Origin of the sequence: Rhizobium sp. NRK18, from assembly GCF_024385575.1 — a bacterium.
In the GTDB taxonomy this organism is placed as follows: domain Bacteria; phylum Pseudomonadota; class Alphaproteobacteria; order Rhizobiales; family Rhizobiaceae; genus JANFMV01.
This window is the reverse complement of sequence record NZ_JANFMV010000001.1, coordinates 3,229,748-3,287,418: the sequence shown is the minus strand read 5'-3', so window position 1 is coordinate 3,287,418 and position 57,671 is coordinate 3,229,748. Positions and strand designations below refer to the sequence as shown.

General features: G+C 58.9%; 46 protein-coding genes, 3 tRNA genes and 1 pseudogene (2 of these 50 running past the window's edge). 26 read left to right on the top strand and 24 right to left on the bottom strand.

Annotated elements, in window-relative coordinates; genetic code table 11:
- Together NN662_RS15525 and NN662_RS15520 are read left to right on the top strand one after the other, a co-directional pair.
- A protein-coding gene (locus tag NN662_RS15525; RefSeq protein WP_261931131.1) for an ABC transporter permease subunit crosses the window boundary here: on the top strand, window positions 1-495 show its 3' portion. It extends 411 nt beyond the left edge of the window; the window shows 495 of its 906 coding nt (coding positions 412-906); the start codon falls outside the window, past its left edge; its stop codon occupies window positions 493-495.
- Window positions 495-1,322, top strand: a complete 828-nt coding sequence (locus tag NN662_RS15520; RefSeq protein WP_261931130.1) for an ABC transporter permease — start codon at window positions 495-497, stop codon at window positions 1,320-1,322. Before NN662_RS15525 ends, NN662_RS15520 begins: the two co-directional genes overlap by 1 nt.
- Window positions 1,323-1,349: 27 nt before the next feature.
- Here NN662_RS15520 and NN662_RS15515 read toward each other — a convergent pair whose 3' ends face one another.
- Window positions 1,350-1,595, bottom strand: a complete 246-nt coding sequence (locus NN662_RS15515) for a hypothetical protein (RefSeq protein ID WP_261931129.1) — start codon at window positions 1,593-1,595, stop codon at window positions 1,350-1,352.
- 343 nt (window positions 1,596-1,938) lie between these two features.
- Here NN662_RS15515 and NN662_RS15510 point away from each other — a divergent pair, with 343 nt between their 5' ends.
- Complete coding sequence (locus NN662_RS15510) at window positions 1,939-3,891, top strand: acetoacetate--CoA ligase (protein ID WP_261931128.1); 1,953 nt, start codon at window positions 1,939-1,941, stop codon at window positions 3,889-3,891.
- 7 nt (window positions 3,892-3,898) lie between these two features.
- Here NN662_RS15510 and NN662_RS15505 read toward each other — a convergent pair whose 3' ends face one another.
- Together NN662_RS15505 and NN662_RS15500 are read right to left on the bottom strand one after the other, a co-directional pair.
- The gene (locus NN662_RS15505; RefSeq protein WP_261931993.1) at window positions 3,899-5,473 is read right to left on the bottom strand and encodes an ABC transporter permease; all 1,575 of its coding nucleotides are present in this window, start codon (window positions 5,471-5,473) and stop codon (window positions 3,899-3,901) included.
- Window positions 5,474-5,633: 160 nt separating this feature from the next.
- Window positions 5,634-9,161 (bottom strand): ATP-binding protein, encoded by a 3,528-nt coding sequence (locus NN662_RS15500; protein WP_261931127.1) that lies wholly within the window; start codon window positions 9,159-9,161, stop codon window positions 5,634-5,636.
- A 229-nt stretch (window positions 9,162-9,390) separates the two neighbouring features.
- On the opposite strand from NN662_RS15500, the gene NN662_RS15495 reads away from it, so the two are divergent.
- Both NN662_RS15495 and NN662_RS15490 read left to right on the top strand, forming a co-directional pair.
- Window positions 9,391-9,846, top strand: coding sequence for a phasin (locus NN662_RS15495; RefSeq protein ID WP_261931126.1), 456 nt, complete (start codon window positions 9,391-9,393; stop codon window positions 9,844-9,846).
- A 132-nt stretch (window positions 9,847-9,978) separates the two neighbouring features.
- Window positions 9,979-10,055: transfer RNA gene (locus tag NN662_RS15490), tRNA-His, on the top strand.
- Between the two features lie 17 nt (window positions 10,056-10,072).
- Here the strand turns inward: NN662_RS15490 and NN662_RS15485 are convergent.
- Together NN662_RS15485 and NN662_RS15480 are read right to left on the bottom strand one after the other, a co-directional pair.
- Window positions 10,073-10,591: an MgtC/SapB family protein gene (locus NN662_RS15485; RefSeq protein ID WP_261931125.1), complete on the bottom strand. Its 519-nt coding sequence runs from the start codon at window positions 10,589-10,591 to the stop codon at window positions 10,073-10,075.
- A 46-nt stretch (window positions 10,592-10,637) separates the two neighbouring features.
- On the bottom strand, window positions 10,638-11,519 hold the full coding sequence (locus NN662_RS15480) for a LysR family transcriptional regulator (protein WP_261931124.1): 882 nt from the start codon (window positions 11,517-11,519) through the stop codon (window positions 10,638-10,640).
- Between the two features lie 103 nt (window positions 11,520-11,622).
- Between NN662_RS15480 and NN662_RS15475 the strand changes: the two genes are divergently transcribed.
- Window positions 11,623-13,119, top strand: a complete 1,497-nt coding sequence (locus NN662_RS15475; protein ID WP_261931123.1) for a CoA-acylating methylmalonate-semialdehyde dehydrogenase — start codon at window positions 11,623-11,625, stop codon at window positions 13,117-13,119.
- Between the two features lie 97 nt (window positions 13,120-13,216).
- Here the strand turns inward: NN662_RS15475 and NN662_RS15470 are convergent, their stop codons facing one another.
- Both NN662_RS15470 and NN662_RS15465 read right to left on the bottom strand, forming a co-directional pair.
- A complete protein-coding gene (locus NN662_RS15470; protein ID WP_261931122.1) occupies window positions 13,217-15,115 on the bottom strand; it encodes an acid phosphatase in 1,899 nt (632 codons plus the stop codon).
- 289 nt (window positions 15,116-15,404) lie between these two features.
- Window positions 15,405-16,445, bottom strand: a complete 1,041-nt coding sequence (locus tag NN662_RS15465; RefSeq protein WP_261931121.1) for a Fe(3+) ABC transporter substrate-binding protein — start codon at window positions 16,443-16,445, stop codon at window positions 15,405-15,407.
- A gap of 184 nt (window positions 16,446-16,629) precedes the next feature.
- On the opposite strand from NN662_RS15465, the gene rirA reads away from it, so the two are divergent.
- Window positions 16,630-17,106, top strand: coding sequence for an iron-responsive transcriptional regulator RirA (rirA, locus tag NN662_RS15460; protein ID WP_261931120.1), 477 nt, complete (start codon window positions 16,630-16,632; stop codon window positions 17,104-17,106).
- A gap of 18 nt (window positions 17,107-17,124) precedes the next feature.
- Here rirA and NN662_RS15455 read toward each other — a convergent pair whose 3' ends face one another.
- On the bottom strand, window positions 17,125-18,429 hold the full coding sequence (locus tag NN662_RS15455; protein ID WP_261931119.1) for an NAD(P)/FAD-dependent oxidoreductase: 1,305 nt from the start codon (window positions 18,427-18,429) through the stop codon (window positions 17,125-17,127).
- A gap of 1 nt (window position 18,430) precedes the next feature.
- A complete protein-coding gene (locus NN662_RS15450) occupies window positions 18,431-19,780 on the bottom strand; it encodes a glutamine synthetase family protein (RefSeq protein WP_410010941.1) in 1,350 nt (449 codons plus the stop codon).
- A gap of 270 nt (window positions 19,781-20,050) precedes the next feature.
- Between NN662_RS15450 and NN662_RS15445 the strand changes: the two genes are divergently transcribed.
- From NN662_RS15445 to NN662_RS15435, 3 genes are all read left to right on the top strand, one after another.
- On the top strand, window positions 20,051-20,824 hold the full coding sequence (locus NN662_RS15445) for a (2Fe-2S)-binding protein (RefSeq protein WP_261931117.1): 774 nt from the start codon (window positions 20,051-20,053) through the stop codon (window positions 20,822-20,824).
- A 119-nt stretch (window positions 20,825-20,943) separates the two neighbouring features.
- Window positions 20,944-22,206, top strand: coding sequence for a glycerate kinase (locus NN662_RS15440; protein WP_261931116.1), 1,263 nt, complete (start codon window positions 20,944-20,946; stop codon window positions 22,204-22,206).
- Between the two features lie 197 nt (window positions 22,207-22,403).
- A complete protein-coding gene (locus tag NN662_RS15435) occupies window positions 22,404-23,216 on the top strand; it encodes a bifunctional allantoicase/(S)-ureidoglycine aminohydrolase (protein ID WP_261931115.1) in 813 nt (270 codons plus the stop codon).
- Between the two features lie 106 nt (window positions 23,217-23,322).
- On the opposite strand, the gene NN662_RS15430 is transcribed toward NN662_RS15435, so the two are convergent.
- The gene (locus NN662_RS15430; RefSeq protein ID WP_261931114.1) at window positions 23,323-23,634 is read right to left on the bottom strand and encodes a Beta-galactosidase C-terminal domain; all 312 of its coding nucleotides are present in this window, start codon (window positions 23,632-23,634) and stop codon (window positions 23,323-23,325) included.
- Between NN662_RS15430 and NN662_RS15425 the strand changes: the two genes are divergently transcribed.
- The 3 genes from NN662_RS15425 to NN662_RS15415 all read left to right on the top strand — a co-directional run bounded on the left by NN662_RS15425 (window position 23,541) and on the right by NN662_RS15415 (window position 27,957).
- Entirely contained in the window at window positions 23,541-24,269 is a 729-nt protein-coding gene (locus NN662_RS15425) for an ROK family protein (protein ID WP_261931113.1), read from the top strand. The genes NN662_RS15430 and NN662_RS15425 overlap by 94 nt on opposite strands.
- Before the next feature lie 99 nt (window positions 24,270-24,368).
- Window positions 24,369-25,625 (top strand): D-arabinono-1,4-lactone oxidase, encoded by a 1,257-nt coding sequence (locus tag NN662_RS15420; protein ID WP_261931112.1) that lies wholly within the window; start codon window positions 24,369-24,371, stop codon window positions 25,623-25,625.
- A gap of 517 nt (window positions 25,626-26,142) precedes the next feature.
- Window positions 26,143-27,957 (top strand): site-specific integrase, encoded by a 1,815-nt coding sequence (locus NN662_RS15415; protein WP_261931111.1) that lies wholly within the window; start codon window positions 26,143-26,145, stop codon window positions 27,955-27,957.
- Here NN662_RS15415 and NN662_RS15410 read toward each other — a convergent pair.
- Both NN662_RS15410 and NN662_RS15405 read right to left on the bottom strand, forming a co-directional pair.
- A complete protein-coding gene (locus NN662_RS15410) occupies window positions 27,954-28,346 on the bottom strand; it encodes a hypothetical protein (protein WP_261931110.1) in 393 nt (130 codons plus the stop codon). The genes NN662_RS15415 and NN662_RS15410 overlap by 4 nt on opposite strands.
- Window positions 28,347-28,368: 22 nt before the next feature.
- Window positions 28,369-28,737 (bottom strand): helix-turn-helix transcriptional regulator, encoded by a 369-nt coding sequence (locus NN662_RS15405; RefSeq protein WP_261931109.1) that lies wholly within the window; start codon window positions 28,735-28,737, stop codon window positions 28,369-28,371.
- 188 nt (window positions 28,738-28,925) lie between these two features.
- On the opposite strand from NN662_RS15405, the gene NN662_RS15400 reads away from it, so the two are divergent.
- Complete coding sequence (locus NN662_RS15400; protein WP_261931108.1) at window positions 28,926-29,324, top strand: hypothetical protein; 399 nt, start codon at window positions 28,926-28,928, stop codon at window positions 29,322-29,324.
- Between the two features lie 780 nt (window positions 29,325-30,104).
- On the opposite strand, the gene NN662_RS15395 is transcribed toward NN662_RS15400, so the two are convergent.
- Window positions 30,105-30,938, bottom strand: a complete 834-nt coding sequence (locus NN662_RS15395; protein WP_261931107.1) for a DUF3883 domain-containing protein — start codon at window positions 30,936-30,938, stop codon at window positions 30,105-30,107.
- Window positions 30,939-31,241: 303 nt separating this feature from the next.
- Here NN662_RS15395 and NN662_RS15390 point away from each other — a divergent pair, with 303 nt between their 5' ends.
- Complete coding sequence (locus tag NN662_RS15390) at window positions 31,242-32,483, top strand: PD-(D/E)XK nuclease family protein (protein ID WP_261931106.1); 1,242 nt, start codon at window positions 31,242-31,244, stop codon at window positions 32,481-32,483.
- Between the two features lie 245 nt (window positions 32,484-32,728).
- Here NN662_RS15390 and NN662_RS15385 read toward each other — a convergent pair whose 3' ends face one another.
- From NN662_RS15385 to NN662_RS15375, 3 genes and pseudogenes are all read right to left on the bottom strand, one after another.
- Window positions 32,729-33,355 carry a hypothetical protein gene (locus NN662_RS15385; protein WP_261931992.1) on the bottom strand — a complete coding sequence of 209 codons (627 nt, stop codon included), beginning with the start codon at window positions 33,353-33,355 and terminating at the stop codon, window positions 32,729-32,731.
- A gap of 16 nt (window positions 33,356-33,371) precedes the next feature.
- A complete protein-coding gene (locus tag NN662_RS15380; protein ID WP_261931105.1) occupies window positions 33,372-33,938 on the bottom strand; it encodes a hypothetical protein in 567 nt (188 codons plus the stop codon).
- Window positions 33,939-34,159: 221 nt separating this feature from the next.
- Window positions 34,160-34,392, bottom strand: a pseudogene (locus NN662_RS15375) (site-specific integrase); the annotation flags it as partial.
- A 253-nt stretch (window positions 34,393-34,645) separates the two neighbouring features.
- Between NN662_RS15375 and NN662_RS15370 the strand changes: the two are divergent.
- On the top strand, window positions 34,646-35,191 hold the full coding sequence (locus tag NN662_RS15370) for a hypothetical protein (RefSeq protein ID WP_261931104.1): 546 nt from the start codon (window positions 34,646-34,648) through the stop codon (window positions 35,189-35,191).
- A 1-nt stretch (window position 35,192) separates the two neighbouring features.
- Complete coding sequence (locus tag NN662_RS15365; protein WP_261931103.1) at window positions 35,193-36,188, top strand: SIR2 family protein; 996 nt, start codon at window positions 35,193-35,195, stop codon at window positions 36,186-36,188.
- A 147-nt stretch (window positions 36,189-36,335) separates the two neighbouring features.
- Here the strand turns inward: NN662_RS15365 and NN662_RS15360 are convergent.
- A tRNA-Ser gene (locus tag NN662_RS15360) sits at window positions 36,336-36,427 on the bottom strand.
- A 150-nt stretch (window positions 36,428-36,577) separates the two neighbouring features.
- On the opposite strand from NN662_RS15360, the gene NN662_RS15355 reads away from it, so the two are divergent.
- Both NN662_RS15355 and NN662_RS15350 read left to right on the top strand, forming a co-directional pair.
- Window positions 36,578-37,441, top strand: coding sequence for a pentapeptide repeat-containing protein (locus NN662_RS15355; RefSeq protein WP_261931102.1), 864 nt, complete (start codon window positions 36,578-36,580; stop codon window positions 37,439-37,441).
- Window positions 37,438-38,145: a nucleotidyltransferase domain-containing protein gene (locus tag NN662_RS15350; protein WP_261931101.1), complete on the top strand. Its 708-nt coding sequence runs from the start codon at window positions 37,438-37,440 to the stop codon at window positions 38,143-38,145. Before NN662_RS15355 ends, NN662_RS15350 begins: the two co-directional genes overlap by 4 nt.
- 478 nt (window positions 38,146-38,623) lie before the next feature.
- Here the strand turns inward: NN662_RS15350 and NN662_RS15345 are convergent, their stop codons facing one another.
- On the bottom strand, window positions 38,624-39,253 hold the full coding sequence (locus tag NN662_RS15345) for a hypothetical protein (RefSeq protein WP_261931100.1): 630 nt from the start codon (window positions 39,251-39,253) through the stop codon (window positions 38,624-38,626).
- Window positions 39,254-39,380: 127 nt separating this feature from the next.
- Here NN662_RS15345 and NN662_RS15340 point away from each other — a divergent pair, with 127 nt between their 5' ends.
- From NN662_RS15340 to NN662_RS15320, 5 genes are all read left to right on the top strand, one after another.
- On the top strand, window positions 39,381-40,871 hold the full coding sequence (locus NN662_RS15340) for a type I restriction-modification system subunit M (protein ID WP_261931099.1): 1,491 nt from the start codon (window positions 39,381-39,383) through the stop codon (window positions 40,869-40,871).
- Window positions 40,861-42,069, top strand: coding sequence for a restriction endonuclease subunit S (locus NN662_RS15335; RefSeq protein WP_261931098.1), 1,209 nt, complete (start codon window positions 40,861-40,863; stop codon window positions 42,067-42,069). Before NN662_RS15340 ends, NN662_RS15335 begins: the two co-directional genes overlap by 11 nt.
- A 7-nt stretch (window positions 42,070-42,076) precedes the next feature.
- Window positions 42,077-45,091: a type I restriction endonuclease subunit R gene (locus tag NN662_RS15330; protein ID WP_261931097.1), complete on the top strand. Its 3,015-nt coding sequence runs from the start codon at window positions 42,077-42,079 to the stop codon at window positions 45,089-45,091.
- A 1-nt stretch (window position 45,092) separates the two neighbouring features.
- Window positions 45,093-45,836: a M48 family metallopeptidase gene (locus tag NN662_RS15325; protein ID WP_261931096.1), complete on the top strand. Its 744-nt coding sequence runs from the start codon at window positions 45,093-45,095 to the stop codon at window positions 45,834-45,836.
- A gap of 192 nt (window positions 45,837-46,028) precedes the next feature.
- Window positions 46,029-50,738: a DUF3320 domain-containing protein gene (locus NN662_RS15320; protein ID WP_261931095.1), complete on the top strand. Its 4,710-nt coding sequence runs from the start codon at window positions 46,029-46,031 to the stop codon at window positions 50,736-50,738.
- A gap of 89 nt (window positions 50,739-50,827) precedes the next feature.
- Here the strand turns inward: NN662_RS15320 and NN662_RS15315 are convergent, their stop codons facing one another.
- The 5 genes from NN662_RS15315 to NN662_RS15295 form a co-directional block, all read right to left on the bottom strand.
- Complete coding sequence (locus tag NN662_RS15315) at window positions 50,828-51,700, bottom strand: DUF3102 domain-containing protein (RefSeq protein WP_261931094.1); 873 nt, start codon at window positions 51,698-51,700, stop codon at window positions 50,828-50,830.
- A gap of 205 nt (window positions 51,701-51,905) precedes the next feature.
- Complete coding sequence (locus NN662_RS15310; protein ID WP_261931093.1) at window positions 51,906-52,451, bottom strand: hypothetical protein; 546 nt, start codon at window positions 52,449-52,451, stop codon at window positions 51,906-51,908.
- Between the two features lie 208 nt (window positions 52,452-52,659).
- Window positions 52,660-53,409 (bottom strand): recombinase family protein, encoded by a 750-nt coding sequence (locus tag NN662_RS15305; protein ID WP_261931092.1) that lies wholly within the window; start codon window positions 53,407-53,409, stop codon window positions 52,660-52,662.
- A gap of 557 nt (window positions 53,410-53,966) precedes the next feature.
- On the bottom strand, window positions 53,967-54,167 hold the full coding sequence (locus NN662_RS15300; RefSeq protein WP_261931091.1) for a hypothetical protein: 201 nt from the start codon (window positions 54,165-54,167) through the stop codon (window positions 53,967-53,969).
- 430 nt (window positions 54,168-54,597) lie between these two features.
- Window positions 54,598-54,671 (bottom strand) — tRNA-Gln (locus tag NN662_RS15295).
- Between the two features lie 303 nt (window positions 54,672-54,974).
- Here NN662_RS15295 and NN662_RS15290 point away from each other — a divergent pair.
- Together NN662_RS15290 and NN662_RS15285 are read left to right on the top strand one after the other, a co-directional pair.
- A complete protein-coding gene (locus NN662_RS15290) occupies window positions 54,975-56,525 on the top strand; it encodes a Ppx/GppA phosphatase family protein (protein ID WP_261931090.1) in 1,551 nt (516 codons plus the stop codon).
- The gene (locus tag NN662_RS15285) at window positions 56,522-57,244 is read left to right on the top strand and encodes an RlmE family RNA methyltransferase (RefSeq protein WP_261931089.1); all 723 of its coding nucleotides are present in this window, start codon (window positions 56,522-56,524) and stop codon (window positions 57,242-57,244) included. The genes NN662_RS15290 and NN662_RS15285 overlap by 4 nt, the downstream gene beginning before the upstream one ends.
- Window positions 57,245-57,250: 6 nt before the next feature.
- Here NN662_RS15285 and NN662_RS15280 read toward each other — a convergent pair whose 3' ends face one another.
- A protein-coding gene (locus NN662_RS15280; protein WP_261931088.1) for an MFS transporter crosses the window boundary here: on the bottom strand, window positions 57,251-57,671 show its 3' end. 971 nt of this gene lie beyond the right edge of the window; only the last 421 of its 1,392 coding nucleotides appear in the window; the start codon falls outside the window, past its right edge; it ends in the stop codon at window positions 57,251-57,253.

Genomic DNA, 57,671 nt, shown 5'->3' with positions numbered 1-57,671 from the left:
TATGCCTGGATGGCAATCCTAAAGCCGGAAGGCCTGCTCAATCAGTTCCTGATGGCGATCGGCGTCATCCACGAACCGCTGGTCATCCTCAACACCGACATCGCCGTCTATATCGGCATCGTCTATTCCTATCTGCCGTTCATGGTCCTGCCGCTCTACTCGGCGCTGGAAAAGATGGACGACACGCTGATAGAAGCCGCCGAGGATCTCGGCTGCACGAGACTTACGGCCTTCTGGAAGATCACCTTTCCGCTGTCGCTGCCCGGCGTCTTCGCCGGCTGCCTGCTGGTCTTCATTCCGGCCGTCGGTGAATTCGTGATCCCCGACCTGCTCGGCGGGTCGCACACGTTGATGATCGGCAAGACGCTGTGGACGGAGTTCAACAACAATCGCGACTGGCCGCTGTCGTCGGCGGTGGCGACGATCCTTCTCCTGCTTCTGGTGATCCCGATCGTGCTCTTCCAGAATGCCCAGACGAAAGCGGAGAGCCGCTGATGAACCGCTGGTCCCGCTTCAACATCGCCTCCGTCACGCTCGGCTTCGCGTTCCTTTATCTACCGATCGTGCTCCTGGTCATCTACTCGTTCAACAAGTCGAAGCTTGTCACCGTATGGGCCGGCTTCTCGACCGTCTGGTACGTGGAGTTGTTCCGCGACCAGGCCCTGCTCGACGCCGCCTGGGTGACGATCCGCGTCGGTCTGCTGTCGGCGACGGTGGCGACCGTGCTCGGTACCATGGCGGCGATTTCGCTGACGCGCTACACGCGTTTTCGCGGTCGTCTGCTGTTTTCGGGCATGATCTATGCGCCGCTCGTCATGCCGGACGTCATCACCGGCCTGTCCATGCTGCTCCTGTTCGTGGCGATCGGCCTTGACCGAGGCTTCTGGACGGTCACCATGGCGCATATCACATTCTCCATGTGCTATGCCGCCGTCGTGGTGCAGTCGCGCCTCATCACCTTCGACCGGTCGATCGAGGAGGCGGCGATGGATCTCGGGGCCACGCCGGTCAAGACGTTCTTCCAGGTCACGCTGCCGGTCATCCTGCCTGCAATCTTCTCCGCCTGGGTGCTGGCCTTCACGCTGTCGCTCGACGATCTGGTCATCGCCAACTTCACCTCCGGCCCCGGTGCGACAACGCTGCCGATGAAGATCTACAGCCAGGTGCGCCTGGGCGTGACGCCGGAAATCAACGCCGCCTGCACGATCCTGATCGGCTTTGTGACCACGGGCGTCATCATCGCCTCGATCGTCACCAAACGTCAGGAAGTGCGCAGGCAGCGCGACGAGCACATGGCTGCGGCCGGACTGAACGCCGCCTGATTGCCGCCATCACCTGTTGCCGGGTGCTTATTCGCCGCCCGGCGGCAGGAAGATGTAGACGAGTATCCATGTCGGAAGGATGAAGATCGAGCCGAGAATAATGTTCGGCACGGCCCAGTCCAGCGCCAGCTTCGCATGCGTCGCGAGGCTTTCCGGCGACTGTCCTATGATGGACAACAGAGAATCGATGGTAACGCCGAAGAACGACAGAAGTGCTCCCGCCATCAAGGACGCTATGAGAATCTTCAGTACGACGCCCGTAAATCGCAGCAAGAAATGCCCCCAGATCAAATTGCCCGTATACATTATAGCAGATTCTTCTTTTCAAGACATTGTGCCGGGCCGGTATTGCCCAAGATGGTAAAGTGTCAAAGTAAACGGCGATGATCACCGGATATTCAAACGTCGGTCGGAGGTTCGGTCGTCATGATCACTTTGAAATTCTGCCGGTATCCTCCGCGCCTTCTGCCGACCATCAGTAGCTTTGGCTTTCGACGCGGCAAATACGCCATTTGCCGTAAAGGGCGCATGTAGCCAATCGCCCTGCGTCTCATTGCAGAGCTGTATTTATATTGCGGTGCGGCATGCTATAGAGAGGAAAAACGAGGAGGAATGCATGACTGACGCAGTGCCTTTGTGGGAGCCTTCGCCGGAATATCGGAAAAGCACCCCGATGTTCGCCTTCATGTCCTTTTGCGCCGAAAAGGCCGGGCATGAGTTCGCCGACTACGACGCCTTTCACACATGGTCGATCACCGAACGCGGCGCCTTCTGGGAGGCCATATGGGACTATTGCGGCGTCAGGGGTGTGCGCGGCGAACAGGCGCTGATCCATGGCGACGACATGCTCGAGGCTCGCTTCTTTCCAGATGCCAGGCTCAACTTCGCCGAAAACCTGCTGGTGAAATCCGGCGGCGACACGGCGCTGATCTTCCGCGGCGAGGACAAGGTCGAGGATCGCTGGTCCTGGGATCGCCTCGCCGAACTCGTGTCGCGCCTGCAGCAGGCCTACCGGGCGATGGGGATCGGCGAGGGTGACCGGATCGCCGCCATGATGCCGAACATGCCGGAAACCATCGCCTGCATGCTGGCCGCCGCCTCGATCGGCGCCATCTGGTCGTCCTGCTCCCCGGACTTCGGCGTCCAGGGCGTACTGGATCGTTTCGGCCAGATCGAACCCAAGCTGTTCATCGTCTGCGACGGATACTGGTACAATGGCAAGCTACAGGACGTGTCCGCCAAGGTGAATGAGATCGTCGCCAGGCTGGGTGTCCTGGCGATGATCGTGCCCTATGCCGGCGATGCCGAAGCCCTTGCCGCTTCCGTCGAAGGCGCCAGCACGCTCGCAGCCTTCGTCGAGCCCTATGCGGCAAAGGCGGTGGAGTTCACGCCGCTTCCCTTCTCGCATCCGCTCTACATCCTGTTTTCCTCCGGCACGACCGGCGTTCCGAAATGCATCGTCCACTCGGCGGGCGGCACGCTGTTGCAACACCTGAAGGAGCATCGCTTCCATTGCGGACTAGGAGAGGGCGATCGCCTGTTCTACTTCACCACCTGCGGCTGGATGATGTGGAACTGGCTGGTCTCCGGCCTCGCCTCCGGCACGACGCTGTGCCTGTTCGACGGCTCGCCATTCGCGCCGGACGAGAAGGTTCTGTTCGACTATGCCCGCGACGAAAAATTCGCCGTCTTCGGCACGTCCGCAAAATACATCGACGCCGTGCGCAAGAGCGGCTTCATCCCGAAGGACAGTCATGACCTGTCGTCGCTGAGGGTGATGACGTCGACCGGCTCGCCGCTGTCGCCGGAAGGCTTCACCTTCGTCTACGAGGACGTCAAGAAGGACATCCTGCTGGCGTCGATTTCCGGCGGCACGGATATCGTTTCCTGCTTCGTGCTCGGCAATCCGATGAAGCCGGTCTGGCGCGGCGAGATCCAGGGCCCCGGCCTCGGCCTTGCGGTCGACATCTGGGACGACGAAGGCACACCGGTGCGCGGCGAGAAGGGCGAACTCGTCTGCGCCAAGGCCTTTCCGAGCATGCCGATCATGTTCTGGAATGACCCGGAAAAGACCAAGTACAAGGCCGCCTATTTCGAGCGCTTCGACAATGTCTGGTGCCATGGCGATTTCGCCGAGTGGACCGAGCATGGCGGCATCATCATCCATGGCCGCTCGGACGCCACGCTCAATCCCGGCGGCGTGCGCATCGGCACGGCGGAGATCTACAATCAGGTCGAGCAGATGGAAGAGGTCGCCGAGGCGCTGTGCATCGGTCAGGACTGGGACAATGACGTCCGTGTCGTCCTCTTCGTCCGGCTGGCGCCGGGCGTGTCGCTCGACGATGCGCTGGTCAAGGCGATCAAGACCCGCATCCGCGTCGGCGCCTCGCCGCGCCATGTGCCGGCCAAGGTCATCGCCGTCGCCGACATTCCGCGCACGAAGTCCGGCAAGATCGTCGAACTGGCGGTGCGCGAGGTCGTCCATGGCCGTCCGGTGAAGAACAAGGAGGCGCTTGCCAATCCGGAAGCGCTCGAACTCTACGCCGATCTTCCCGACCTGCAGGACTGAGCCGGGCTCAGGTTCCCCGTTCCAGCGATCGCGATACCAGGATCGCCGGAACGAGGCCGGCGATGATGATGATGATCGCCGGCACGGAGGCATTGGCGACCTGCGAGCGCGACGCGTCCTCGTAGACGAGCGTTGCCAGCGTGTTGAAGTTGAAAGGCCGGAGCAGGATTGTCGCCGACAGCTCCTTCAACGTTTCGATGAAGACCAGCAGACCGGCGGTCAGAAGCGCCGGTCTGAGGTTCGGCAGGATCACCCGCCACAGCGTCTGCCGCGCATTGTGGCCGAGCATGCGTGACGCCATGTCGAGATGCGGCGAGAGCTTCTGCAAGCCAGCGTCGATATTGCCTTCCGCCATGGTGATGAAGCGCACCGTGCAGGCATAGACGATCGCAAATCCGGTTCCCGACAGGATCAGCCCCAGCGAGAAGCCGAAATAATCCTTGGTAAAGCGCGCGAAGAGATTGTCGAAGGCGGCAAGCGGCACGAGCACGCCGATCGCCAGCACCGTGCCGGGAATGCCATAGCCGAAGGATGCGAGCCGTACCAGCGTCTTGACAAGCCGCGAGGAATTGCTGCGCGCCGATTGCGACAGCGCGAAACTCAAGGTGACGGCGACGACGGCCGTGATTGCCGCGACGCAAATGCTGGTGGTCAGCGCCTCGATGAGCTTGGGCGAGGTAAAGGCCGGCAGGCGCTTCACGGCATAGGAGCCGAGAACCAGCACCGGTACCACGAAACCGACAAGCACGGGCAGGGCGCAGGCCGCGACCGCGGCCCATTTCGCCCAGCCCTTGAGCTTGAGCCTGACGGCATCGTGCACCGCTGCCGTCGTCTTCTGGCTGGCAAAGCGTTGCCGCCGCCGCGCCCGGCGTTCCAGAACCATCAGCACGGCGATGAAGACGAGGATCACGCAGGCGAGCTGCACCGCGCCGACAAGGCTGCCGCGATTGAGCCATGTGTCGTAGATGGCAAATGTCAGCGTGTTGACGCCAAGATACTGGACCGCGCCGATATCGTTGAGCGTTTCCATCATCACCAGCGTCAGGCCGATCATCAGCGCAGGCCGCGCCATCGGCAATTGCACCCGGAAGAACACCTTCATCGGCCCGGCGCCGAGCGTGCGCGCCACATCGGCGGCGGCCCGGCCCTGCATGCGGAACACCGAGCGGCAGGCGAGATAGACGTAAGGATAGAGAACGGCGGTCATGACGAGCACCGCGCCACCGAGCGAGCGGATGTCCGGAAACCAGTAGTCGCGCATCGTCTTGAAGCCGAAGACGGTGCGCACCAGCGTCTGCACCGGACCGGTGAAGTCGAAGAACTCGCCGAAGGCATAGGCCGCCAGATAGGCGGGCAGCGCCAGCGGCAGCACGAGCACGGCGGAGAAGAAGCGTCTCAGCGGAAAGTCGCAGGATGAGACGAGCCATGCGCAGGTAACACCGATCAACGTCGTCGCCAAACCCGTATAGGCCATCAGCGCCAGCGTCCGGCCGAGTGCGCGGGGAATGACATTTTCTGCGAGATGCCGCCAGGTATCGGCATCACCGGATGAGGCGATCCACAGGATCGCGAAGACCGGCATTGCCGCCACCGCGAACACGGCGAAGGCGACCAGCGGCTGCCGCCATGTGCCGCGCCGTCTCACTCTCGAGGGTGCCGGCCCTTCCGTGACCAGCGTCGTCTGCGCCGCCAATTGGTGATCCTTTTAATCAGCTTATCCACCGGCTCTAGCCGATGAAGCTTCAGTCCGCAAGGACGCGCGGCGACGGGAAGGTGATTTCGACAAGCGTGCCGCGGCTCGGTTCCGACTGGATGGAGAAGGCGGCGCGGTTGGCCTCGACCATCGCCTTCGTCAGCGGCAGGCCAAGGCCGGTACCGTCGCCCTTCTGGCGGCTGCCGCCGGAGACCTGGCGGAACGGCTTCATCGCCTGCTCCAGTTCGGACTTCGACATGCCGATGCCGGTATCGCGGATCCGCAACACCACGCTGCCATTGACCTCATAGGAGGTCGACACGACGATCTGGCCGCCCGACGGCGTGAACCGGATGGCGTTCGACAGGATGTTGAGCGCGATCTGCTTGACCGAGCGCAGGTCGGCAACCACCATCGGCACGGCCTGCGACAACGCCGTGCGCACGATGACACGCTGGTTGTTGGCCTGCGGCTGCATCAGCGATACCGTTTCCGACAACGTTTCGTTCAGGCTGACGGCGGCGAAATCCATCTCCATCTGACCGGCTTCGATCTTGGAAATGTCGAGAAGGTCGTTGACGATGTCGAGCACCAGCCGGCCAGACCGGCCAATATCGTTGGCATATTCGATGTAGCGATGATGCCCGATCGGGCCGAAGCGCTCGTTCGACATCATGTCGGAGAACCCGATGATGGCGTTCAGCGGCGTGCGGATTTCATGGCTCACATGGGCGAGGAAGTCGCTCTTGTGCTTGTTGGCGGTTTCCGCATCGCGCTTGGCCTTGCGCAGCTCTTCCTCGGTCCGCTTCCAGTTCGTCACGTCACGGATGACGGCGCAATAGCCGTCGGAGGACGACAGGCGACCGAGCGTCATGAACAGCGGAATAAAACCGCCGCCGGATTCCCTGCCGATCACCTCGCGGCCGTCGTTCAGCACGCTGGCGACACCGTTGTCGGTAAGCCCGTTCAGATAGTCTGCGACCGCGCGCTGGCTCTCATGCGCAAACAGCATTGCGAAGGGTTTGCCGCGCGTATCGGCCTCGTCATAGTTGAAGAGCGCGCTGGCGGAACGGTTCATCGAGCGTATGCCGCCCTCCGGCCCGATGATGACAACGCCGTCCGTTGCCGTCTCCAGAATCGAGCGCAGCTCCTCGACCTCGATGCGCAGCCGGGAGATGTCTTCGTTTTCGCTCGCCGCGTCTTCGCCGACGAAGGGCAGGATGGTGCCGGATGTGTCTTCCGCAGGGGCGGTCTGTTCCTGAGCTGTGACCGGCGCCGACGGGATCAGCGCCAGCATCAGCGCGTCGGAGTCCTCGAAGCGGATCGAGCGCAGGCGCGCGGCGACGGGAACCACGGTGTCGTCGGCGCGCACGATCATCATGCCGCCACCGGCGTCCGATGTCTCCTCGAGCTCGCTTCTCTGCAGCAGCGCGTCGAGGCCGCCTGCAGTCTCGAGGGCGTCGAGCGTTTCGTAGCCGGTCAGCCTGGAGAATTCGCCATTGGCATGGATCAGCCGGTCGCCGGCATGGATCAGGATTGCCACCGGCATCTCGTCGATCGCGGAGGCCGGAAGCGGAGAGGCCATGTCGCGGCGCGGCGGCAGGAAATCGCCGAGCGGATTGGCGTCGCGCTGCTCCTCGGCAGGCGTCTCCGGCGCAGCGTCTTCGGCCTCGATCGGCGCTTCGGTTTGGCTGGTGACCTCGGCGGCGTCCTCCGCGGAAACTACCTGTTCCACCTCAGCCGGAGCTTCCTCGGTGCCAAGCCGCTTGGCAATCTCGCGGAAGGCGGCCTGCTCGCCGGGGCTCAGCCCGTCATTCATGCGGGCGCGATGCTCTTCCAGGCGGATGATCTTGTCCGACAGCCGCCGTTCCGGATTCTCCGTCAGGTGAAGCGCCGGCGGTTCGCTCTGCGGTGTCGGCGCGATCGTCTCCGGAGACCGTTCGATACCGTCATCCGCGGCCGGCTGCTCGACGGTGTCTTCGGTCACATCGCCGGCGTGAGCGTCCGATTGGCCGTCGTGAGCCGGCTCGGTGTCCGTCACTGCGGTCTGCCCCAGTTCCTCAGGTGTTACAGTCTCCAGTGCCTCAGGCGTGGCAATCTCCGGTGCCTCGGAGTTGCTCTCGATCTCTGCGGGCAGGGACTTCCCGCCGAGCGTCAGCCCGGTCGCCAGCGGATCCTCGACCGCATCGGCGCGGCGCACGATGCCGAAACCGCGGAAGCCGTCGAAACCGCGCGAGCGGCTGTAGGTCGGTAGCGCGGCGAGGTCCACCGGCACCTTGAGGCTCGTGCCTTCGACCGGCCAGTAGATCGTCTTGCCCGACCACGTGTCGCGCTTTTTCAGAAGCTCGGTGATCTTGCCGTCCGGATCGAGATCGAAGAGATGGGCGAGGTCGCTGAAGGCGACACCGTTTATCGCGGCGGCGTTCGGGCCGACCGCCTCGGCGAATTCGTCGGAGACTTCACAGAAATGGCCGTCGGCATCCACCTTCCAGACGAAGCGGATGGCGCGACCTTCGGGGTTGAACCGGAAGTCGGATTTCGAGGGTTCGGGCGCGATGAAGTTCTCGATGGGCGTCGCGGAATGTTCACCGGCGTCCATGGCGGGCGCGTCTGAAGGTGAAGACGGCGCAACCGGGATGTCGGAGAGCGTCATCGGCGGAATCTCCACCGACGGATCGTCCGTCAGCAGGTCCATCAGCGACGCCGGCTTCGCGGACGGCTCGATGGGTTCCGCGGTCTGCGGATCGATTTCCGTCGGGGCTTCGGACGAAACCTCTTCCGGATCCATCCCGTCGGTCTCGTCGGAGATCGTGCCCATGGGCTCGGCGGCGTCCGCAGAGCCGTCGACGGCCTCTTCGGCAAATGGCATGTCGTTGTCTGTCGGGGGCAGGGGCGCGTCCTCGTCGTTCGCCTGCTGTGGCGTCTCGATGACGAAGAGCAGATAGAGGTTCGGCTGTTCGGCGAGACGGCCGATGGCCGCCGGCATCAATCCGCGGCCGGTCTCCAGCCGGCGCTTCAGCAACCGGGCCGGTTCGTCCGCAGCATTGCCGGCGAGCGTCTGGACGGTGTCCGCGCTCATGCCGAGCCCTGCAAACCCGCCGGATGAGGCCAGCACGAAGCCGTTCTCGTCGAGGATCGCCACATGCGTATCCGGATCGTCGAAGCCTTCGATCATCCGTGCTGCGGTCGCCTGCGGCCCCTTCGGCTCGGAAACGGCCGGAACCGACAGCAGGATCGCCTCGTCCATGCCGATGCGGATCATCTCGGCTTCGGCCCGCACGGTGGAGCGCTGAAACCCGTTCGGTACGCGGATGAGAAAGCTGCGCGCGTCGCCGGTCCGTTCCAGGCTGCGCGCCATCACGGCCGCCTGGCGGAAGGTGAGATCGTTTGTCGGCGGTGCCTGGTCGATGAAATCGTAGACGGAGCTGCCGCCGAATACGGCGGCACCCGGCCCGTTCGCCCACAGGACCTCGTCCATGCCAGCGGAAAAGATCACCAGCGCCTCGCCGCGCGCAAAGCGGCCGCGAACGCGATCGTGAACGGCGACATCTATGAAAGGGTACTGCACGGCGGACATTTCAACCTTTAACAGGGAGGCTTGTATGCGCTGATATTTAACGCATTATTAATATCTTCCCCACTCCTTCGGGTCCAGCGGCGCCACTGGGAAACTCGCAAACAGAGTTAATTTATTGTGCAGCGCACAAAAGATATTGCAATGCACAACGTGATGTATTATATAGCCCTTATCGAAGAACGCGAAGGGCCCTTTGAAAATGAGGCCCCTGAACCAAGGAGCATCAACAATGGCTACGAAGAAGACGCAGGACGTATTTTCCATTTCCACTTCCACTTTCGACCCGAGCAAGCTCGGCGAAGGTTTCCGTGATTTCGCCGAAAAGGGCGTTGAACAGTCCAAGGAAGCCTATGCCAAGATGAAGGTTGCTGCCGAAGAAGCAACCCAGACCGTCGAAGCAACCCTCAAGAACGCCCAGGCCGGCACCGTCGAACTCGGTCTCAAGACCATCGACACGATGCGCGCCAATGCGGAAAGCTCTTTCTCGCATTTCGAAGCCCTGCTCGGCGTGAAGTCGGTCGCAGAACTCTTCGAACTGCAGACCTCTTTCTTCCGCAAGCAGTCTGAAGCCGCCGTCGAGCAGGCCAAGTCCATGCAGGAAACCAGCAAGAAGGTTGCTGAATCGGTTGCCGCGCCGTCGAAGGCTGCCGCCGAGAAGGCTGCGACCTACTTCAAGGCCGCCTGATCGGACATTCGTCCAACGAATGAAAAAGCCGGGTGGCAAAACCCGGCTTTTTTTTGTATTCAATATCAAGGGTCTTGCAAAAGCGGCAAACAGCCCGTATGTGACCCTCCGTGACGCCGAGGCGTCCAGTGTGCGGTTGTAGCTCAGTTGGTTAGAGCGCAGGTTTGTGGCACCTGAGGTCGTAGGTTCGATTCCCACCAACCGTACCATTTCTTCTTTTCCCGATTTATTGCGTTTCACCGTTGCCGGCATCCGGCGACGATGGTCTCTCTCGTGATTTGCTGCCGGGCTCCAGCCGGTGCAGCAGCGCCAGGACGACGATGGCGCCGAGCGTCGCGATGCCGGCGATCAGCCAGAGTCCCAGGCCGCAGGCAAGTCCGACTGCGCCCGCCAGCCACATGCCGGCACCTGTCGTGAGCCCGCGCACACGCCCGCGCGCAAAGACGATCATGCCCGCCGCCAGAAACGCCACGCCGCTCGTCAGCGCCTCGATCAGGCGAATGGGATCGATCCGGATCGATTCGTCGGCGAAGGTCGGCATGTGGATGATCTCGATCGCCAGAATGGCAATCACGGCTGCCGTCAGGCTGACGAGGATGTGCGTGCGTAGCCCCGCCGCATGGCTCGCCATCTCCCGATCCAGCCCGACGATGGCGCCGCAGATCATGGCGATAATCACCCTGACGGCGATGACCGATGGGGCGAGGAAGGTGGAATAGTCGAATTCGTTGAGAAGTGGCTCCATGCAGAGGACAACTTCAAACCACCCGGCAGAGTTCCAGCCGTATGCCTCAGACGAATCTCCCTCGCTCCTCCCGCACCAGTTCCTGCAGGAAGTCGATCACGGTTCGAACGCGCAGCAGGTCCCGGATGCTTTCGTGATAGGTCGTCCAGTAGGCGCGGCGGATTTCGATCTCGGGCAGCACCCTGACCAGCGTGTCCTTCTCATGGGCGATATAGTTGTGCAGGATGCCGATACCTGCGCCCGACAGCACCGCTTCGGTCTGCCCGATCGACGACGACACGCCGAATGCCGTGTCCCAGTTGCGCAGCAGTTCGGCGCTGAAATCCAGCGACGGCGTGAAGATCAGGTCCTCCACATAGCCGATGCGCGGATGGTGGCGCAGGTCCTCGATCCGCTCCGGCGTGCCGTTCTCCTTAAGATAGCCGGCGGAGGCGTAGAGGCCGAGCGTATAGTCGGTCAGCTTCGAGGAAATCAGCCGGCCCTGGTCCGGCCGCTCCAGGGTGATGGCGATATCGGCTTCGCGCTGCGACAGCGAGAAGGAGCGCGGCACCGGCACCAGTTCGATCTTGAGGTCGGGATAACGCCGGATCAACCGGCCAAGCCGCGGCGAGAGAAACGAGACGCCGAACCCATCCGGCGCTCCGATACGCACCGTGCCGGCAATCGCACTGTCGACCTTGGCAATCATCGCCTGGGCGGCGAGCATCTCGGTTTCCATGCGTTCTGCGGCCTTCAGGAAGGTTTCGCCTTCCGCCGTCAGGTCGCAGCCATTGGTGCGGCGGATCAACAGCCGTGTGTTGAGGCTCTCCTCCAGGGCGCTGACGCGGCGCGACACCGTCGCATGGTTGACCCCCATGCGCCGGGAGGCCGAAAGAATCTGTCCACTGCGGGCGACCGCCAGGAACATCCGCACATCGTCCCAGTCCATGCCGTCTCCAGCTATAATTTCTGCACAACGGATATGTAAATCATGCCGTTGAATTGTGCAAATTAAAGTGCGATCCTCCTTTCAACCATCAAGGAGGAAACCCATGAAACAGATTGGTCATTTCATCGGCGGCAAGCAGGTTGCCGGCACCAGCGGTCGTTTCGCGCCCGTCTACAATCCGGCAACCGGCGAAGTTCAGGCGGAAGTGGCGCTGGCCAGCGACGCCGAACTGCGCGCTGCCGTCGAAAACGCCAAGGCTGCGCAGCCGCAATGGGCTGCAACCAACCCGCAGCGCCGCGCCCGCGTGTTCATGAAGTTCGTCTCGCTCCTCAATGACAACATGAACGAGCTCGCCGAAATGCTCTCGAAGGAGCACGGCAAGACGATCGAGGACGCCAAGGGTGATATCGTCCGCGGTCTCGAAGTCTGCGAATTCGTCATCGGTATCCCGCATTTGTCGAAGAGCGAGTTCACCGAGGGCGCCGGTCCGAACATCGACATGTATTCGATCCGCCAGGCCATCGGCGTCGGCGCCGGTATCACGCCGTTCAACTTCCCGGCCATGATCCCGATGTGGATGTTCGCCCCGGCGATCGCCTGCGGCAACGCCTTCATCCTGAAGCCTTCGGAGCGCGATCCGTCCGTGCCGATCCGCCTCGCCGAACTGATGATCGAAGCCGGCCTGCCGGCAGGCATCCTCAACGTCGTCAACGGCGACAAGGGCGCGGTTGACGCAATCCTGACCGATCCGGATATCGGCGCCGTCTCCTTCGTCGGCTCCACTCCGATCGCCCGCTACGTCTACGGTACTGCGGCCATGAACGGCAAGCGCGCCCAGTGCTTCGGCGGCGCCAAGAACCACATGATCATCATGCCCGACGCCGACCTCGACCAGGCCGCCAACGCCCTGATGGGTGCCGGCTACGGTTCCGCAGGCGAACGCTGCATGGCGATCTCGGTTGCCGTTCCGGTCGGCGAGGAAACCGCCAACCGCCTGATCGAAAAGCTGACCCCAATGGTCGAGTCGCTTCGCATCGGTCCCTACACCGATGACAAGGCCGACATGGGTCCGCTGGTCACCAAGGAAGCGCATGCCCGCGTCAAGGGTCTCATCGACCGCGGCGTCGAGCAGGGCGCCAAGCTCGTCGTCGACGGCCGCGATTTCAAGCTGCAGGGCTATGAGAACGGCTATTTCGTCGGCGGCTGCCTGTTCGACAACGTCACCCCGGACATGGACATCTACAAGACCGAGATCTTCGGACCGGTTCTCTCGGTTGTCCGCGCCAAGAACTACGAGGAAGCCCTCGAACTGCCGATGAAGCACGAATACGGCAACGGCGTCGCCATTTACACCCGCGACGGCGATGCAGCCCGCGACTTCGCCTCGCGCATCAACATCGGCATGGTCGGCGTCAACGTGCCGATCCCGGTTCCGCTCGCCTACCACTCCTTCGGCGGCTGGAAGTCTTCGTCCTTCGGCGACCTCAACCAGCACGGCACGGATTCGATCAAGTTCTGGACCCGCACCAAGACGGTCACCAGCCGCTGGCCGTCGGGCATCAAGGATGGTGCCGAATTCGTCATGCCGACGATGAAGTAAGTAGCAAGCCGGCGGCCCAGCCCCGGCGGATGCTGTTGACGAGAACCCCGGAAGCGCCGCTTCCGGGGTTCTTCTTTTGACGATTACCGCCTGGCAATCAGCCGGCCTGCGGCTTCGGCGCCGGCAGGCGAACCGTCAGCGTGCCGTTGTCATAGCTCGCGTCCAGCGTTTGCCCCTTCGATGACACGACCTGCGCAAACGTGCCATTGATGCGGCCGGCCTTGATCGCAACGACGGAGGCATCCGGTGCGGCTCCGCTGATGTCCACCTGAAGCGTTCCGCCGTTGATGGCCACGTCACCCGGCAGGACCACGCCGTGCATGCCGACGGCAAGCGTTCCGCCGTCGACCTGCAGGTCGCCGGTGCCGAGCGCGTCGGCATGAGCCGCAACGAGTGTGCCGTCCTTCAGCACCGTACCACCCGCGTAGCTGTTGTGGCCGGCAAGGGTCAGCGTGCCGTTGCCGGCCTTTGTCAGCATGCCCTTGCCGGCGATGTCGTGCAGCCACTGGTCGTCGGCGTTGAAGCCGCCATTGCCGGCCTGCATGTCCACCGTGACGTCTCCCGGGAATGCGCCGAAGCCTCCGGCGGCAGCGACGAGATCCAGGCGGCCCCAGCCATTGCTCTTGTCGAGCAGAGGATAGCCGCTGTCGATGCCGGTGGTGTAGAGAACGATGCGGCGCTGGCCGGCGTCGAGATAGGGGAAGCGGGTTTCGATCAGCGCTTCCGCGCCCTTCGGCACGACCATCGCTTGGCCAGCCTTCGCCTTGTCCTGCGGCAGACCGTAGGTCATGCGCTGACGGTAGGCGTCCGCGTCGGAAAAGTAGCTGGAGAAGCGGTCGTCCTTTGCCGTATGGGCCGCCGCATAGAGGCTTTCTCCGGTCGGAACGTTCGCCTCCACCGTCGCCGTCATGTTTTCGAGTGCCCGGGCCTTCAACTCGGCATTGGCGGGATCGTTGAGGTAGGCCGCAGCCGTCGCTGTCGCCATGATGCGTCCGCCGATGACATCAAGCGGCGAGTGCATGCCGGTGACGACGCGGTGCTCGCCGAGTTCGGATGCGCGCGTCAGCAGTTCCGCAAACCGCACCGGCAGCGCATAGGCATAGGCAATGGCCGAGACATAGGCCGCATTGGTGTGGCCGGACGGGAAGCCGCCGTCCTTTCTCCGGCCGCGTGTTTCGCGGGCGCTGAGCAAAGCGGGGATGACGTTGACATGGCTGTCGTAGACTTCGACCGTCTTGTCTCCAAGCGGTTCCGTGCCGGTCTGCACCACGTCGCCGCTATCCGTCATGCGCCAGGGGCGCGGCGAGGCGTAAAAGTACTTGGCTGGAGAGGTCGAGCCTTCCGGGCCACGCATCACGGTCATGAAGGCGATGAAATCCTGAAGCGACGGATTGCCGGTACCGGCCTCGCTGCCCTGATCCTCTTCCTTTTCGGCCAGAGGCGCATTCGGATCGAAGTCGGCGAGCGTATGGGCGATGGTCGTCGTCGCACCCGCCTCGCGGCGATAGATGTCGGCAAGCGGCCCCATGCCGTCGATCACCGAATTGCCCTGTGCGCGGCGATCGTCGAGATAGGCGGCAAGCGCGTCATCGGACGTCCGCGAAGGCCCGGTCACGTCGAGCACATAGCGCATGTTGGCCGCCCAGATGTCCGGCGCAACGATCTTGACCTTGCTGTAGTCTTCGGCGCCATCCCCGTTCGCGCCGCCATTGGCCCAGGCGGCGTCGCCCAGCGACCATATGTCGTCGAAGCCGGACAGGATCTGGATGATCGGATTGTCGGCCCGGTCATACTTGTTGATCTTGCTGCCGTCAGCCTTGAGGCCGGCCTGCGCCTTGTAGTTGTCGACGACGGGCAAGGGATAGGCCGTTTCGGGAACAGGAACGGTAAAGGTGCCGGCGGGAACCGGAGCGGCGACCGCCGAACCAGCGAGAAGCACGATGGCCGTGGACGCAAACAAGCGGCGCGACCGCAGGGGCAGGCAAAACAAAGGCATGAAATCTCCTTTTGGGGCGTTCGGAAGAGTGATCCGTCGGCCTCGATCCGGAGGTTCGGCCCAATCTCCCACGCCCTCGAAACATGGATTGTGATAATTCGCCGCCTCTGGTCGGAGATGGAGCGGACAGCGACTCCGGAGGCAGCGCCTCTCGTCTAGGTAGCGGCTGTAACAATCGGATGACACGGTCCGCACGCGAGTGCGATTTCCACGCGAACTTAAAAGCAAAAACCGGCCCAGATGGGCCGGTCGGAAAACGGTTTGCCGGTTTTGCTGCCAGTGCAGGTCCTTACATCGACGGGCCTTCGTTGAAGCCTGTCTTGTCGACCAGTTCGGAGGCGAGCTTGCGATTGTTGGCGATGTCGATCAGCGGCAGCGGATCGGCATTCAGCGTTCCGAACGACTTGACGATGTCGGACGGTTCCGCGCCGGCGATGACCGGATATTCGAACACGCGTTCGGCGTAGATTTCCTGCGCTTCCTTCTTCGTCAGGAATTCCATCAGCTTGACGGCATTGTCCCTGTTCGGCGCATGCTTGGCGAGCGCCATGCCGGAAATGTTGACATGCGTGCCGCGATCCTTGGCATTCGGGAAGATGACCTTGATCGCGCCGGCCCATTCCTGCTGTTCGGGCTCGTTCTCGTCGGTCATCATCAGACCGACGTAATAGGTGTTGCCGAGCGCGATGTCGCAGCCGCCGGCATAGATATCCTTGGCCTGCGAGCGGTCGTTGCCGTCCGGCTTGCGCGCAAGGTTCTCGCGAACGCCCTTCAGCCACGTCTCGGTGTACTCGGCGCCGTGATGGGCGATCATCGAGGCAAACAGCGCAAGATTGTACTGGTGCTGTCCGTCGCGCGTGCAAAGCCGGCCCTTCCACTTCGGGTCGGCAAGCTCTTCATAGGTGATTTCCGTTTCCGGCACGCGATCCTTCGACGCGTAGATAACGCGGGCACGGCGCGACAGGCCGAACCAGTAGCCGTCGGGGTCGCGGTATTCCGCCGGAATGTCGCTGTTGATGATGTCGCTTTCCACCGGCTGGGTGACGCCGCCGTCCTTGGTCTCGACCAGCCGGCCGATATCGACGGTCAGGATGACGTCTGCTGGCGAGTTTTCACCCTCCGCGGCAATGCGCTCGACCAGCCCCTTGTCGAGGAACAGGACGTTGGTGTCGATGCCGGTCTCCTTGGTGAAGGCATCGAGCAACGGCTGAATGAGCTCGGGTTGCCGGTAGGAATAGATGTTGACCTCTTCGGCCAGCACTGGCGTCGCCAGTGAAAGAAGCGTGGTTGCGGCGGCGAGGGTGGCAAGCTGCTTGCGGAAGCCGTTCATCGCGATCTCCTGTCTCTCGTCATAATCTTGACGCTTCTCATCATCTTATTGGCATCGCTGTCAATCGCATTCCGAATCCCCGCAGTAAGATGATTGTGATTTTCATCTATTTTGGAATTGTTCCAAACTACGAATGGCACTATATAAACATGACGGCCACGGAAGACTTTAAACGGAGATCGGCATGCGACTGACGAAACAGACCAATTATGCGGTGCGCATGTTGATGTATTGCGCTGCCAATGACGGCAGGCTGAGCCGCATTCCGGAGATCGCCAAGGCCTACGGCGTTTCCGAGCTGTTTCTGTTCAAGATCCTGCAGCCGCTCAACAAGGCCGGCATCGTCGAGACGGTGCGCGGCCGCAATGGCGGCGTACGCCTTGGCCGTCCGGCGGACAAGATCAGCCTGTTCGATGTCGTCAAGGTCACCGAGGACAACTTCGCCATGGCGGAATGCTTCGAGGACGGCGTGGCAGAATGCCCGCTGGTCGACAGCTGCGGCCTGAATTCGGCGCTGCGCAAAGCCCTGAACGCATTCTTCGAAGTACTGATGGAATATTCGATCGACGACCTCGTCAAGGCGCGGCCGCAGATCAACTTCCTGCTCGGCATTGACGAGAACGACCGGGTCCGTGCAGGCGTGGCGGCACCGGCCGCCTGACGCCTTCGCAATCCGCCGTCACATTCCGAGCTTGTCCCTCAGGCCGTACCACCATGCCCCGAGCGCGGTCAGCGGCACCCGGAAGGTCTTGCCGCCGGGGAAGGGGAAGTTCGGCAGCGAACTCCAGACATCGAACCGTTCGGCATGGCCGGACACCGCCTCGCCAAGGATCTTGCCGAGCAGGTGAGTCGTCGTCACGCCATGGCCGCTGTCGCCATGCGAGAAGTAGACCGTGTCGGACAGCTTGCCCATGTGCGGAATGCGGCTGAAGGTGAGTGCGAAATTGCCGCTCCAGGCAAAGTCGATCTTCTTCTTCGCCAGTGACGGGAACGTCTTGGCCAGATGCGGCTGGATCTTGGCGACGATATTGGCCGGATCCTGTCCGCCATAGCCGATCCCGCCGCCGAACAGCAGCCGGTTATCGGCGGTGCGGCGGTAGTAGTCGAGCACATAATTGGCATCCTCGACACAGTAATCCGCAGGCAGGAGATTGGTGATCGTCGCCTCGTCCAGCGGCTCGGTGACGATCACCTGGCTGGACACCGGCATCATCCGGCTGCCGATCTGCGGCAGCAATTCCCCGAGATAGGCATTGCCGCAGACGAGCACGTATTTCGCCTTGACCGATCCCTTAGCGGTTCTCACCGAGGGCGAGGGGCCGGTATCGACGCCGGTCGCCCGGCTGTTTTCGAAGATGCGGCCGCCGAGGCTTTCCAGGGCGCGCGCTTCGCCGAGCACCAGGTTCAACGGGTGAATGTGGCCGCCGTAGCGATCGACCATGCCGCCGGCATAGAGATCGCATTTGACGATGCCGGGCAGGTCGGCCTTCGCCACCATCTCCAGCCCGTCATGACCGTGCTTCTCCCAATGCGCCTTGTGCGCTGCCATCTCGCGGATCTGCTTGTCGGTGAACGCTGCAAAGAAGCCGCCATGCCTGAGGTCGCAGTCGATGCCATAGGTCTCGACGCGTTCGCGGATGATGTTGCCGCCCTCGAGCGACATGGCACCGAGCTTGACCGCCTTCTCCTCGCCATAGCGCGAAGCGATGGTCTTCAGGTCGCGGCTGTAGCCGTTGACGATCTGGCCGCCATTGCGGCCGGAGGCGCCGAAGCCGATGCGGCTGCCTTCCAGGACGATGACCGAATAGCCGCGTTCGGCAAGCGTCAGGCCTGCCGAGATCCCGGAAAATCCCGCCCCGATGATGCAGACATCCGCCTCGACATCGCCTTCGAGCGTCGGGCGGATGGTCTTGTCGTTGGCGCTGGCGGCATACCAGGAAGGGGCGTGGCCCGGGTTGTTGGCAAGCGAAGTCGGTGCGTTCATGTCAGACCGTCCTGATGTAAGCGTCGTATTCAACATCCGTCACGCGGAGCGAGAATTCGGAAATCTCCTGCTGCTTGCAGGAGGCGTAGAGCGCCCGGTATTTCGGCCCGAAGGTCGCATAAGCGAAACCGGACTTGGCGAACTTGCCGAGCGCATAGTCCCAGTTGGTCGGCAGCGGCTCATGGCTGATCGCATGGTCGTCGCCGGTAATCGCCCCGCCGGGCTGGATTTTCTCGCGCATGCCGAGAAGGGCCGCATTGAGGATCATCGCAAGCACTAGGTAAGGGTTGGTATCCGCGCCCGCCACGCGGTGCTCGATGCGGGTCGCCGGCTTGCTGGCGACGATGACGCGGACGGCAGCCGACCGGTTGTCGATGCCCCAGGAGGCGTAGGTCGGCGCGTGCTCGCTTGGGCGCAGACGGCGATAGGAGTTGGCGTGCGGTGCGAACACCGCCATGCTCTCTCCCATGTTCGCGAGCAGCCCGCCGACGGAATGGAACAGCGTATCGGCCGGACCGTTTTCGCCCGCATAGATGTTGTTGCCATTCTCGTCGAGAACGGAGAAATGCACATGCATGCCGCTGCCGGCCTGCAGGCCGTAGGGCTTGGCCATGAAGGTGGCGTCGAGATCGTGCTTGCGCGCCACGCCCTTGACGATGCGCTTTAAAAGCAGCGCATTGTCTGCGGCTTCCAGCGCATCCGGGACATGATTGAGGTTGATCTCGTACTGGCCGGGACCGTTTTCACGCAGCGTCGTATCGGCCGGCACCGATTGCGCCCGACAGGCGATTGCGATGTCGTGAAAGACGTTCTCGAAATCCTGCAGCTCGGAAATCGACAGCACCTGCGTCTGGCCGCTCTGCCAGCGCCCCTCGCGCGAGTTCGGCGGCCTGACGGGGTCGAGCGCCGAGCGCACCGGGTCGATGAGGTAGAACTCAAGCTCGGTGGCGACGACGGGCGTCAGCTTCAGCTTGCGGTATTTCTCCAGGACGTTGGCGAGCACCTGCCGCGGATCGCCGTAAAAGCCCTTGCCATCCGTATCCCGCATGCCGAGCATGACCTGCGCCGTCGGTCTTTGGAGCCAGGTGACACGCGACAGCGTGCCGGGAACCGGAAAGCACAGGCCGTCCGGATCGCCGGTGCCTTCCGCAAGTCCGGCGGCGTTGACGTCGCGGCCCCAGACATCGAGCGCGTAGACGGAGCGCGGGATCGCCATCCCTTTTTCGAGCACGTCGAGGGCGCGGTCGCGGGGGATCCACTTGCCGCGCGGAACGCCGTTCACATCGATGACGAAGGCCTCCAGGATCTCGATGTCCGGATTGTCCCGGAAGAAGGTCTCGGCATCAGTCATTGCATTCATAAGGCACCGGTGTTCGGAGCGCTTTCCGGAATTGGAAAGGCGGAATGGATGGGAGCGGGCAGACCCGCGCCGGGCAAATCTAGCGTTTCTTCGCTAGGGGTGGCAAGCGCGCGCGGCGCTGTCCGTCGATCCCGCGCGGATTTATCTTTGGCCAATCCGCAACGTTGCGTGTATGTCTCGCGCAGCAGAACCGATCGATCCGAAGCGGGTGGAATGCCGGACGCCAACGCCTCAACTGACGAACTTTCAAGCGGAGAGACCATGCCGGCCGAACTGGTCCGGGCTTGGGCATGGCTTGGAGAGGCCTCGCCGCTTCGATTGCGTTGGTCGCCCCTCTACGGGGACTGGTTTACCGTAGCCGACCTCGCCGATCCCGGCTCCGAGGCGCTCTCCACCCTGCTGGCCTACCAGCGTTCCTTCGCCCGCGGCATGGATCAGCGAACGCAGGCGGCCTATCTCATCGGCCAGTACTCCTATTTCCATACGCTCGCCTTGGCGGCGGCGCTTCTGCGCGAAGGCGTTATCCCGGTCTTCGCACCAAACGCGCTGACATGGCGCCTTGTGTCCGCAGAAATCGGAATGCCTGCCCGCCTCGAACTCGGCGTAAAGAGCGCGTCCGTCCGGCCTGCGTCGGAAGGCGCGGTAGCGCCCGAACTGGAGCGCGCCTTTGCGCCGATCATCGAAGCCCTGAGAGCAAGGACCGGCTTCGGCCGCAGGCCGCAATGGCGGATCGCTGCCGACTCCATCGCCTCCGCCTTTCTCGATGTCGGCAGGGCGAACGGGGACCAGGCAAAGGCGGCGGATCGTGTCGAGGCGATCGTCAAGACCGCTGGTTCCCCATTCGCCAACGATGCACTTGCCTTTGTTCGCGTCGCCGCCTCGCACGGCGACGCCAGCGAGATATTCCGGCTGCGCGGCGGCTGCTGCCGCTATGTGAAGGTCGAGGGCGGCAGCCTGTGTCCGACCTGCGTCCTGCGCGACCGCGAAGAGCAGCTTGCCCTTCTGCAAACCTTCATGGATGAGCGTCAGGGCTGAAGTGGCGGCAAATGGGCTGGCGCTCCATCCGAATCATGTGCCAGTCTGACCGAAGTGCGGGCCGACAGGGTGTGACTTGAGATCGAGGGCGATGCTCGCCATGCAGGAGGTAGGAACTGTTGACTGATATCGGATCGCCGGAAACCTTCTTGCGCACGCTGTTCGACAAGGCCGTCGAGGTCGCCGATCCCATGCGGTCGCTGGCGGGCTTCCTGCCGCAAAAACCCGAAGGCCGGGTCATCGTGGTCGGTGCCGGCAAGGCGAGCGCCCGCATGGCCGAAGCGGTGGAGGCCGCTTGGGGGCCGTGCGAGGGACTGGTCATCACCCGTTATGGCTATCAGCGGCCCTGCCGCGGCATCGAAATCGTCGAGGCCGCCCATCCGGTGCCGGATCAGGCTGGGTTGGAAGCGACCCGACGCATGCTCGATCTCGTCAGCGGGGCAGGCGAGGGCGACTTCGTGCTGGCGCTCATTTCCGGCGGCGCCTCCGCGTTGCTGGTCGCGCCCGTCGAAGGCGTGACTCTCGAAGAGAAAAAGGCGGTCAATGCCGCGCTTCTTTCCTCCGGCGCGCCGATCGACAGGATGAACACCGTTCGCAAGCATCTGAGCCGGGTGAAAGGCGGTCAGCTGGCCGCCGCGGCTTGGCCGGCCCGCATGCTGACCCTGATGATCTCCGACGTGCCCGGCGACGATCCCGCCTTCATCGGTTCCGGTCCGACGGTCGGCGATCCGTCGTCGCAGGCCGATGCACTGGCGATCCTGGAAAAGTGGAATGTGGCCGTTCCCGAAAGCGTGCTCGCCGCGCTGAAGAAGCCCAACCGCGTGGTCGCGCCCGATGACGAAAGGCTGTCGCGGGTGGAAAACGTCATCTACGCCGCGCCAAGGCAATCGCTCGAGGCGGCCGCCGAGCTCGCGCGGGCGGCGGGAGTCGAAGTCCGCATGCTCGGCGACGCGCTGGAGGGCGAGGCCCGCGAGGTTGCCGCCGTTCAGGCTGCCGAGGCGTTGCGCGTTCGCGCCGCCCGCCGTGCCGGCGATCCGCCGGTGCTCCTGTTGTCGGGCGGCGAACTGACGGTGACGCGCAAGGGGCAGGGCATCGGTGGCCCGAATGCCGAGTTCTCTCTGGCGCTTGCCCTCGCACTCGACGGTGCTGACGGCATCCACGCGATCGCCTGCGACACCGACGGCGTCGACGGCGCGGCAGAGGTGGCGGGCGCGCTCGTTGGCCCTGCGACGCTGGCGCTCGCCCATGAAAACGGCGTGGTCGCTAAGACGGCGCTTGCCGAAAACGACGCCCACACCTTCTTTGCGAAGATCGGCGGTCAGGTCGTCACCGGCCCGACCCTGACGAATGTCAATGATTTCCGGGCGATCCTGATCACCTGACGGCAAGTCAAGCGAGGACGGCCGCCTGCAAATGTTGCTGTCATGCTGCCTTGCAGGTGGACCGCACGCATGAAACCATTCTTAAAACAAACGGGATCGTGTATTCGTTCGATCCTCGACCCGTTCGATATCCAGACCCTCTCGCCGGCAGAATGGGAAAGCCGGAAGAGTGAACATGCAAAGGCTGCAGACTGACGATGCCCTCATACTTCTCCAAGGTTGGTGGCCTGCCACCGCAAACCCAGACGCTTTCGAGCAAGGCCGTGTTCACCACCGCTTATGCGGTCATTCCCAGAACGGTCATGAGTGACATCGTCACGAGCGTCCTGCCGCATTGGGACCGGACACGGGCCTGGATCATCTCAAGACCGTTGAGCGGCTTTGCCGAAACTTTTGCCCAGTACATCATGGAGGTGGCGCCGGGTGGCGGCAGCGTGAAGCCCGAACCCGATGCCCGCGCCCAGGCGGCAATCTTCGTCGTCGACGGCGAAGCGACGATCACCGTCGACGGTACCGACCGGCCGCTGCGTGCCGGCTCATTCGCCTATATCCCGGCCGGCGCCGCCTGGACGTTCCGCAATGACAGCGCGTCCGCCGTCCGCTTCCACTGGGTACGCAAGAAGTTCCAGATGGTCGAAGGCCTGGAGCGGCCGCCTGCCATCTTCACCCATGAGGAAGACTGCGTGCTGCACGCCATGCCCGACACCGACGGAAAATGGGCCACGACCCGCTTCATCGACCCCGCCGATGTGCGCTACGACATGCACCTCAACATCGTCACATTCGAGCCGGGTGCGACGATCCCGTTCATGGAAACCCATATCATGGAGCACGGGCTCTATGTGCTCGAGGGCAAGGCCGTCTACCGGCTGAACGAGGACTGGGTGGAGGTCGAGGCCGGCGACTACATGTGGCTGCGCGCATTCTGCCCTCAGGCCTGTTACGCCGGCGGCCCCGGCCGCTTCCGCTATCTTCTCTACAAGGACGTGAACCGCCACCCGGAACTCTGAAGGCTGATCGCCATGCGGCGGCGGTGCTGTCGATGAACCGAACACCGCCACCGCAACTGCCTTTCGTCATCCATCGTCTGACGTGAACTGACGACAGGCCTGCCCTTCAGCCACGCCATGTTTTCCGAGCGTCGCCTTGAATAGACTGTTCAAGCACCAAGACCTCATATCCCGAAAGCACGGTCATTCCGCTCTGCGCTTTGCCGGTCAAGAGATCGGTGCTTGAAGGCAGCTCCACTTCCTTCGTTTCCGCAGTCGTGTTCAGCACGAACAGCAACTTTCGGTCAGCGGCCTCGCGGAGCGAGACCTCGACACCGTGCGGAAGTGAGGGAAGCAGGGGTATCGATCCCGGGCGAAGTCGATGCCGCGAATGGGGTGTGCATCCAAAGCCCCCGATTTGGCTGGCACAACCTTCCATTCGCAGACATACTCGGCGAAAAGGTTCACGTTCCGGTGTGGATCGACGACGACGTAAACGCCTTCACCGTGGCCCAAAGGCTTTTCGGCGCAGGGCGTCAGTACAAGAATTTCGTCACGCTTGCGGTCGGCACGGGCATCGGCAGTTCTCTGGTTGTCAACGGCGAACTGTTTCGAGGCAGTCATGGAGCTGCCGGCAAACTTGGCCATATCACGGCCGTCGAGGGCGGCAGGCTTTGTGAATGCGGTCGACGCGGTTGCCTCATGGCTCATTCCGCCGAGCCGGCCATGGTCGAGGACTGGGGCCGTGCCAAGGGTTTCGAGGCGACACGGGCCGATTTTGCGGCTGCCATTGACGAAAAGGATGAAAAGGCGATCGCCGTCATGACGGCAGCCGGTGAAATGATCGGACGTCATCTCGCCGATCTGGTGAACCTCTTCGATCCGGAGGTTGTTGTCGCGGGCGGGGAATCCATGCAGTTCGGTGACGCCATTCTCGAGCCGATCAAGGCCGCGATGGAAAAGTATCTTTTCTTTGCAAAACCGGAGTTGCTGCCTGACTGGGTTCCCAATTCATGGGCACGGGGTGCCGCAGCCCTTGCAACCCAGCACTTCTTCAACTTTGAGATCGAATAGACCAACTTCATTGCCGGCCCACAAGAAACAGGCGAGGGGGAGCTATGGCGCCTGCCGTTTTACGGTAAGCTCTCCCGTTCTATGATGCGGGAATAAGGTATGACCTCAGCACCAAAGACCAACTGGTCCAAGACCTTTGCTTATTCGTTTCGCGATTGTCGCAGTCCTTCCTCGATGGAAGAGCTGCAAGGCGCAGTCCGGTCATCGCGAACGATCAAGGTCCTGGGATCAAGGCATTCTTTCAACGCCATCGCCGACGGCGAGACCGCCCTGATGTTGGCAGGCATTCCGATCGCACCCGTGCTGAACGCGGAAAAATCTGAGGTGTCGATTGCCGGACATGCGACCTATGGCGAGCTCGCGACATATCTGACTGCACATGGTCTGGCGGTGCATAATCTTGCCTCCCTGCCGCACATTTCGATCGCCGGAGCGATTGCAACGGCCACTCACGGTTCGGGACGCAAGAACGGCAATCTGGCGACCAGCGTTGCCGCCCTCGAGTTTGTTACGGCAGACGGCACCATCGTGGAGACAAGGCGCGGCGATCCGGAGTTCGAGGGCATGGTCGTTCATCTCGGAGCGTTGGGTGTCGTTACCCGGATCACTCTCGACGTCGAACCCGAATACCGCATTGTTCAGAATGTCTATGAGGGACTGAGCTGGGATGCGCTCTTTGAAAACCTCGAAGAGATCATGGATGGCGGTTACAGCGTCAGCGTCTTTACCCATTGGCGCAATCACGCGGGACAGATCTGGGTGAAGCGGAAGGAACTTGCCGTGTACAGTCCGGAAGACATGCACGGTGCGCGGCTTGCAAGCGTCAAGCGGCATCCGATCTCCGGGGTCGACCCCGTCAATGCGACGGATCAACTCGGAAAATCGGGGCTCTGGTGCGATCGACTGCCGCATTTCAAAATGGGCTTCACACCCAGCAATGGCGACGAGATCCAGTCGGAGTTCCACATTCCCTTTGAATTCGGGAGCGCGGCCATCAAGGCTGTCGCAGCGATCAGCGTCCGCTTCGCCCATCTCGTTCAAGTCACCGAGTTCCGCGCAGTGGCTGCCGACAACCTCTGGCTCAGCCCGCAATTCGGCCAGGACACGCTGTCCATGCATTTCACCTGGATCGCCGATCCAACCGCCGTCGAAGCCGCCGTTCGCGAGATCGAAATCGCCCTTGAGCCCTTCAAGGCACGTCCACATTGGGGAAAGGTCTTCTGCAACCGCGACGTCGCTTCATATTACCCGATGTTCGAGCGTTTCAGGTCGCTGCGGGAACAACTCGATCCGCACCGGAAATTTTCCAACCGCTGGCTCGAAGACGCGGTCTTTGGCAAAAATCAGCCTGGCTGAATCGTCCCGATGTCCGAAGAAAACAGCTGTTCCGCAGACGATCCAAAACGCGAAAGCATGCCTCCAATGGCAGGGTTTCCGAAGCCTTTCTATGGTCGGAAATCTGAAGACTGAGTGAAAGACGGCTGCCGGTGGGGCAGGTGGCAAAGCAGCTCGGGATACGCGGCCGCCAGTAGAAGATGGTTCCGCGGCGGATCAGATTTTCGACCTCGTGGCGAACGGCCATGGCAAGGACACCCTGTTTTGCCAGGGGTGACGCCGCCGATCGAAAGAAGGCGTGGGCATCACCTCTGGGCATCAGTTTTGGGCATCAGGTCGCCAATGATGCCAAAACGGGATCCGAAACGGGCGGAAAAGACAAAATATTCAGGAATTTAGCGAGAATGGCTGGGGAACCTGGAAAGTAATCCAACTTCTATCAACACCTTGATACGAAACAACCTATTGCAATTAAAAGACTTATTTTCTAGCAGTGTTCCGGTTGGGTGTTCCGGAATAGTGCTACGGATGGGTGGAAATGGCAAGGGTCACATATCTCGAACGGCGTGGTGCAACCTACTATGCCAGGCTGGATGTTCCGCTCGATCTGGTCGCCCACTACGGCACCTCCACTCGCAAGAAATCGCTGCGCACCAAGGACGAGAACGAGGCCAAGAAGCGTCTCTGGCCCGTGATTGAAAGCTGGCAGGCCGAGTTCGATGAAGTGCGCTCACGCCGCGAACTGACGTCAGACGACAAAGCGGCTGCCGTCTGGCAGCACTACGAGGCGACGCTGGAAGGTTACGATCGCAAGCAGCGTGCAATGCCAACACCGGAAGACCAGGACGCAGAGCTACAGAGCCTGTATCGCCGGATCGATCTCGGCGAGATAACGTCCGACAACTTCTTTGGCATGATCAACGCCTACACCGACTTCGAGCTGATGCTGAGAGCCCGGATCGATGATGCCAATCTGCGCAGTCGTCGCCTCGCTGCACTGAAGAGGGCGCTTGCCTCTGGCGACAACAAATTGATCGCGCCGGTTGTGCAGGATTTCGTCGCCAAGCACAGGCTCCTGGTCGATGAAGGCTCGGATGAGTATCGCGAGCTTTGCGTGCTGATGACGCGCGCTGAAATTGAGGGGCTGCAGCGCACCCTGGAACGTGACGAGGGGGATTTCACCGGAACTCCAAAGGATCCGATCGTCAAGCCAGCCTCCGGGGTCGCCCGCGAGGCAGCAGCTCCTGGCCAGACCATCATGGAGCTCTTTGAAATCTACGCACGCGAGAACCCTAACCAGATCAAGTCGGACACGCTTTCACAAGCTCGTCGGGACGTCGGTCTGTTCGTTGACCACGTCGGCAGCACGTTCCCAGTGCATCGGATCGACAAGAAGGCTGTCCGGGAGTGGAAGGCGCTCTTGCTTCAATACCCGATCAAGGCGACCGAGACGAAGGCTTTCGCAGGCATGAAGATTGCCCAGATCGTGAAGCACAATGAGATCATCAAGAAGCCCACAATCAGCGCCCCTACGGTCAATCGCCATCTATCCGGATTCAGCGCCTTCTGCACCTGGCTGACGAACCACGGCTACCTGACTGCGAACCCGGCGGCCGACATGTTCCTCAAGAAGTCCAAAGAGAAGACGACCAAGCCCTTCACGGTGGATGAGATGAACGTCTTGTTCAAATCGCCGTTCTTCACTGGATGCCAGAATGCTGCTGCCCCCCGCTTCTGGAGCAAGCCAGGTAATGTCCTGATTAGAGACCATCGTTTTTGGGTGCCGCTGATCATGCTGTTCTCCGGCGCCCGGCCGGCAGAGATCGCTCAGCTTGCCATAGACGACGTTCGTCAGGACCGCGGTCACTGGATCATGCACATCACGATAGAGGGCGATGGGGACAAGTCCGTTAAGACTACTGGCTCGATGCGCGTTGTGCCAATTCACCCTGAGTTGGTGAAGCTCGGGTTGCTCAAGCATCATGCTGCAATGAAGAAGCAGGGAGAGAAGCGACTGTTCCCACTCGCTGAGCGCAATGAGCGCGGCCAGATGATTGCTACATTCAGCCGCGACTTCCCGCGTTACCTGACGAAGATCGGCTTGAAGGAAGGTCGCGGCTTGTCACTCTACAGCTTCCGGCATGGGGCGGCTGACGCTCTCCGTCGCGCGGGCTTCCTCGACGAGCAGTTTGGTTTCATACTTGGGCATACGGCAGGCACGATGACCCAGCGCTATGGCACGTTGCCGCAAGGGATGCTTGAACAGCGAGTGGAGCTGATTAACTCGATCGCCTATCCTGGGCTAATGATTGATCACCTGAAAGCAGCCGATGGGGTAGAGGAGGCGGCTTAGTCACGTTCGCCCGGCTGTTCGGATCCGGCAACTCGATCCAGCTGGTAGCCGCGACGCCAACTTGGTGCAGCGTCAATCGCAGCCTGATAGCGCCATCGCTGCTTTGTCCGAGGCTTCACCCAGGTGATCGACATGCGCTTTCCCTGGTCGAGCGCTTCTTTGGTGGCCCGCTGCATCTCCGCGGTTGGCTTGGCTGGGACAATTCTAAGCCCACTCGCCTCAATCTGCTCGAGCATGAAACGTGTTACGAGCGATGCTTCGTCATCGCCCAGGCTGATCCGTCGATCGGAAAGCCCTGTCTTTAATGCCTTCCTGAGAATGCGCCACGTGTCGAGGTCAAGCTGGTTCGGCAGAGTAGGGTCGCTTTGAGCCGGTCGTCGGTCACTCATGTAGGATCTTCCCGGTCGCGGATCATTTGCCGCGCTTTTTCTTTTTCGATTTGGGCTTGGGAGTTCCTTCCCGTGACGTGCCTGCGAGTTCATCGGATGTATCAGTTGAACCGCTGGACAGCGCCTTGCACATGAAGTCGACAGCTCTATCGTTAAAGAACTGTCTGAGCACGGCACGAGTGAAATGGGTTGGTTCGATCCCAAGGGTCTCTACCGCGGCTTCAATATGTTCCGGGGAGAAATAGTGGCGCCCGGTGATTAAGTTCATCATTTTCGCTCCTCGCTTGAAACCAAGGCGCGCCGCTAGCTGTTCAGTCGTTAAGCTAGATGCGCGCAAGTGGTCTCTCAGAATCTGTCCGACAATAATAGCGGCATTGGGGTTCTTCTCCATCTTGGATTCCTCTCTATAGATTAGGTAGAACATCTCATGATTCGTAATATAGTTCCAGGAATTAATTCGAAATCAAATTTCGATAAGTAAGAACTTACTTACAACTGAACTTTTTAAAAATTAACCAGCGATAATCCTCGAGATTATACGATATATATTGTGTGCGATGATCAGTGAGAGCGAAAAATATGATTGAAGAAATTAAGAATGAGATCTCCAACTTGCTCAGGGCGCACGTCGATGTCAGTCCCTACACTTTGAATGAAATCGCGATTCTATGCGGTTTCCATGGACCTGAGATACTGGAAGGTATTCTGACTGGTAAACTCCGGGTTCCCCTCGACAAGGCGATGCCATTGGCTAAGGCAATCGGTTGTGACGAACGGAACTTGTTCGTGCTCGTGCTCAAGAGTTGGTTTGGGGCAGAGCTGGTTAACAAGGTCGAGGAGGTGTTCGCGAGCGATACGGCTTCGGCTGTTGAGCGTGATTGGATCGCCTTTCTCCGTGAATTCTATGGTGATCGGATCCCGGAGTTGACCCCGACGTTGCGTCGCCGCCTTCGTTTGCTTGTCAGCTTGCCAGACTGACGCCTGTCTCGCTCATATGGGAAACGATTGGGTGCGACCCGCTGGTCGCACCATGATCGGTATGGGAGGATAGGAGATAGGGTGCTTGCGGCGACGGAAAGGATCCCCATAGTTAGTCCATCCATACCCTAGGACTTCGAAGCTCTGGGTGCAGGTCACAACCAGTCATGTGCGGGGCAGGAGGCTAGTGGGCACCAGGTGGTAGGCAACAAGGTGAAGTTGCGCGCCAATGTATCGTCCGTTGAGACCAAAATCGTTTTGAAACGGCGGGCTCCGACGCGGCTGGTCTCGCGGCTAAAGCTCAAATCGGCATTGAATTAGCGGTCTGGCGAAGCGTCGTTTCTATGCGATGCAGACCGCTCCGAATATGTTTTCCACGCTGGCAATCATAGAATCCCGGCTAGGGACTCAAAGCCGTGCTTGCAAAAGCACTCGAATTTTTGAGCCGATGCTTTATCGATCGTCAGTGCTTAGGAGCCGACAGCCGTGCCTGCAACCTGATCGTGTCGTCCGACCTTTACATGGAGAGCAAAAACGCCAAATCCAGGCCATTCTGTCAAGAACGGGGAAAGGTAGCGTCAACGTTGAGTGCATTTCCGCAACGATTGCGAATTTCATGTCAAGGTTATTTGCAACTTTAAGTATATAGTTGACAAGGTTCGTTGGTCGCAACCTTTACCAAATTGGAGCCGGCAGCCCTCTTATGTAAAGGTATACGGCTCATCTGGGTCACCATCCAGGGAATAGGCAGAGTGGCCGCCCTGATAGGCACTCTCGTGATCAGGTGAAGCTGGCTTGGAACGCCGTCGCGGTTAGAGTCACGTGCGCCTCAAGGGGAGGGGTAAGCTCGAACGCCTTAGGTGCTCTTGAGAAGTTCCATAGGCGCAAGAGGCGCCACTCAGAACGGCGTTCCTGTGCAACGGCGAGCTCATTGCGGCTGATGTGGAACGGCGTGCGCTCCCATCCGTTGGTTGTCTTGACCTCAATGAGCCTCTCGCCACCCGACTGGTCGAAGCTGGCTATGTCATAGCCCAAGCCATCGCCTTCTTCATCAGAGATCCAGCGCACATTCTTTGCCAGGTCGGCGCGGCCTGCTGCTTCCAACGTCGCCCGCTCGTAAGCCAAAATGAGTTCTTCGCCGGCGCGTCCCAGTATACGGTTGCGCTCGTCTCGACCGGCCACATCGAATTTGCGAGCAATGCGCAGCATCTGCTCAAGCTCCTGCGGCGGTGGTTGGTTCGACATCGTGGGCGGCGGTCCGATCCAAAGTGCTTGAGGCTCGCGAAAGGCAGAGCTCCACGTTGGTTCTGGTCGCCGCTCTAGCCAAGCCGGGTTGGCCGAGAACCACCGTGCAACAGCGCCATCAAGAGACTTCTGGTAATTGAACGCCGGCTTGTATCCTGGGATCCAATCCTCACCGAAGCCTTTGAGTGCCGCGCTGATGTTCTGATGTTTGAACTCGATTGAGGTGCGGGACCGGCCGATAACTTGCTGAAGGCGCCGGTTGTGCTCGGCCTTGTTATAGGTCCTGCCGGCAAGGTCGAGCTGCAGCATCTCGAAATAGTCTGCAACGATCAGATCGTTTTCCGTATCGGTCCATGGCCCTTCAGTCATATGACGATGCTATATGCGCCCCATTCGTCTGTCACCTGAGCTGTCGCGCGATCGATGCTCTTAACGACGCGGATGAGAAAGTGTCCGTTGAAATTTCTAGGTGAACGCAGTCCAGTCTCCCGGCGCTCCCCGCACTCCTGGAGCATCTGCACCTATTATCCAGATGTATAAAAGTCGGCCATAGAAAGCCGACGACGGTGTGCAAGAGGGATAGTTCGGAGCTCGAATATAGATTGTGAAAGTCCGAAAAGCCCGGCAAAGATGTGGACAATGGATTCAACATCAAAATATTGAGATATCGCATTGGCATCTGATACTGCTGAGATGGAAAGCCGCCTGGAGAAACTACTCCTCGAAGATGACGACTTCGCTGAGCTCGAAAAGGAGTTCGATCAATATTGTCCTTTTGAAGCGCTAGGTATGGTTCGCTCAGAAGTCAGGCACGGCAACTATCTGGCTCATCTGCTGAACCCGAGCCGCCCTCACGGATTTAATGCAGCTGTTCTTCGGGCATTCTTGATGTGTATCGCACAAGAATGCCCTTTCCCTCGAAGCGATTTCAGCTTGAAGGCGCTAGATGTTCATGTGATGGACATAGATCAAGCGGACGTTAGACGGGAATGGCGTAACATAGACCTACTTATCGTCCTGCGATCTTCACAAATAGTAATTCCCATAGAGTTGAAGATTGATTCAAGCCAAGGCCACGATCAGCTAAGACGTTACCGGCGAATTGTTGAACAAGAATGGCCTATGTCGCAGGGATGGAAGCATTTGAATGTCTTCCTCACAAAGCATGAGGAGGCCCCGACCGATGTTGACCACTGGGAACCGCTGCGAATTCGCGACCTTGTTGAACATCTGCAGCCCCTGGCGGATCAGTCCAACAACAGTCAGTCGGCACAGATGCTGCGGTCCTATCTTCGAATGCTCAGGAGACACCACTTGGAAGATCGTCGTTTGGAAGACATTGCGCGAAAGCTTTGGGCACAGCACAGCGAAGCGCTCGAATTTCTTGCTGATCGAAGACCAGATGAAACAGGCAACCTCTTCGAAGCTTTGAAAGATAGACGAAGTGATCTTCTAGCGGCGATCAGGGAAACAGGCGTCAAAATGATGCTTGACGTCGATTATAAAACCATTCTTCGACTGGCGTTTGAACAATGGGATGACCTTCCCGGTTTCAAGAATTCGCGATGGACTGAATCCAAGAGGTTTATCTTACTGGAGCTCAAGCGCGAAGGTCCGAAGATAGCTGCTTATCTATACCTCGGTCCAGGAGATGAGCAGATCCGCCAACGATACGTCACAATTTTGGATGAGAAGCGTCTGCATCGCCCGACATCCCGGCCGGGCAGGGATTGGACTTGCCTCGCGAAAAAGGAAATTTATCAAAAACAACCAGATGACGAAACAGATATTGATGCTTCCATTGAGACGATGATGCAGTCTGTTTCGCTATTCGCGCGTAAAATCTTCGACCATTTTGATCCAATTTTGCAGATGCTGGAGACATCGCCTGGTGCCGCTCCTCAGGCTAGTTGACCGGAGTTTGAGCTGCTTGTTTGATGAATTCCGGTAAGCACTCTGCCGCCCGGAACATCGCTCGATGACACTCGTGAAGCCTCTGGATCTGTTTGTCTTCAGGGAGACGCCTCCGGCGCGGCTTGCAAGAGCTGACGGCGGTAACAAGCCAGATCGGTGCTGTTTGGCGAGGGCTACCCAAAATTTGTAACGACGGAGGGGCTTCGATAGTTCTTGGGGTAGGTGCTGTAGGCTCCTTTTGCTGGCTACGGCAAAATCCCTGACCATTCACCGGAATGGCTGCCAGCGTGGTTTGCCATTCCCGGCTTCGTCAGGCAACCTTTTGGTGTCGCGTAGCTATCGATGCGTCTCTCGGGTCGTTCGTGCCAGCTGATGTTGAAGGCCCAATAGGTCGGAAAGAAATAGAGAGACGAGTAGGGCAGGTGATCGTGAATCCACCAGGAGAGCTTTTGCCATTCGCCTTCCCCCTGGAACCGGTCCCAGAACGAGGGCACGACGACGCAGGCTGTGGCGCCCATAAAGCCGTCCGCATCACGACGATCCCAGATGTGCCCCGCGTAATTCGCCTCGTTTGCAGCGCAGGTGTATCCCTTGTTGCCTGCACGCTGCATCTGGTTGCCGAAACCGTTGACTTCGGCAGAGCGAAAGGCCGAGCGAATGGCGATGCGGCCGAAAGCATCCTGCAGCGGCTCAAGCAAGTCCTCGCACAGCCGCGTGCCGGCAGCGATCGCCAGATCGGGATCGTCGGGCAAATTGTTGAAGCCATGGATCGAAGCGATGTCCGAAAACAGGAAATCGCGCATGAACAAGGTCTTCGACAACCGCACTCGTCCGAAGTCTGTGAGCGTTGCAACTGACCAGGACTTTTTCACTGGACATAAATCCGGTTCAACGGATCCCGAGGCGTTTAAGCGCCTCGACGAGTTCGGAATGTATCTGCCACCGATATTCTGCAGAAAGGTCACTATCGGCGTCCATTCCATCAGCGAGAACGCTCGTCCAAATAGTCGTCCCATCCTTGCGTTTCTTGGGCGTGAGATGAAGAATTTCGCTGATGTCCCGCCCGAATGTGCCGTAGTGCAAGTTCGCGCTGCTGAAGCTTTGATAGCCTGCGGCTTCTGCCAGTTCGGTTGCGGTCATTATCTGACGCGTGGCATGTGCCTTGAGCATTGCAATCTCATTGTCCTTAGGCGGGCGTGCCGTCAAAGCGTCCACATACTCCTGGATTGTCGCAATGTGGGCTTCCGGCCGATTTGCCGCGGTCACGCTATACTTTTCATCAACCCATCGCTTGGCGAGAGATAGGGCTTCCTCAATTGTCTTGCCCTTGAAGCGATTGGAGGTCGCAAGCGACTTCCCTAGATATATTGCAGAAGTGGGTTCTCCACGGAAGGCGGCAGCGATTATCTTGTGTCCACGATAGAGGGCTTCAACTCTGGTCTTGTCTTGCGGCATTCGTCCCTCACCTGATCTGCTGTAAACAAAGTGACGCGTGGTTGTCTGTAACGAAGCCTTCCTCGCCGAACTGAAACAGTTTGATATCGCTCACGCCCCGGGCCGATCATCACGCTTTTGATTGCATGCGAATTTCTATTCGCCTGCAGCATTATGTCCAGCTAAATTGCCCTGGCGCTCTGATTTGGCAACACGTCGATCCGCTGGATCTCTTGAGCCTACCCGCGCTTGGTAGGCGAGATCTCGCGCTGGTAGCGCTCTAGGAGCTGCCCCAGCGTCGTGCTTTCAAGGATCTTCGTGTCAGGTGCAGCGCCGAACCGGTCAACCTGGACTTCCAGATCGCGGGCCCATTTCTCAGCTTCGAGCTTGCCGTCGAACGATTGCACCGAGGTTTCATACCACGACGACGCACCTGCGCTCGCGCGCGTCCTCTGAGCTCCCGGAGCGTCGCCATGTAGCCTCCAAACGATGTTAAAGGTCACGCGTAGGATGCCCCTGGAGGGGTGCCAAGGCTTATCCGTCAAGTCTGCCCATGATACTGAATCCAAAAAAGCCGCACGTTGTTGGTCAAAATAGGATACAACCTCGACGAAACAAAATTGAACAATGCGGTAAGACGCGCAACTGACCTATTCAACGCCCAAAGAGCTTCCATGTCAGCACCGTTGCTATCCCTCTCATTGAATTCGTTTATACGAATATACTCCATGGATCCTGCACGGCAAATTTCAGAGGTGCTGCGACGAATTCAATCGTCAGCCGGATACGATTTTTACCGAAATTTGCATCTAGCGATTGCAGCTCATATCCAGGAGAAGTCCAAGGATGAGATAGATTACATCTTAAACAGTTCTTCACGGCCGGATGAGATTAGCTACAACAAGGCCGCCTTCGATTCGTTTAACGTTAAGTTCGGAAAAAAAACAAAAATATCTTTGTTTGAAAAGAAAGGACAATTGAAGCTCGCTGATGGAAAAATACTTGTAAGAGTAAGTCCAAGCTTCATGCTTGAGACTCCGAATGGGATGGATGTATACCATATATGGCCAATACAAAATCCAAAGCTGGATAAATCAAAGGCAAACTGCGGATGCTATATTATGCAGCAAGCCTTTAAGAAGATATCTCCAAACTACACATACAAGATATTCGATTCAACTTTGGGAAAGGTATATTCTGGAACAAGCAATACTGCGCCATTAGCTGTTAATAGCATTGCGCAGAACATGGCCAACTGGATAGAGAATAGCTGAGATGAGAAAGCTATTCATATTCGGTAACGGACTTGGGATGGCAATTGCGCCCGACGAGTTCAATCTAAACACAGTAATGTCCGCGGCGTGGATGAGCGGCCAGCTCACAGAAGCGCAAAAAAAGCTCATGCTGGCATGCCTTCCAGATGGCGCAAAAATGCCGACATCTGAAGAGCAATTGGCGAAGCTGCAAGAGATTGTAGCAGCATGTGAGGTTCTACTAGAGATTCCTCCCACTAAGATTGGCCATTGGCTATCACAGCATGGCCTGGATTTCCCCAGCGCTGTCCAACAGTTTGGATTTGAAGTGGCACGACGAATGTTTGTTGCGAAACATAGCCACGGCGAAAATATTGGAAAACGATGCTGCTTACCGGAGGAATTTACGAACAGTCTAGCCGAGAGGATTACAGAAACTCAATCGCACGTCGCAACATTAAACTACGACGGTCTGCTCTCGTCGGCATTTGGGGCCTTGAACATACTCGACAATAACAAAATTCTTCGGGACGGGTTCGTAGACCAAAAATTTGATAAAAGAAACATGTTTAGACAGAAGGAACAGGGAGGATGGTATCTGCACCTCCATGGCTGCCCATTATTCGTTGACAGGGATAAATCTAGACCTCATAAATTAAGTCCAGAATCTATAGAAAAGCCCGGAAGAAAACTTAAGAACGTTGGGCGGCATATCGTATTAACGCACGTAACACACAAGAAATACATAATATCATCATCTGAAATACTTACAACATACTGGGAGTTTCTAAAAAGGGCGCTTGATGAAAGCGAAGAGATATTGATCTTCGGCTACTCTGGCAACGACACTCACTTAAATCAACTGATCGCGCAGAAACGCGGGCGCAAATTAGTTAGAGTTGTAGAATGGCTCGGAGCCGGATTTGATGACATCCGCGGACCGTTCTGGGCGAACCAGTTAGGCGGTGAAATCAGCTTAACTCTAAAGGAAGACGTTCTCACTTTCAGAGACTGGTAGCGGAGCGCCCTTCGCCAATGCAGTGCGCCTTCGCATCAACTCAGCATATGCGCCTCCATCGTGGCCCGCACCGATTTGCGCACCGGTCACAAAGATGAAGAGTTATCAGTCAACAGATTGGAAACCTTACACCCGAATGGTTCCCAATGGCGGAGAAGGGGGGGGATCCGAACCTCCGATACGGTTGACCGTATGCCGCATTTCGAGTGCGGTGCATTAGACCACTCTGCCACCTCTCCGCATAACTGGTCGGCGCTTGATTTGCGCGGGGTGTCTCATAGCGATGAGCGGGGCGAACACACCCATGTTTTAAAGCGATATCTGAGCGGCGCAATTGTGCCTCATTCACTCCCGGTGTATTGCTCAGGTAATCAACGTATGAGCGAGCCGTGGCTAACGACCTAACTGACAATACCCAGACTATCGCGTTTAAGCCGCTCAGACTTGAATCAGAGAAACTGAAGCATGCGACAGGCACTGCTTTCAAGCATGCTCAACTGACCGACGTCAGCGGAAAGACGCAGGCTTTTGACCAAGTGGACTTCTCTTACTCTTTGATTACCCGTGGCTATTTTCATCAAGCTACTTTCAAGCAATGCAATTTCACAGGAACACGATTCATCGACTGCAACTTCCGAAATGCAAACTTTGACGAATGCAATTTTAGCTACTCAGATTTTAGTGGGTGCAGGATTGAAACAGATGAGATTCTCAAGAACCTTCCTGAACGGCCAAATGTGCGCCGCGAACTCTTACAAATTCTGAGAAAGAATGCTCTTTCGATGGGAGATGTGTCCGCTGGCAGGGCCTTCGTTGTCGCCGAACTCGCCGCTAAAAAGGAACACCTACGGCGAGCCTGGATGCAGGATGAAGCTTATTATAAGCGCAAATACAAGGGCTTCCGAAAACGCGCATCAGTATTAATTCAAAGAATCGGCCTGTGGCTTGACGGCTTTCTCTGGGGACATGGCGAGAAATTGTGGAACCTCCCTATTTCCGCATTGGTAATCCTCGCTGTCTTCTCTCTGATTTCATCCCTGGTCTGGGCATCACAAATTGCAGACCCGTCGGTCTCTCAACTGACGACCGTGTTTAAGTCCTACATGGTATATTATGTCAGCCTCTTCCTCGATGCCCCCTATGAAGAAAGCCTCAACCATATCGTTGTGATCGATTGGATAGTGGTTATCTTTCGTTACGTTAGCCTTGGCATTCTGGTTTCCGGCTTGTTTCGTTGGCTGTCGCACAGATGACGGTTGTTCTCCCGCCTTCGATCGTTAACATCAGCCTATTCGGATCAGGCGCGCGCAACGATAATGACGCCAAAAGCGACTTAGACATATTGGTTATTGTAGAAAACGGCACGGGTAAGACCGAACCGGATCCAGTCAGAGAGTTCGTGAAAGCAGAGTTCGGTAAGGAGCCCTCTCTCTCATGGTATGGTCTGCGGAAGATCAGAGCACTTTTTGAATCCGGTGATCTCTTTGCGTGGCATCTTTGCCTGGAAGGCAAAACACTCGCCGGAATGAGTCTGCAAAAGCTTTTCGGGACCCCTGCCGACTACAGAAGCGCCCAATCAGATATTTGCGACTTGAGAGGGATTGCGAGCCGTGTAGAACGATGGGTAACAGCTTGTCATGCGAACGCTGTGTTCGAACTGGGTATTCTTTACGTTTGCGCTCGGAATGTTGCGATGGCTGCAAGTTGGCGGCTGAGGAGGACTCCGTCTTTCGGTCGCTACTCTCCTTTCGAACTTCCAATCCCGTTCCCCATTGCACTGGAGACCTATGAAAAGATGCTTCAGTGCCGAATGGCGAGCCAGAGGGGAAGCATACCGCCAGACGTCGCTGCGTCGGAAGTGCTGGAAGTTCAGCGAGACCTTCTGATATGGTGTGATGAGGTGGCCGGAGCCGTCGCAAAAGTAGAGGCAACAGATGAGCAGATCTCGACGATTTGAGCAGCGTATTGAAATAGAACGCGCAGCGCTTGAGATTGTAAACACCTCGAGTATTGCACGTGAAGAGCGCCTAGCTGGGCTAACGGCCGCCGCAATCGAGAGCTGGTCAATCCGGGTCAGTAACCATTGCAGCGAAACACGGATAGCGCATATGTGCAAAACATTAACGGCTCTAGCAACGGAGACTGGACTTCTGTCAGACAACAGTCGCGCAGTCTTTTTTCCCGGCGATGATCATGCTGATCGAACGGTCAAATCCCTTTTAGATACGCTGATGAAGCAGTGTGAGGCTCACGCTGCGTAGGGTTATTTGTCGCGATTGAGTTGGAGTTCAGGCAAATCGTTGGGCTTCACGGTTTAGTGACAAGCCTAGCCACTCCACAAGTGCGTGGCCGGAGCCGCTGACAGTGCGCTTAATCACATTCGACCACTCTGCCACCTCTCCGAAGGGTCTGGTCGGCGCATTGAAGCCCCGCCATCAATGCAATTTTCGGTATTCCTCTGGCGCCAGTCGACGGAAGGCCTTCTCGAACCTCTCATACTCGCCCAACAGCGAATCGGCTAAAGTTCTTAATTCTTTAATATGAGCCCAAGTTGCATCTGAAAATTGGTCCTCTGCGCGTTCGCGATCCAGGGGAACAGAAAGGTGGCCTGGGGGCCAGTTGCCAGCCACGCCGACATATTCCGCAATCCTGCTACAAAAACCCATCGCCTGCCGAACGATTTCCGCCGATATGTTGTCTAGGCTAGCGTCCTCGAATTCGTAGTTCGTCCCGTGCCAATCATCAGCAAGAATCTCCAGTTTATCTAGCAAATCGCTTTTGAAGGGCTGGCCAAAATTCTGCTCCTTGAGAAAGCGACGTGTTGGCTGGTCAAATAGGCTTCGCATCTTATTGCCTAAGGCTTTATCGTGCGGATGAAGTTGCGCGGCAGCTACCGCATGGCTTGATAACTGTAGATCCAGGACAAGCCAGCCAATAAACGCTCCAACAGCCACCACGATAGGCTCCCACGGAAACGCCGCATCATGTAGCGAATAGCCAAACCAAACGCCCGTAAAGGCCAGCGTTAAAACCGGTGCAGATCGCTCTAGTGTGCTATTCTTCATGTGGAATCCTCCAGCGACGAATGATTGGAGTCGACTTCTATTGGACGCTCTATAGATGTCCAGCTAAATTGCCCTGGCGCTCCGATTTGCTATTGTGGGCGCAAAGCATGACGGGGGAACGCACATCGTGAGCACACTCACCCTTTCGCAGCTGGAGAACCATCTCTGGCGGGCGGCGGATATCCTGCGGGGATCGATCGATTCCGGCGATTACAAGCACTACATTTTTGGCCTTCTGTTCTTCAAGCGCCTCTCGGACGTCTGGGAGGAGGAGTATGAGGAGCGGCTGGCGCGCTATCATGACGCCGATCTTGCCGCTGATCCGGACGAGCACCGCTTCGATATTCCCAAGGGCCATTTCTGGAAGGATGTGCGCAAGCACACGACCGATATCGGCACGCATCTGAACGCTGCGTTCCGCGCCATTGAAGACGCGAACATGAAGCTGCGCGGCGTCTTCCAGGATGTCGACTTCAACAACAAGGAGCGCTTTCCGGATGCCATGCTGGAAAAGCTGCTGCAGCATTTCGAGACCTATCGGCTGCGCAATTCCGATGTCGAGCCGGATGTGCTGGGCCAGGCCTACGAATATCTGATCGCGCAGTTTGCCGATGATGCCGGCAAGAAGGGTGGCGAGTTCTATACGCCGAAGATGGTCGTGCGGCTGATCGTCGAGTGCCTAAAGCCGGAAGAAGGCATGTCGATCTATGACCCCACCTGCGGGTCGGGCGGCATGCTTCTGGAGGCCGTGCATCATCTGGAGCGGCAGGGCAAGAACCCGAAAAGCCTGTCGCTGTTCGGCCAGGAGCGGAACCTCAACACCTGGGCCATCTGCCAAATGAATCTCTTCCTGCATGATATCGACGACGCACAGGTGGCGCGCGGCGATACGTTGCTGGAGCCGAAGCACCTGACAGGCGACAGCGTGAAGGCCATCCGCACCTTCGACCGGGTGCTGGCCAACCCTCCATTCTCATTGAAAAGCTGGGGGCATGATGTCTGGTCGAAGGGCGATGCCTATGGTCGCGACCGCTATGGCTGCCCGCCGAAATCCTATGGCGACCTCGCCTTCGTGCAGCATATGGTGGCGAGCCTGAAGGAAGACGGCGTCTGCGGCGTGGTGCTGCCGCATGGCGTGCTGTTTCGCGGCGGTGCGGAAGGCAAGATCCGCGAGGGGCTGATCAAGGATGATTTGATCGAGGCCGTCATTGGCCTGGCGCCCAATCTGTTTTACGGCGCGGGCATTCCGGCCTGTATTTTGATCCTACGCAAACAAAAGCCGGCGGCCCGCAAGGGCCAGATCCTGATCGTCAACGGCGCCGAGCATGTCGTCGAAGGCAAGGCGCAGAACCATCTGTCGGAGGCCAATGTTGCCACGCTGGCCAAGGCCTATGGCGACTTTGCCGATGCCGAGCGGCTGGCGCGGGTGGTGCCATCAAGCGAAATCGAGGCGAATGATTTCAACCTGAATATCAGCCGATATGTGCATCTGGGCGAAGAGGCCGAGGAGGTCGATGTCGCGGCGGAAGTAGAAAAACTCGTCGAGCTTCAGGCCGAGCGGGATGCAGCAGAAGCCCGCATGATGGCCTTTCTGCGGGAGCTTGGTTATGTCGCGTGAAATGCCGGAGGGATGGCGGCGGTCTGAACTTGGAGACCTAGTTAAACTCGAATATGGCAAAGCCCTCGCTGGTGCGGAGCGCAGGGAAGGAGCAGTTCCGGTCTTCGGGTCAAGCGGCATTGTCGGATATCACGATAAAGCGGTAGCTGCCGGGCCTAGCATTGTGATTTCCCGCAAGGGCTCACTTGGAGGCGTCTTTTATGTCGAGGGCGGCTTCTGGCCTATCGATACAACTTACTTTGTGGTGCAGAGAGAAAACAGCGATTGGCAGTGGCTAACCTATCTTCTGAAATTCGCATCTCTGGAGCGCCTTAACGAGGCAACAGGCGTCCCAGGACTTAATCGCGACAAGGCCGCCAAAGAGCAAGTTTTTGTCCCCCCGCTCCACGAACAACGTCGCATTGCCGAAATCCTGTTCAGCGTAGATGAGGCCATTGCGGCAACGCGGGCGGTGATCGAGCAGACCAGAAAGGTCAAGCAGGGTGTGCTGGAACGCCTGCTCACCAAAGGCATCGGCCATACGCGGTTCAAGCAGACGGAGATCGGGGAGATCCCGGAGGGGTGGGAGGTAGCAACCTTGGGCGATGCCTCCGTCACCATCGTCGATGGTGACAGAGGCAAGGAATATCCTAAAGCCGAAGACTACCAAGATGATGGCTATTGCCTCTTCCTGAGCGCAAAAAATGTAACCAGATCAGGGTTTGTTTTTGAGGAGTGCCAATTTATCTCCGAGGAGAAGCACCGGAAACTTCGCAACGGTCTGCTTCAGCGCTCTGACATTGTCGTCACGACGAGAGGAACCATAGGCAATTTCGCATTCTACGGTCCGAACATCGCGTTCGACTGCGTGCGGATAAACTCTGGAATGGCTGTTATGCGCTCGACGGGCTCTGACATACTTCCAGAGTTCCTGTTTGCTCTGACCGCCTCGCAACTGGTCGATGATCAACTCAAACGGCGGGTATTTGGCAGCGCCCAGCCACAATTGACGCTTGATATATTGCGTAAACTTGTTGTTCCTGTGCCTCCACAGGAGGAACAAGTGTCGATCGCTGCGCAGGCAAAAGACTTGCATGAGACTGAAAAGAACCAGCGTGCGGAACTGACGGTGCTTGAGCAACTCAAATCCACCCTGATGTCCGACCTCCTCACCGGTCGCAAGCGCGTCACCGACGCTCTGCCCATGGCTGCGGAGTAAACGCCCTATGAGCCAAGACCCCGAATGGCATTTTGCCGAGCGCCCGACGATCCAGCATCTCCAGGCAATGGGTTATGGCTTCGTGGCGCCGGCGGACCATGCCTCACTGCGCGAGGGCGAGAACCAGGTTCTGTTTCGCCCGCATCTGATTGAGGCGCTGATGCGCATCAACGGGATCGACCGCGCTTCTGCCGAGGCTGCCTATGCCGAGCTTGCGGCGATCAGCGACAACGAGGCCTGGCTGAAGCTGCTGCGCGGCGATTATGCCCGTAAGGTGAGCGGCCAGGAAACGCGCCAGACGCTGCGGGTGATCGATTTTCTCGACCTCGGCAACAACCGGTTTTCCGTTACGCATCAGCTCAGGGTGAAGGCTGAAAACACGCGCAAGCCCGATGTCGTGGTCTATGTGAACGGCATTCCGCTGGTCGTGATCGAGGCGAAAAGCCCGCTGAACGTGAAGGACAAGACTGGCGAGGCCTTCGAGCAGATCAGGCAATATGAGCGGGACATTCCACGCCTGTTCTTTTCCAATGTCTTCAACATTGTCACCGACGGTGCCCTGGTGCTCTACGGCGCGACCGGCTCCGGTTCGAAATATTTTGGCGAGTGGCGCGATCCCTGGCCGAAGGCGGAGGCCGATTTTCCCGACACGCTCGCCAAGGGTCTCTGGTGCCTGCTGGAGCCGCGCCGCCTGCTGGACCTGATCGCGCACTACGTCGTGTTCGAAAAGACCGAGACTGGCACAATCAAGAAGATCTGCCGCTACCAGCAGTTCCGCGCCGTCAACCGCATCGTCGAGCGCGTGATCGAGGGCAAGCACCGGCAGGGGCTGATCTGGCATACGCAGGGCAGCGGCAAATCGCTGACCATGGTCTTTGCCGCGCTGAAGCTGAAGACGCACCGGACAATCCAGTCCGAGCGGCTCACCAATCCGAATATTCTGGTGCTGACGGACCGGGTGGACCTGCACAGCCAGATCAGCGGGACATTCGTCGCCTGCGGCCTGCCGAACCCGACCGCGATCGAGAGCATCAAAGATTTGCACGCGCTGATCCGCAGCGGTAAGGATGGGCACACGGCGCTTTCCACTATCTTCAAGTTTCAGGGCTCGAACGAGGCGATTGCCAACTCGGAAAACTGGATCGTCATGGTGGACGAGGCCCACCGCACCCAGGAAAAGGATCTCGGTGCCTATCTGCGCGCAACGCTGCCCAACGCCCGCTTCTTCGGTTTTACCGGCACGCCGGTGAAGAAGGACGACAAGAACACATACGAAAACTTCGGTGTGCCAGGCGAAGGCTATCTCGACAAATACGGCATCGATGACGCCGTGGCCGACGGCGCGACGGTGCCGATCTATTATACCGGTCGCAAGACCGACTGGCATATCGACGAGGCGAAGATCGACATTCTGTTCGACACCTGGTTTGCCGAACTGGACGACGACAAGCTCAACGAGATCAAGAAGCGCGGGGTGCAGATCGAGGATCTAGTCAAGCATCCACGCCGCATCGCATTGATCGCTTACGACATCTGGACGCATTTCAAGCAGTATGCTCTGCCTGATGGCTTCAAGGCGCAGATCGTCGCCATCGATCGCGAGGCGGTGATCCTCTACAAGCAGGCGCTGACCAAGGTCATTGCCGAAGATCTGAAGGCCGAGGGCATGGAGCCCGCCGAGGCGCTGGCCCGCGCAGATGCCATGTCCGCCTGCGTCTATTCGATCAACCAGGAGGACGGCAAACCGAGCGAGGATGCCCACAAGCAGGCGATCCGCACCGAATTGAAAGCGCATTACCTGGATGCCGAGGCGGAAAAGCTGGCGAAGAAGGCTTTTGGCCGCAAGGGCGACGATCCGCAATTCCTGATCGTTTGCGACAAGCTGCTGACTGGCTTCGACTGCCCGATCGAAAGCGTCATGTATCTCGACAAGCCGTTGAAGGAGCACGGCCTGCTGCAGGCGATCGCCCGCACCAACCGCGTTTCCGACGCGAAGAAGCGCAACGGCTTGATCGTCGACTATATCGGCGTTTCCGGTCATCTGGAGGCAGCGCTTTCCTCCTACCGAGCCGATGACGTGAAGAACGCCATGCGCGACCTGGACGATCTGCGCAACCAGCTGCGGGCCGCGCACTCCGCCGTCGCCGCGCTGATGAAGCCGCTGAAACGCAAGGCAAGCGACAAGGACGCGCTGAAGGCCGAGTATGATACCTTCGTGAAGCTGCTCGGCACGGAAGACAAATGGTTCGACTTCAAGGCGAAGGCCCGCAGCTTCATCGCGATCTACGAGACGCTGAGCCCGGACCCAAGCGTTCTCGAATTCACCGCAGACCTGAAATGGGTCGCCAACTTCCTGCTTTATGGCACGCAGCACTTTGAAAAGCGCCAGGCCTTCGACCAGATGAACTACAGCGAGAAGATCCGCGAGATGCTGGAGAAGCATCTGGAGGCGACGGGTCTAAGCGTCACCGTTAAGCTGCGCCACATCACTGACCCGGAGTTCTGGGAGGATTTCGATCCTGAGGGCAAGACCGAGGAAGACCTGATGACGGCAGCGATCCGCAAGACGACGGAGCTGCGCAAGACCGTCACCGAACGGATCAACGACAGCCCGCATCAGTATGGCAAGTTCTCGGAGCGGCTACGGCAGCTCTTGGAAAAGCTGGAAAGCGCGCAGCTCTCTTGGGGCGAGAAGCTGAAGGCGGCCGAGGAGCTGGCGAAGGACATCACGGCCGAGGATGCGGCCCATGTTGAAGCAGGCCTTACTCCCGGCGCCTACGGTATTCTGCAGATCCTCAACGGCTTCGCGGCTGGCCCTGAGGGCGAGGATTTGGCGGTCCGGCTGGAAGGTCTCTACACCGATCCGGTGACCGCTCCCAACGGTTGGTGGGAGAAGGATGGCCTGCGCAAAAGCCTGCGCCAGCAGGTGCGCTCCATGGCGCATCTGGCAGGGCTGACGCAATTCAGGGAAATCCCGGAAGAGGTCGAGGCCTACGCGCTCAAACATTTCGCAGGGCAGTGACATGGCCGTCTATCGCATCGGCGCCCAAGAGATCGAATACACGCTGAGGCGATCGCCCAGGGCCCGCAAGGCGAGCCTCAGCGTCACGCCGAAATCCTTCGAGCTCTTGGTGCCGGAGGCTGCCACAGACGATCAGATCAGCGCCGTGCTAGACCGCAGGCGCGCCTGGATCATCGAGACTGTGCAGCACATGGCAGAACGCGCCAGGGCACAGACGCGCGTCTACCAGTTCGTGACCGGCGCCAAGATCCCCTATCGTGGGCGTATGACCAGACTCACCATAGAACCCTTCGATGGCTCCCTGGTCGAGGTCAACTTCCGCAACGGCTTCCAGATCCGCAAGCCTGCCAATTTGGCCCCCGAGTCATCCGACAGCATTATCGAGAGCGCTCTCCGGCTCTGGCTGAAGCGCCGCGTGCGTGACGACGCCCGCGACTTCGTCCGCCGGTATGGCGAGCGCCATGGGCTCAAGCCCCGCGGCGTGCAGATCAAGGACCAGAAGCACATGTGGGGCAGCTGCGGCCAGGACCGACAGATCAATCTCAACTGGCACCTGATTTTCTCACCGAAGCCAGTGCTGGAATACGCCGTGGTCCACGAGATGTGCCACCTGAAGCACCGCAACCACGAGCCTGAGTTCTGGGACCTTGTGGGGAAGGTGCTGCCGGACTGGCAGGAGCGCAAGGCCTGGCTCGACAAGAACGAGCACTTGCTGGGGTGGGAGAAGGTGGAGGCGTCGACTTAAGACTAGAGTTGGCTAGTAGGAAATCAGACTGCGCGCGGTAATGGTTCTGCCGTCATTATGGATCACCAATGAAAGCAATTTCGATCGACGTGAAAATCCGAAATTTTTCATGGAAATTGATACGTCTTCTGGGTGATAACTTGCAAAGCACTTTCTCACTGATTGAGTAAGAAACAAGCATTTGGAATCAGCATGCCCATCGAAAACTCGTCCCTTCTAAATGTTCTCGCCAATGCAAGGCGCAAGCTCCTAGACACCGGGACACGCAATCGCCTTGTCCATGTCAACCGAGCGAACACCCGGTCTAATAGTCTCAATATCGTCAACGAGCAGTCGGATGAGGTCTATCGGATACTCAAGACCGGCGGTCGGCGCATGCGTTTCAAGGCCATGGGCAAGGACCGGGTGTCGTCTGAAGAGAATGATGGGCTGCACCTTGCGGAGTATGTGCCCGATGATGCGGTCGATGATGATCGCCTTCGCGACGATGTTTTGGAAACTCCGCTTGGACCAGAAGGCCTTGCACGGAGGCTTCTTCGGATGGCGAAGGATGCCCGGACAGCGGAAGAGGAGCAAGGGCTGAATATCCTGTTCCTGGCGCTTGGATTTTTGAGATGGAAGGAAAGCCCGTCTTCTGAGATCTATCGAGAGGCTCCTCTAATTTTGCTGCCGGTCGAGTTTGTGCGCAATGAGCGGACCTCATCCTATGATCTCAGGGTGCGAGATGATGAAATCTCGACGAACCTGCCTTTGAAGGAGCGGCTACGACAAGACTTTGGCATTCTGCTGCCAGAGATTGAGGAAACCGAGGAGTGGCTGCCCTCGGGCTATTTCGATAGTGTTCAAGAGGCGGTCTCTGGTCAGCTGGCTTGGTCGGTTGACCGAGATGGCATGCAACTTGGTTTCTTTTCCTTTGCCAAGTTGCTCATGCATCACGACCTTGACCTGGAAAACTGGCCAGGGGATGCTTTCGAAAAGCATAAACTGCTCAATGGACTGCTTTTGAACGGCTTCGAGCACGAGGAGCCAACTTTTCCGGACGGGGCGAAGCTGGATAAACTGCTGAGCCCTGCGGACATCATCCAAGTCGTCGACGCCGACGCCTCGCAGACAAAGGTCATCGAGGAGGTCCGACGCGGTGCCGATCTCGTCGTGCAGGGCCCACCAGGCACTGGGAAATCTCAAACGATTACCAATATTCTTGCTGCCGCAGCGCATGATGGGAAGACGGTTCTGTTCGTGGCCGAGAAAATGGCGGCACTATCCGTGGTTCACAACCGTCTAGTGAACTGCGGGCTACGGGATATCTGTCTTGAATTGCATTCCAGAACTGCAAATAAGAAGGCAGTCGTTCAGGAACTAGGGCGCACGCTTTCGAAAGCCGGTCACGGGGGTGCCAGAGTGTCAAGTCCGAACCGTCTTCATGAGGTTCGCGACGAACTGAATGCATTGGCTGACTTACTCCACTCACCAGTGAACACGTTTGGTGACACAGCTTTCGGTGCACTTGCAGAGATCATCCACTTCATGAACGCTGGCGTGCGTCCCCCGTCTATACCTCTGCAGGGGCTCGAAAAACTTGGGTCGGTGGATCGCGAAAGGGGACGACAAGCGCTTGGCAAACTCGCCCAAGCGCAATTGGAGGCGGGGGCGCCAGGGCGGCATCCTTTCAACGGCGTCAGGGCACTGCAACTCCAGCCTACAGATCTTGCGCGTCTTGAAGCGGAAGTAAAAACGGTTGCAGTCGCCATTGAAAATTTGCTTTCAGACAGCAGCAAGATTGCGAATGCGGTTGGAACTATCGCCCCAACCAAGATCTCAGATATTGAGAAATTGGCGACGGGCCTAACGACACTTCTTGACGCGCCGGTAAACATGCCGCGCGACATTGAAGTTCTGTTCGACTTGGCCGAAGATCCTCGACTACAGGAGGCATTGAATACAGGCTCTCTGTGGCAGACTGCATACCAAGCAGCAGAGCAAACGTTCTCCGCAGCCGCCTGGACAGCGGAATGCTCATCCATTCGCCGTTCGCTGGTGGCTGGCAAAGCTTCGATTTGGCAGCGCTGGTTTGGGTCTTATAGACGAGCATCAGCAGAGTTATCCAGCCTTTTGTCCAGCCCTTTGCCTCAGCAGCCGGAGGAACGCATCCAGCTAGTGGACATTCTTATTGACGTCCAACAAAAGCGTGCGCTGCTTGCCTCCGAGGAGGCATGGCTGAGTGCTAAACTTAAGGAACACTGGAGAGGTGAGAAGACAGATTTTCGAGAAGTTTCGAGCCTCTGTGAGTGGCTGGCGGCTATACAGAAGGCGGGAGCCTTTCAGGAAGCATCACAGTTAACTCGTGCCCTTTCAGTCCTGGGAGATCCTGTCGATATCGGAGCTCGGCTGCAATCACAGGTCAGTTCCGTTCGGCCTTCGTTGGCGACAATCTGTGCGCGCCTTCAACTCGACCTTCGTCTTGTCGGGTTTGAGGAAGAGATCGATGTTTTGGAACTCTCCAGCTTCAGTTCGCATCTTCTGAGGATAGCAAACGATATCCCAGCATATTCATCGTGGGTCGGTTTGTGTCGTGCCATTGAGAATGCCTCCGTTGCTGGCGCTAAGGCGGTCGTGGACAAACTGCTCCAGGGACAACTGACACCAACCGAAGCGACCAATGAATACATGTTCGCTTGCGCAGAAGCCCGCTGGACAGAAGCGCGCCGCCGATATCCCGCGATCGAGAAATTGCGCGACCTTGACCGGCATGCGCTTGTTGACGAATTTGCGCAGTTGGAACGAGATCGAATTTCCGATTGCCGGAAGTTGGTTCGGCTTGAGCATAGCAACAGAGTGCCGCGAGGGACCATTGGCGAAATGGGGATCATCCGCGGAGAGGTGGGGCGAAAGAAAGGACATAAGCCCATTCGGTGGCTGATGAAGAATGCAGGGTCCATGGTGCAGCGTATCAAGCCGATTATGCTCATGAGTCCAATTTCCGTCGCACAGTATCTTCCAGCTGGGGTAGTCGAATTCGACCTATTGGTGATCGATGAAGCATCCCAGGTTCGTCCAGAGGACTCTTTTGGGTGCATAGCCCGGGCGAAGCAAGTCGTCGTCGTCGGTGACCAGAAGCAGCTGCCGCCCACATCATTTTTCGACAGAATGGTTGACGATGCAGAAACTGACGTTGATGAAGATGAAGGAACGCCAGCATACGCGGCTGATATGGAGAGCATACTCACGCTCTGCGAAGCGCGCGGTATCAAGCGACGGATGCTTTCTTGGCACTACCGTTCAAGAGACCCGTCCCTTATCCGCGTTTCAAACGCAGAGTTTTATGAAGACGAATTGATACTTCCGCCGTCTCCTCTGCAGCTCGACGATAATTATGGCCTGAAGTTGAAGCGTGTCGCGGGCGTCTACGCTCCCAAAAATAGCGGTCTTGGGCGAGCAGGAACCAATCGGATCGAAGCCGAAGAGATTGCAACGGCGGTTGCTCAGCATGCGAGGTCATGTCCGCAGCTGTCGCTTGGTGTCGTAGCCTTCTCAAAGGCACAATCCGATATGATCACAGAAGTCATAGAAAACAGGCGTCGCGCTGACGGGACGCTTGATCGTTTTCTGCTAGCAGGAGGAGCGGAAGACTTCTTTGTGAAAAACATCGAAAACGTTCAGGGGGACGAACGAGATGTCATCATGATATCTGTGGGTTATGGCCCCCAAGTCGCCGGCGGTAGGCTGACCAGCATGGCCTTCGGCCCAATCAATGGAGAAGGTGGCGGCCGTCGATTGAACGTTTTGTTCAGTCGCGCACGCACGCGATGTGAGGTCTTCATTTCATTTGATCCTGCGGACATCGACCCAAGTCGGTCCAGTCGCGACGGGCTTCGAGTTCTAAAGCGGTTCCTGGACTTTGCCAAAACAGGCATCATGGACGAGAAAGCTGCGACTGGTCTCGGCGCTGATAGCCCCTTCGAGGAAGATGTTGCAGCAGTTATTCGCTCTTTGGGGTATGAAGCTGATCCGCAGGTTGGGTCATCAGGCTTCCGAATTGATATCGGCGTTCGTCATCCTGAACGCCCCGCGCAATACATACTCGCTGTAGAGTGTGATGGAGCTGCCTACCACTCCGCCCTTTGGGCGCGTGAACGTGATCGACTACGCCAGGAGGTTCTAGAGGGCCTTGGTTGGCGATTTCATAGGATCTGGAGCACAGACTGGTTTCATGATCGACAGCGCGAAGTTCAGCGACTGAGGGAAACTCTGGCTAAGGCGAGGGAGGCATTAGACGCTTCGGCGAAATTTGAAGCTCCCGGAGCGCAAGTTGAAAGCCCTGATGATTTCTCAGTCGAAGCGGGAGGCGGAATACAAGAGATTTCTCTCGATCATCTTGTGCTTGCCGGGACTCCCTATCGGAAAGCCGAACCCATCGCCAATTTCAACGGTGAGCCGCATGAGGCGCCAATCGGCTATCTCGCTAAACTGGTCACTCAGATAATTGAAATTGAAGGACCAATCCACGCAGAAGAGGTGGCTCGGAGGATCGCTGCAGCTTTTGGCAAGAGCCGCACCGGCAATCGAATCCAGGAGGTCGCCAACAAGGCGATAAATTATGCTCTGCGGCAAGGCTCTGACTTACGGCGGCAGGAGCAGTTTCTATTCACACTTCAACAACAGGATGATATTCCGATCCGGGACCGTTCCAATGTCGAAGGCGCGCTTCTCAAGGCCGAATACTTGCCACCAATGGAGATCACCACCGCTGCGGAGCTGATCGTAAAGGAGAGTGGCGAGATGTCACGTGAGGATCTGACACGTGCGGTAGCAAATCTCCTCGGTTACCAAAGATTGGGACCAGAACTTGCGCGAGCCATCGGCCAGGCTCTGGAGGATGCTGAATTGGGAAGCGAGCTTTAGTTCACGAAGAATGTGCGGCTGCCTAGACCGGAATGCGGCCCGTCGACAGAAATCTGGTAGTATCGACGGGCTCGGTCTTTCCGACCCAGTTAGGCGTTCAACATCGCAGTTTTTAATTGAACATAATCAAGCTGCAGAAGTGCATCTCGGAACGTCTCGTAGTCCGCGGCAAGCCGAGCCTTGAGGATGTTTACTGCCTTGGCTGCCATCCCGTTCAACCTCTCCTCCCGCTGCAATGCCGCTTCCTCCCGCTGGCTAGCCTCGAGAGCCTTCTTGTCGGCGTCACGTTCTTTGCGTGCTATCTTCCTATCCCACCGCTTGCGCTCATTCTTAATTTCTTCGTCGGTCTTGCCTTCAGCCCGCAGCGCCTTTTCATTCTTCTCCCAAGCACGCTGCTCGTGCTTCGCCGCGCGTTCTTCTTCCCGCCTTTGGCGTGCCTCCTTTTGCGCGGTTGCAATTTGAGAATTGACTTCCTTGTGGTCGAGGAGGAGGCCTTTATCTACGGCGTCAATGACGGACTGCCTGATCTCCTCTGGCGCGCCTTTCGCAGCGAGCTTGTAGATGGTCACGGGCGGCAGCACATCGATCACCTTGGGTGCTGAACCAAAGACAGTTGCCGCGTTCATATAGTTCTGGGCAGTGCGCTCAGACATACCGAAGTGGTAGCTTAGCCAATTTCCAAACTGGCCGTGTTCAAGCTTATCCTTTACAGCGCACAGGTCATGTCCAGTGTCGATTATGCTGAGGCGGTGGCGATCTCGGATTCGGATGGCAGCAGCCTCTGCCTCCTGCGCCACTTTAAGTGACACACCAGAATAGTCGAAGCCGAATACGGCAGGACTCGCCGGCACTGAGGGCTCGGAACCAGGCGATTGCTCCGGAGTGTCGACGTCCACGATGTTTTCAGCGTTAGTGTAGTCGAGGTCTTTGAGTTCGTCGTTGGTAATGTGAAGATCAGTCATTGTCAGGCCTCCTGGGTTGATAGGTGTGCGGTGGGCAAACCGCAACGATTGCGGATTTGGGTCAGGCGTGAAAGCGAGCGGCAGCTAGCCGGCAGGTGATGCCAGGGAGAACCGTTGCTATTGTTGGGGGATGGTTGGCAGATGCAGGTGCCTTGATCGCCGACCCCTGTTGTTACATCACTGCCTCACCGTTGACAGAAGCGAGCTAGTCGCTTGTCAGCTTCCATTGAGGAAAGGACCAGCGCACCTGCTTGTCGAGGGTCTCGATCATCTTTTGGAGCCGGACCACTTCTGTCAGCGCGTTTTTCTTGACGCTGGGATCGGAAAAGTCAGCATTCTCGATTTCCCGAAGCTGGTTGGTCACCTGGTTGCGCTTATACTCGTTGATGATGCGGGCGAGCTCTGAGGCCGCGTCAACCAGGCAGCCGACCATGATCTCGGCCCTGGCGAGCGATCCGCCACCGTTAGCGTAGGGGCTACGTTCCGGCGCTCCTTCGAAACTGCGCTCGATCTCGCCCGAAAAGGACTTGGGATCGCTGTCATCATCAATATCGGGTGCTTCCATGCCGGCAATGTCGAAGCACCGCGCGAAGTCAGAGAAACCGCCGGCTTGTCCCTGGAACCACTCATAAAATGGGTCTTCCGAGGGTATTGCCAGTTCCACGCTGTCTGGTTGCTTAAGCTCTCTCTTTTTCTTGTCCTTCTGGCGCTGGTAGTGAAGCCGTTGTCGTTCTGCGTTGCTGAGTGCCATGTCCAATCTCCGTTGTTAGTCGTTAGTATTTCATCCTAACGGACCGTGTCAATAACAACATAACGGATAACGGAAGATTTTTGTGCCGCTAGCAAGTCGCCGGACGCAACGCGGTTAAGAGCCGGCGCTCGGGCCAGTGCAGCATGAGCCAGGAGCGGTTCGTCTAGCCAAACGACGATGGACCGCTGTTGGAAGACCGCGGGACGGTTCAGAAAAGACCAAAGTTCGGATGGTTCTTATAATCTGCGAGCGTGGATGCCTTGATGGCCTCTAGCGCCGCCTTACGGGGCTTGCGGAGAGCCGCAGCGGTCCAAGCTTCGCCGCGGCTGGTCTTCAAGCCAATGCCGTTCAGTGCGTCTACCAGAGCCGGCACAGAGAGGTCCTGCCAATCGTTCTTCCGAATAGCCGAGGCGATCTCATTGACCTTCTCCTCTGCCCGGCGCTTGTTGGAATCCGCACCAAGCTTCTGAGCCTCTGAGAGATTGGTCCTGTTCCCGAGCTTCACGCCCTCAGCCTTCTTTCTGTGAAGGGCGCGCTTGGTCCGCTCCGAGATCATATTTCCTTCAAGCTCCGCGCGCGCGGCACGGCTGGCGAGCACTAGTCGATTGTTCGTGCGCCCTTCTGAGACCGAGACAACCATGACCTTGCGTTCGCGCATTATGTGCTCGATGGTCTTGGTGCTGCGAGACAGCCGATCGAGCCCATCCACGAGAAGATCAGTGTCATGGGTCTGAGCGAAGTCGAGTGCGCTCTGGAGACCCTGCCGGTGTTCCAGGTTCTTTTCGCCGCGTCCGCTGGCCACATCCTGGAACCACTCTACAATCTCGACGCCGGCCGCATCAGCATAAGCACGTATGGATGCCTTCTGTCCTTCCAGGCCAATTCCCGTTTCGCCCTGCTTGTCAGTGGATACTCGGATATAGGCGATCGCCTGCTTTGATGTGCGATAAGTGGTCATAAGGGGTAGGTCTCGTGTAGGAAGGGTAGGGGAATTCGTGATTAAGACTATACGATACCCTTTAGTGATGATCAAGTTTTTCAACGGGTGATCAACTCTAAATGCCTAGCCGTGCAACTGGTAACAAGCCTCGTTGCCGAGGCGGCGCTGTGGCTACCGTTCTACCCGTAGATCAGTCGGTCGATCCCTAGGATCGCTGCCGTTCCCCGGTCCGGTGGCGCTGGCTATGTCGAGGAAGTTGGTGGCATATGCCGAGCTGATGGCAGGAGGCGGCCTCCTGTCGGCCCGAGAGAGCGGCACTACGCACAACAACGGCGGATCGAGTTTCTCAAGCTATCTGCCGCTAGGGCGACCGCGTCTGGGGTGCTTGGCATTTGGCGTTGTGCGTCAACGAGCCAGGAGGGGCACGCACGCGCTTCTCGCACAGAAAGTATCGCCGGCTGTGCGAGTTCGATTCTTGAGGCCTAGACCAGGCTGAGGGATGAGAACTCTAGGTTGGGCTCCTGGTGCCTGTCGGCGACCGCCGCAGGATCATTCCGATGCAATAGGTCATTCCGTCATTTGCCCGCGAGATAGTCAAAGATGACGCGGTGTCTTGCGATGGCCTCTTCGGCAAAGGCCTCGATGTCGAATGCACCTTCTCTTGTAGGGGCCAGGTTCTCCTCAGGCGTGCGGTTCTGCTCTGCTCGACGCGGAGCGGCGACTGCATCTTCGTCACCTTTTCCTTTTTGGGAATTGACCATGGTATCCTCAATCACCAGATCTTGCGGATCTTCGCCACGCCGGAGCTACCTTATAGCCCAAGCGGCCTCATATTGTAATTGGTGAGCTCGGATCTGGAGCATCTGGACTATTGTCATCGATATCATTGCGGGCGGAGAGGGACGCACCTAACAGAGTTTGGTCTGACGAGATCCGCCCGTGCCTATGTGCAATTTCATGGCCGCTGACCGGCCTCGTCCATCATCCGCTCCGAACCGAAGAGGTGGCTGGCGAGCGAAAAGAGGTGTCAGATCGATCTGAGACAACAGAAGCCGCGGATACAAGAACGACGGATGCCTGGTGCAGTTAGGCGACCGCGGTGCAGGGTCAGCGGACCCGTGCTCCGGAAAAGTGATGCGGAAAACTGTTCCGGTTGCTATTTGTTCCGGTCGCTTAAGTCATTGAAAATTATGAAGAAATATGAATTGGCTGGGGAACCTGGATTCGAACCAGGACTAACGGAGTCAGAGTCCGTGGGTCTACCGTTAACCTATTCCCCAATGTGTCGCGGACGTTTTAGCCCGGACTGGCAAAGCGGACGGGGTAGACTGTGCATGTCGCCGGGGCGACCGTGTCCGCTTCGTGGCCGGCTTATAACCAAATCGATTGCGCTTGCAAATACCCAAAACGATTTTTTTTGACGTGTTGCTATCGGCAGCGATCCCGGCTCCAGCCGGCGTTGACGAAAAAGCGGTTGGCGATCCCGTGCTGCCCTGATATTGTCACGTCAACGAAAATCAAACGAACGCCTGCAGCTCCCTCTTTGAAGACCTGGCGAGCGCGGCGTAACTGGAATTGAACACGTGAGAGACCCCGAGAGCGGCCAACAGCCGTCAGATGCCGGGGCGTTCGTGAATGCCGGTCATGCGGAGCCTTCAGGCTCGGAGCAGGGCCAGGGTCGGAGCCGCCGGTCGAAGAACCGCAAGCGTCGGCCGTCACAGGAGCATTCCGGCCAGAACGGGCCGAAGGAACGCCAGACACCGGTCCAGAGCCTTGATGGCGCGGAACCACCGCCGCACAAGCGCAAGAAGCGTCGCCGTTCGCGCGGCAAGAAGCCGCCGGGCGCCCGGCCGGAAACCGCCGATGCGCTCGCGGTCACGACGGCCTTGCAGCCGGTCCCGGGGCAGGGGCCTTCCGGAAAGAACCGCAAGAAGAACCGCCACAAGCGCGGCCTGCAGGGTCGGCCGCTGATGCCGGCGCACACGCCGGTGGCGATGAACGGCCCGGCCGCGAGCCCGCGGCCCGATGCGTCCGACGCGCCCGCTGCCACGCCGACGTCGCGCGCGGCCGGCCAGAACCAGCGCCCGGCACAGGGCGCACCCTTTCCGTCGCATCTTTACGCGGCGCTCGATCTCGGTACCAACAATTGCCGCCTGCTGATTGCCCAGCCGGGACGTCCCGGCCAATTCCGCGTCGTCGATGCCTTCTCGCGCATCGTCCGGCTCGGCGAGGGGCTCGCCGCCAGCGGCAGGCTGTCCGAGGACGCAATGGACCGCGCGGTCGAGGCGCTGCGCATCTGCGCCGGCAAGCTCGCCGCCAAGCAGATCCGCAAGATGCGGCTGATCGCCACCGAAGCCTGCCGCTCGGCCGCTAACGGCGTGGAATTCCTCGAGCGCGTCAAGCGCGAGGCGGGCCTCGAACTCGAAATCATCAACCGCGAGACAGAGGCGCGTCTGGCCGTTTCCGGCTGCGCCTCGCTGGTCGAGCGTGACGCGCGCTCGGTCGTGCTGTTCGACATCGGCGGCGGCTCGTCGGAAATTGCCGTGATCAACGTCACCGACCGGCGCTCGACGCGCCTTGCCAACCACATCACCCACTGGACCTCGCTGCCGGTCGGCGTCGTCACGCTGTCGGAAAAGCACGGCGGCCGCGACGTCACGCCGGAAGTGTTCGGCGCCATGGTCGACGAGGTCGAAGGCATGCTGTCGCGCTTCGAATGCCCGCCGCCGGTGGGCGGCCACGATGCCGTCGACTATCACCTGATCGGCACCTCCGGCACGGTGACGACGCTCGCCGGCGTCCATCTCGACCTGCCGCGCTACGATCGCCGGCGTGTCGACGGGCTGTGGATGCATGACGACGATGTCACCGCCATGCAGGCGCGGCTCCTCTCGTGGAATTTCGATGCGCGCGCCTCCAATCCCTGCATCGGCCCGGACCGCGCCGATCTCGTGCTTGCCGGCTGCGCCATTCTGGAGGCGATCCGCCGCCGCTGGCCGTCGAAACGCATGCGGGTGGCAGACCGCGGTTTGCGCGAAGGCCTGCTCACCGACATGATGGCCGATGACGGCGCCTGGCGGCGCCAGCGCAACAGACGCTTCAACACTCCCAGGAATGGCGGACGGAACGGATGACGAAACCACCGACAGGCGGCAATCGCACCGGTCGCAAGCTTGGCCAGAAGGTCAAGAAGACGAAGCTGAAGGCCTCGTCGCGCCGCTGGCTGGAGCGCCATATCAACGATCCCTACGTGCAGCGGGCCAAGCTCGAGGGCTATCGCGCCCGAGCGGCGTTCAAGCTGCTGGAGATCGACGAGAAGCACCAGATCCTCAAAGGTGCCAAGCGCATCATCGACCTGGGTGCAGCACCCGGAAGCTGGTCGCAGATCGCCGCCAAGGTGACCAATTCGACGCAAGAAGACATCCGCGTCGCGGCGATCGATTTCCTGGAAATGACGCCGATCCCCGGCGTCACCATCCTGCAGTTGGACTTTCTCGACGACGAGGCGCCGGCCAAGCTGCTGGAAGCGATCGGCAGCGCACCCAATCTGGTCATGTCGGACATGGCGGCGCCGACCACCGGCCACCACCGCACCGACCATCTGCGCACCATGCATCTCTGCGAAGTCGCCGCGCATTTCGCGGTCGAGGTTCTCGCCGAAGGCGGGCATTTCCTTGCCAAGACCTTCCAGGGCGGCACGGAGCGGGATCTCCTGAATTTCCTCAAGCAGAATTTCCGTCAGGTCGTCCACGTCAAGCCCGGCGCGTCGCGCTCGGAATCGGTGGAGATGTTCCTGCTTGCCAAGGGCTTCAAGGGCCGGCAGGTCGAAGATGATGGCGCCGGGGAAGACTAGCGCCGGCTATTCGCCTGCCGCCGGACGTCTGTGGCCGGAAACTGCGGCACCCGCATCGCCGGGAAGCTTCAGGATCGGCAGGATGGCGCAGAGCGACCAGATCGAAATCAGCAGGAAGGCGAGGTGGAAGTCGGAGACCGACAAGGCCTCGCCTCGGAAATAAGTCGCCGTCTCCAAGATCATCGCCGCCACCGCGACACCGAGCGCCAGGCTCACCTGCTGCAGGACGGAGGAGATCGACGTTGCCTGGCTCGCCCGGTCGTCCTCGATCTCCGAATAGCTCATCGCATTGTTGCCGGTGAAGAAGAACGACCGGGAGAAGCCGGTCATCAGCAGGAAGCAAAACAGCACGGCATAAGGCGTCGTGGCGGTGAACAGGCTGTTGGCCGCCGTTGCGATCGACGCCGTGATGGCCGCGGTGATCAGC

Coding starts and splice junctions, on each gene's coding strand:
- NN662_RS15520 (WP_261931130.1), top strand. CDS start 495: ATGAACCGCTGGTCCCGCTTCAACATCGCCTCCGTCACGCTCGGCTTC.
- NN662_RS15510 (WP_261931128.1), top strand. CDS start 1,939: ATGACTGACGCAGTGCCTTTGTGGGAGCCTTCGCCGGAATATCGGAAA.
- NN662_RS15505 (WP_261931993.1), bottom strand. CDS start 5,473: ATGCCGGTCTTCGCGATCCTGTGGATCGCCTCATCCGGTGATGCCGAT.
- NN662_RS15500 (WP_261931127.1), bottom strand. CDS start 9,161: ATGTCCGCCGTGCAGTACCCTTTCATAGATGTCGCCGTTCACGATCGC.
- NN662_RS15495 (WP_261931126.1), top strand. CDS start 9,391: ATGGCTACGAAGAAGACGCAGGACGTATTTTCCATTTCCACTTCCACT.
- NN662_RS15485 (WP_261931125.1), bottom strand. CDS start 10,591: ATGGAGCCACTTCTCAACGAATTCGACTATTCCACCTTCCTCGCCCCA.
- NN662_RS15480 (WP_261931124.1), bottom strand. CDS start 11,519: ATGGACTGGGACGATGTGCGGATGTTCCTGGCGGTCGCCCGCAGTGGA.
- NN662_RS15475 (WP_261931123.1), top strand. CDS start 11,623: ATGAAACAGATTGGTCATTTCATCGGCGGCAAGCAGGTTGCCGGCACC.
- NN662_RS15470 (WP_261931122.1), bottom strand. CDS start 15,115: ATGCCTTTGTTTTGCCTGCCCCTGCGGTCGCGCCGCTTGTTTGCGTCC.
- NN662_RS15465 (WP_261931121.1), bottom strand. CDS start 16,445: ATGAACGGCTTCCGCAAGCAGCTTGCCACCCTCGCCGCCGCAACCACG.
- rirA (WP_261931120.1), top strand. CDS start 16,630: ATGCGACTGACGAAACAGACCAATTATGCGGTGCGCATGTTGATGTAT.
- NN662_RS15455 (WP_261931119.1), bottom strand. CDS start 18,429: ATGAACGCACCGACTTCGCTTGCCAACAACCCGGGCCACGCCCCTTCC.
- NN662_RS15450 (WP_410010941.1), bottom strand. CDS start 19,780: ATGACTGATGCCGAGACCTTCTTCCGGGACAATCCGGACATCGAGATC.
- NN662_RS15445 (WP_261931117.1), top strand. CDS start 20,051: ATGCCGGCCGAACTGGTCCGGGCTTGGGCATGGCTTGGAGAGGCCTCG.
- NN662_RS15435 (WP_261931115.1), top strand. CDS start 22,404: ATGCCCTCATACTTCTCCAAGGTTGGTGGCCTGCCACCGCAAACCCAG.
- NN662_RS15430 (WP_261931114.1), bottom strand. CDS start 23,634: ATGGAAGGTTGTGCCAGCCAAATCGGGGGCTTTGGATGCACACCCCAT.
- NN662_RS15420 (WP_261931112.1), top strand. CDS start 24,369: ATGACCTCAGCACCAAAGACCAACTGGTCCAAGACCTTTGCTTATTCG.
- NN662_RS15415 (WP_261931111.1), top strand. CDS start 26,143: ATGGCAAGGGTCACATATCTCGAACGGCGTGGTGCAACCTACTATGCC.
- NN662_RS15410 (WP_261931110.1), bottom strand. CDS start 28,346: ATGAGTGACCGACGACCGGCTCAAAGCGACCCTACTCTGCCGAACCAG.
- NN662_RS15405 (WP_261931109.1), bottom strand. CDS start 28,737: ATGGAGAAGAACCCCAATGCCGCTATTATTGTCGGACAGATTCTGAGA.
- NN662_RS15400 (WP_261931108.1), top strand. CDS start 28,926: ATGATTGAAGAAATTAAGAATGAGATCTCCAACTTGCTCAGGGCGCAC.
- NN662_RS15395 (WP_261931107.1), bottom strand. CDS start 30,938: ATGACTGAAGGGCCATGGACCGATACGGAAAACGATCTGATCGTTGCA.
- NN662_RS15380 (WP_261931105.1), bottom strand. CDS start 33,938: ATGCCGCAAGACAAGACCAGAGTTGAAGCCCTCTATCGTGGACACAAG.
- NN662_RS15370 (WP_261931104.1), top strand. CDS start 34,646: ATGGATCCTGCACGGCAAATTTCAGAGGTGCTGCGACGAATTCAATCG.
- NN662_RS15365 (WP_261931103.1), top strand. CDS start 35,193: ATGAGAAAGCTATTCATATTCGGTAACGGACTTGGGATGGCAATTGCG.
- NN662_RS15350 (WP_261931101.1), top strand. CDS start 37,438: ATGACGGTTGTTCTCCCGCCTTCGATCGTTAACATCAGCCTATTCGGA.
- NN662_RS15345 (WP_261931100.1), bottom strand. CDS start 39,253: ATGAAGAATAGCACACTAGAGCGATCTGCACCGGTTTTAACGCTGGCC.
- NN662_RS15335 (WP_261931098.1), top strand. CDS start 40,861: ATGTCGCGTGAAATGCCGGAGGGATGGCGGCGGTCTGAACTTGGAGAC.
- NN662_RS15330 (WP_261931097.1), top strand. CDS start 42,077: ATGAGCCAAGACCCCGAATGGCATTTTGCCGAGCGCCCGACGATCCAG.
- NN662_RS15325 (WP_261931096.1), top strand. CDS start 45,093: ATGGCCGTCTATCGCATCGGCGCCCAAGAGATCGAATACACGCTGAGG.
- NN662_RS15320 (WP_261931095.1), top strand. CDS start 46,029: ATGCCCATCGAAAACTCGTCCCTTCTAAATGTTCTCGCCAATGCAAGG.
- NN662_RS15315 (WP_261931094.1), bottom strand. CDS start 51,700: ATGACTGATCTTCACATTACCAACGACGAACTCAAAGACCTCGACTAC.
- NN662_RS15310 (WP_261931093.1), bottom strand. CDS start 52,451: ATGGCACTCAGCAACGCAGAACGACAACGGCTTCACTACCAGCGCCAG.
- NN662_RS15305 (WP_261931092.1), bottom strand. CDS start 53,409: ATGACCACTTATCGCACATCAAAGCAGGCGATCGCCTATATCCGAGTA.
- NN662_RS15285 (WP_261931089.1), top strand. CDS start 56,522: ATGACGAAACCACCGACAGGCGGCAATCGCACCGGTCGCAAGCTTGGC.